50 protein-coding genes and 1 riboswitch are annotated in these 57671 nt (G+C 59.2%); of the genes, 12 read left to right on the plus strand and 38 right to left on the minus strand.

The window, feature by feature from the left end:
- Positions 1-725 precede the first annotated feature (725 nt).
- From CUN63_RS09735 to motA, 5 genes are all read right to left on the minus strand, one after another.
- A complete protein-coding gene (locus tag CUN63_RS09735) occupies positions 726-1367 on the minus strand; it encodes a hypothetical protein (RefSeq protein WP_129438993.1) in 642 nt (213 codons plus the stop codon).
- Complete coding sequence (locus tag CUN63_RS09740) at positions 1368-2348, minus strand: ImmA/IrrE family metallo-endopeptidase (RefSeq protein ID WP_129438995.1); 981 nt, start codon at positions 2346-2348, stop codon at positions 1368-1370. It abuts the gene before it with no gap.
- A 274-nt stretch (positions 2349-2622) separates the two neighbouring features.
- The gene (locus CUN63_RS09745; RefSeq protein ID WP_129438997.1) at positions 2623-2892 is read right to left on the minus strand and encodes a hypothetical protein; all 270 of its coding nucleotides are present in this window, start codon (positions 2890-2892) and stop codon (positions 2623-2625) included.
- Between the two features lie 210 nt (positions 2893-3102).
- Entirely contained in the window at positions 3103-4131 is a 1029-nt protein-coding gene (motB, locus tag CUN63_RS09750) for a flagellar motor protein MotB (protein ID WP_129438999.1), read from the minus strand.
- A gap of 3 nt (positions 4132-4134) precedes the next feature.
- Positions 4135-4986 carry a flagellar motor stator protein MotA gene (gene motA / locus CUN63_RS09755; protein WP_129439002.1) on the minus strand — a complete coding sequence of 284 codons (852 nt, stop codon included), beginning with the start codon at positions 4984-4986 and terminating at the stop codon, positions 4135-4137.
- Positions 4987-5152: 166 nt separating this feature from the next.
- On the opposite strand from motA, the gene CUN63_RS09760 reads away from it, so the two are divergent.
- Genes CUN63_RS09760 through asd form a run of 3 tightly spaced genes read left to right on the plus strand, consistent with a single transcriptional unit; the run spans position 5153 to position 8428 of the window.
- Positions 5153-6691: an HDOD domain-containing protein gene (locus CUN63_RS09760; protein WP_129439004.1), complete on the plus strand. Its 1539-nt coding sequence runs from the start codon at positions 5153-5155 to the stop codon at positions 6689-6691.
- A 42-nt stretch (positions 6692-6733) separates the two neighbouring features.
- Complete coding sequence (locus tag CUN63_RS09765; protein WP_129439006.1) at positions 6734-7549, plus strand: rhodanese-like domain-containing protein; 816 nt, start codon at positions 6734-6736, stop codon at positions 7547-7549.
- An 18-nt stretch (positions 7550-7567) separates the two neighbouring features.
- Positions 7568-8428, plus strand: coding sequence for an archaetidylserine decarboxylase (gene asd / locus CUN63_RS09770; protein ID WP_129439008.1), 861 nt, complete (start codon positions 7568-7570; stop codon positions 8426-8428).
- 56 nt (positions 8429-8484) lie between these two features.
- On the opposite strand, the gene CUN63_RS09775 is transcribed toward asd, so the two are convergent.
- Positions 8485-8886, minus strand: a complete 402-nt coding sequence (locus tag CUN63_RS09775; RefSeq protein WP_042932429.1) for a hypothetical protein — start codon at positions 8884-8886, stop codon at positions 8485-8487.
- 199 nt (positions 8887-9085) lie between these two features.
- Between CUN63_RS09775 and CUN63_RS09780 the strand changes: the two genes are divergently transcribed.
- Complete coding sequence (locus CUN63_RS09780) at positions 9086-10864, plus strand: molecular chaperone (RefSeq protein WP_129439010.1); 1779 nt, start codon at positions 9086-9088, stop codon at positions 10862-10864.
- 103 nt (positions 10865-10967) lie between these two features.
- Here the strand turns inward: CUN63_RS09780 and serB are convergent, their stop codons facing one another.
- A complete protein-coding gene (gene serB / locus CUN63_RS09785) occupies positions 10968-12182 on the minus strand; it encodes a phosphoserine phosphatase SerB (RefSeq protein WP_129439012.1) in 1215 nt (404 codons plus the stop codon).
- Between the two features lie 135 nt (positions 12183-12317).
- On the opposite strand from serB, the gene CUN63_RS09790 reads away from it, so the two are divergent.
- Complete coding sequence (locus CUN63_RS09790) at positions 12318-13850, plus strand: AhpA/YtjB family protein (RefSeq protein ID WP_129439014.1); 1533 nt, start codon at positions 12318-12320, stop codon at positions 13848-13850.
- 996 nt (positions 13851-14846) lie between these two features.
- On the opposite strand, the gene CUN63_RS09805 is transcribed toward CUN63_RS09790, so the two are convergent.
- From CUN63_RS09805 to CUN63_RS09845, 9 genes are all read right to left on the minus strand, one after another.
- A complete protein-coding gene (locus CUN63_RS09805; RefSeq protein ID WP_129439020.1) occupies positions 14847-15560 on the minus strand; it encodes a membrane integrity-associated transporter subunit PqiC in 714 nt (237 codons plus the stop codon).
- 176 nt (positions 15561-15736) lie between these two features.
- Positions 15737-18004: a DNA topoisomerase IV subunit A gene (gene parC / locus CUN63_RS09810; RefSeq protein WP_129439022.1), complete on the minus strand. Its 2268-nt coding sequence runs from the start codon at positions 18002-18004 to the stop codon at positions 15737-15739.
- 7 nt (positions 18005-18011) lie between these two features.
- Positions 18012-18536: a TIGR02281 family clan AA aspartic protease gene (locus CUN63_RS09815; RefSeq protein ID WP_129439024.1), complete on the minus strand. Its 525-nt coding sequence runs from the start codon at positions 18534-18536 to the stop codon at positions 18012-18014.
- On the minus strand, positions 18533-19522 hold the full coding sequence (locus CUN63_RS09820) for an esterase-like activity of phytase family protein (protein WP_129439026.1): 990 nt from the start codon (positions 19520-19522) through the stop codon (positions 18533-18535). Before CUN63_RS09820 ends, CUN63_RS09815 begins: the two co-directional genes overlap by 4 nt.
- Positions 19522-21426 (minus strand): DNA topoisomerase IV subunit B, encoded by a 1905-nt coding sequence (gene parE / locus CUN63_RS09825; RefSeq protein ID WP_046045699.1) that lies wholly within the window; start codon positions 21424-21426, stop codon positions 19522-19524. The genes CUN63_RS09820 and parE overlap by 1 nt, the downstream gene beginning before the upstream one ends.
- 54 nt (positions 21427-21480) lie before the next feature.
- Positions 21481-22089 carry a YqiA/YcfP family alpha/beta fold hydrolase gene (locus CUN63_RS09830; RefSeq protein WP_129439028.1) on the minus strand — a complete coding sequence of 203 codons (609 nt, stop codon included), beginning with the start codon at positions 22087-22089 and terminating at the stop codon, positions 21481-21483.
- 214 nt (positions 22090-22303) lie between these two features.
- Positions 22304-23119: a 3',5'-cyclic-AMP phosphodiesterase gene (gene cpdA / locus CUN63_RS09835; protein ID WP_129439030.1), complete on the minus strand. Its 816-nt coding sequence runs from the start codon at positions 23117-23119 to the stop codon at positions 22304-22306.
- Positions 23120-23377: 258 nt separating this feature from the next.
- Positions 23378-23830, minus strand: a complete 453-nt coding sequence (locus CUN63_RS09840; RefSeq protein ID WP_008153350.1) for a DUF1249 domain-containing protein — start codon at positions 23828-23830, stop codon at positions 23378-23380.
- On the minus strand, positions 23821-24438 hold the full coding sequence (locus CUN63_RS09845) for an NUDIX domain-containing protein (protein ID WP_129439032.1): 618 nt from the start codon (positions 24436-24438) through the stop codon (positions 23821-23823). The genes CUN63_RS09840 and CUN63_RS09845 overlap by 10 nt, the downstream gene beginning before the upstream one ends.
- Before the next feature lie 228 nt (positions 24439-24666).
- Here CUN63_RS09845 and CUN63_RS09850 point away from each other — a divergent pair, with 228 nt between their 5' ends.
- Positions 24667-25413, plus strand: a complete 747-nt coding sequence (locus tag CUN63_RS09850; RefSeq protein ID WP_129439034.1) for an RsiV family protein — start codon at positions 24667-24669, stop codon at positions 25411-25413.
- Here CUN63_RS09850 and cytX read toward each other — a convergent pair.
- Both cytX and thiC read right to left on the minus strand, forming a co-directional pair.
- Positions 25382-26674, minus strand: a complete 1293-nt coding sequence (cytX, locus tag CUN63_RS09855; protein ID WP_129439036.1) for a putative hydroxymethylpyrimidine transporter CytX — start codon at positions 26672-26674, stop codon at positions 25382-25384. The genes CUN63_RS09850 and cytX overlap by 32 nt on opposite strands.
- Positions 26675-26834: 160 nt before the next feature.
- The gene (thiC, locus tag CUN63_RS09860; protein ID WP_046056450.1) at positions 26835-28724 is read right to left on the minus strand and encodes a phosphomethylpyrimidine synthase ThiC; all 1890 of its coding nucleotides are present in this window, start codon (positions 28722-28724) and stop codon (positions 26835-26837) included.
- A 163-nt stretch (positions 28725-28887) separates the two neighbouring features.
- A riboswitch (TPP riboswitch) is annotated at positions 28888-28993 on the minus strand.
- A 191-nt stretch (positions 28994-29184) separates the two neighbouring features.
- On the opposite strand from thiC, the gene CUN63_RS09865 reads away from it, so the two are divergent.
- Complete coding sequence (locus CUN63_RS09865; protein WP_129439038.1) at positions 29185-30618, plus strand: TolC family outer membrane protein; 1434 nt, start codon at positions 29185-29187, stop codon at positions 30616-30618.
- Between the two features lie 142 nt (positions 30619-30760).
- On the opposite strand, the gene waaA is transcribed toward CUN63_RS09865, so the two are convergent.
- Positions 30761-32038: a lipid IV(A) 3-deoxy-D-manno-octulosonic acid transferase gene (gene waaA, locus CUN63_RS09870; protein WP_129439040.1), complete on the minus strand. Its 1278-nt coding sequence runs from the start codon at positions 32036-32038 to the stop codon at positions 30761-30763.
- An 11-nt stretch (positions 32039-32049) separates the two neighbouring features.
- On the minus strand, positions 32050-32952 hold the full coding sequence (locus tag CUN63_RS09875) for a LysR family transcriptional regulator (protein WP_129439042.1): 903 nt from the start codon (positions 32950-32952) through the stop codon (positions 32050-32052).
- 103 nt (positions 32953-33055) lie between these two features.
- Between CUN63_RS09875 and CUN63_RS09880 the strand changes: the two genes are divergently transcribed.
- The 4 genes from CUN63_RS09880 (at position 33056) to CUN63_RS09895 (ending at position 36564) form a co-directional block, all read left to right on the plus strand.
- Positions 33056-33388: a multidrug efflux SMR transporter gene (locus CUN63_RS09880; RefSeq protein ID WP_008027887.1), complete on the plus strand. Its 333-nt coding sequence runs from the start codon at positions 33056-33058 to the stop codon at positions 33386-33388.
- A 202-nt stretch (positions 33389-33590) separates the two neighbouring features.
- Positions 33591-34766 (plus strand): FAD-binding oxidoreductase, encoded by a 1176-nt coding sequence (locus tag CUN63_RS09885; RefSeq protein WP_129439044.1) that lies wholly within the window; start codon positions 33591-33593, stop codon positions 34764-34766.
- Positions 34763-35575 carry an aldo/keto reductase gene (locus CUN63_RS09890; protein ID WP_129439046.1) on the plus strand — a complete coding sequence of 271 codons (813 nt, stop codon included), beginning with the start codon at positions 34763-34765 and terminating at the stop codon, positions 35573-35575. The genes CUN63_RS09885 and CUN63_RS09890 overlap by 4 nt, the downstream gene beginning before the upstream one ends.
- Before the next feature lie 32 nt (positions 35576-35607).
- Positions 35608-36564 carry a metal ABC transporter ATPase gene (locus tag CUN63_RS09895; protein ID WP_129439048.1) on the plus strand — a complete coding sequence of 319 codons (957 nt, stop codon included), beginning with the start codon at positions 35608-35610 and terminating at the stop codon, positions 36562-36564.
- A gap of 34 nt (positions 36565-36598) precedes the next feature.
- Here the strand turns inward: CUN63_RS09895 and CUN63_RS09900 are convergent, their stop codons facing one another.
- From CUN63_RS09900 to msbA, 7 genes are all read right to left on the minus strand, one after another.
- Positions 36599-37405, minus strand: a complete 807-nt coding sequence (locus tag CUN63_RS09900) for a hypothetical protein (RefSeq protein ID WP_129439050.1) — start codon at positions 37403-37405, stop codon at positions 36599-36601.
- Positions 37406-37475: 70 nt separating this feature from the next.
- Positions 37476-38183 carry a hypothetical protein gene (locus CUN63_RS09905; RefSeq protein ID WP_129439052.1) on the minus strand — a complete coding sequence of 236 codons (708 nt, stop codon included), beginning with the start codon at positions 38181-38183 and terminating at the stop codon, positions 37476-37478.
- Positions 38184-39158, minus strand: a complete 975-nt coding sequence (locus tag CUN63_RS09910; RefSeq protein ID WP_129439054.1) for a glycosyltransferase — start codon at positions 39156-39158, stop codon at positions 38184-38186. It lies immediately after the preceding gene.
- A 124-nt stretch (positions 39159-39282) separates the two neighbouring features.
- Positions 39283-40704, minus strand: coding sequence for a bifunctional D-glycero-beta-D-manno-heptose-7-phosphate kinase/D-glycero-beta-D-manno-heptose 1-phosphate adenylyltransferase HldE (gene hldE, locus CUN63_RS09915; RefSeq protein WP_129439056.1), 1422 nt, complete (start codon positions 40702-40704; stop codon positions 39283-39285).
- 70 nt (positions 40705-40774) lie between these two features.
- The gene (locus CUN63_RS09920) at positions 40775-42169 is read right to left on the minus strand and encodes a PIG-L deacetylase family protein (protein WP_129439058.1); all 1395 of its coding nucleotides are present in this window, start codon (positions 42167-42169) and stop codon (positions 40775-40777) included.
- 3 nt (positions 42170-42172) lie between these two features.
- Positions 42173-43069 (minus strand): GNAT family N-acetyltransferase, encoded by an 897-nt coding sequence (locus tag CUN63_RS09925; protein WP_129439060.1) that lies wholly within the window; start codon positions 43067-43069, stop codon positions 42173-42175.
- Positions 43063-44883 carry a lipid A export permease/ATP-binding protein MsbA gene (msbA, locus tag CUN63_RS09930; protein WP_129439062.1) on the minus strand — a complete coding sequence of 607 codons (1821 nt, stop codon included), beginning with the start codon at positions 44881-44883 and terminating at the stop codon, positions 43063-43065. Before msbA ends, CUN63_RS09925 begins: the two co-directional genes overlap by 7 nt.
- 126 nt (positions 44884-45009) lie before the next feature.
- Between msbA and CUN63_RS09935 the strand changes: the two genes are divergently transcribed.
- Positions 45010-45663: a lipopolysaccharide kinase InaA family protein gene (locus CUN63_RS09935; protein ID WP_129439064.1), complete on the plus strand. Its 654-nt coding sequence runs from the start codon at positions 45010-45012 to the stop codon at positions 45661-45663.
- Positions 45664-45666: 3 nt separating this feature from the next.
- Here CUN63_RS09935 and CUN63_RS09940 read toward each other — a convergent pair whose 3' ends face one another.
- From CUN63_RS09940 to waaF, 11 genes are all read right to left on the minus strand, one after another.
- Positions 45667-47127: a hypothetical protein gene (locus CUN63_RS09940; protein WP_129439067.1), complete on the minus strand. Its 1461-nt coding sequence runs from the start codon at positions 47125-47127 to the stop codon at positions 45667-45669.
- A 171-nt stretch (positions 47128-47298) separates the two neighbouring features.
- Positions 47299-48204, minus strand: a complete 906-nt coding sequence (locus CUN63_RS09945; protein ID WP_129439070.1) for a glycosyltransferase family A protein — start codon at positions 48202-48204, stop codon at positions 47299-47301.
- Complete coding sequence (locus tag CUN63_RS09950; protein WP_129439072.1) at positions 48197-49951, minus strand: carbamoyltransferase; 1755 nt, start codon at positions 49949-49951, stop codon at positions 48197-48199. The genes CUN63_RS09945 and CUN63_RS09950 overlap by 8 nt, the downstream gene beginning before the upstream one ends.
- A gap of 173 nt (positions 49952-50124) precedes the next feature.
- Complete coding sequence (locus CUN63_RS09955) at positions 50125-50460, minus strand: YceK/YidQ family lipoprotein (protein ID WP_129445080.1); 336 nt, start codon at positions 50458-50460, stop codon at positions 50125-50127.
- Positions 50461-50696: 236 nt separating this feature from the next.
- Positions 50697-52148 (minus strand): lipopolysaccharide kinase InaA family protein, encoded by a 1452-nt coding sequence (locus CUN63_RS09960; protein WP_129439075.1) that lies wholly within the window; start codon positions 52146-52148, stop codon positions 50697-50699.
- Complete coding sequence (locus CUN63_RS09965; protein WP_129439077.1) at positions 52148-52900, minus strand: lipopolysaccharide kinase InaA family protein; 753 nt, start codon at positions 52898-52900, stop codon at positions 52148-52150. Before CUN63_RS09965 ends, CUN63_RS09960 begins: the two co-directional genes overlap by 1 nt.
- On the minus strand, positions 52897-53631 hold the full coding sequence (locus CUN63_RS09970; protein ID WP_129439079.1) for a lipopolysaccharide kinase InaA family protein: 735 nt from the start codon (positions 53629-53631) through the stop codon (positions 52897-52899). Before CUN63_RS09970 ends, CUN63_RS09965 begins: the two co-directional genes overlap by 4 nt.
- Entirely contained in the window at positions 53631-54437 is an 807-nt protein-coding gene (gene rfaP / locus CUN63_RS09975; RefSeq protein WP_129439081.1) for a lipopolysaccharide core heptose(I) kinase RfaP, read from the minus strand. The genes CUN63_RS09970 and rfaP overlap by 1 nt, the downstream gene beginning before the upstream one ends.
- The gene (locus tag CUN63_RS09980; protein ID WP_129439083.1) at positions 54437-55558 is read right to left on the minus strand and encodes a glycosyltransferase family 4 protein; all 1122 of its coding nucleotides are present in this window, start codon (positions 55556-55558) and stop codon (positions 54437-54439) included. Before CUN63_RS09980 ends, rfaP begins: the two co-directional genes overlap by 1 nt.
- Positions 55558-56619: a lipopolysaccharide heptosyltransferase RfaC gene (rfaC, locus tag CUN63_RS09985; RefSeq protein ID WP_129439085.1), complete on the minus strand. Its 1062-nt coding sequence runs from the start codon at positions 56617-56619 to the stop codon at positions 55558-55560. The genes CUN63_RS09980 and rfaC overlap by 1 nt, the downstream gene beginning before the upstream one ends.
- 1 nt (position 56620) lies before the next feature.
- Positions 56621-57655, minus strand: a complete 1035-nt coding sequence (waaF, locus tag CUN63_RS09990) for a lipopolysaccharide heptosyltransferase II (protein WP_129439087.1) — start codon at positions 57653-57655, stop codon at positions 56621-56623.
- Between the last annotated feature and the right edge of the window lie 16 nt (positions 57656-57671).

The following is a 57671-nucleotide window of genomic DNA, read 5'->3' on the forward strand; positions in this document are numbered from 1 at the left end:
ACCTTCCTGCTTATGCCTGTCGGATCTAACCTTCCTGCTTATGCCTGTCGGATCTACGTCGCAGCGTCCCGTGCAAGTATTGGGCTTTAGGGAAACACGCCCCTTTACCCCGCTGCGCCGCCTCTATCCGCTTGCTGTTCGTCAAGCCAGCATTTTGCCTCGGGCTTCCTTCAGATTCGCGGTCACCCGCGACACCCTTGCCTCTGGCTAACACTTCCCCTTGCCGGGTGTGTAGAGGACTTTCACCTCCAAGTCACCAGCGAGGCCACCACAGCCAAGCTGGTTGCGCTTGCGCGCAACGCGCCATGCCTGGCGCACGTGCAAAAAAACCGCGATGATCGCGGCTTTTCTGGTCTTCAGCATTCAGGACTGCGACGTCTTGCATGCGCTGAGCTGCTGACGCACTGCATATGATGCTGTTGAGCAATAACCGCTCAGCCAACACATCTTACGTCCCAAAATTGGCGTTACAGAGCCTTCTCGGCCAAATAACAGGGTTTATGCACGCTATCAGTGCTAGTGATACCGTGCGAAAAAATTGAATTAATCGAGGCTGAAGGCTTCTTGAATGGTCTTGATCAAGCGGGCACCATCCACCCTTTTGTAACCTTGAGGGTTTGACGCAAGCCAGCGGGCACCATTTTCCGTCTGATTAATTGCGTGAAGCGAACAGCCCTTCTGAGCATTTAACAGGGATCTGGAGGACTTCCGAGCCACCATATAAATTAGGGCTTGATGAATTGACCGACGGGTGCAAGGTATTGAGAAAGACAGGTATTAGAGTGAAGTTCATCACGTCCGGCACCGAAAGCCATTCTCAGAACCTTGTCATATTTTTCTGCAGCAACAAGAGCCTGAGCTTGTATGAGCTTCGTGCTGATATGCGTGAAACCGTATATTCGAATTGCTTTCAGAATGATTGACTCGACACATTCCACCCGCTGGAAAAGTATCTGCTTTGCTCTATCTGATTGCGACATCAAGATACCGACGAGTGCGCGTTTGTCACCCGTAGTAAATGAGTAAGGCTGTTGATTTTGAAAGAGAGAGAAAGCATGCATCAACAGCAAAAGCTCGCCATCGTCGATACTGTCGATTTGAAGCAATTCGTCCATGAAATCAAAATCTTCATCGGCAGCCCCAAGCACGCGGCATGACTGGACGAGATTGCAAAGTCGATCATAGGATTGATAGCTGCCGACGCGCCTGGATACGCACTTTTCCACATCATTTAAGTAGAGAGAGTGCTTGGCACTGTCTAGAACGTAGCAATCAGCAAGTCCACACTGAAAAACTGATAAAGCTTCTTCGATCAAGTCACATTGAGCTAGCTTTACCAATATGTCGTTGTCAGTGAGGAGAATCATTTATGCGATCAGTTTCCGCAGTAAATGCTCGCTGTCGTGCTTTAGGTTTCCTTGCAGATGCCGAAAAACAAAGTCTGAAACCAACGACTGATCTGTGCTTTCTCCAGCGATGAGATTTGCAGCAGAAACACACAGAGGAAAAAGCCGCTTATTGTTATGAGCGCAATTCAAAACAATGTGTGTAGGATCGATTTTATGCTCTGCCCCATACTGCACTGCTTGCCGCGCCAGCACAGGCGCTTTGATCAAGTGCTGAAGCGTTAGATTGCCATGAGCATTCCCAGTCAATAACTGGATAGCGAACTGGTCCGCTGCAAGCTCATCGGCGTCTTTGCCTAGATCATCATCTTTTTTGATTTCATCATCGACAATCGTTCCATTTGCGCCGACATGCCCCAAGGCGATGTGCCCAAGCTCATGTGCCAAATGGAAAAGCAAGAATCCGCTTTTTCGATTGTTAGAAAGGACGATCGATGGCCGGCCATTAATCGCCATGGCGATGCCATCCATTTTTCGGCCGAGCAGAGGTGTAGCCAAGTGGATGACTGGGATGCCAATGCTCCAACAATAGTCGAGCAACGCAGACAAGCCCACCCAAGGAGCCCCCGACGAAAGCAAGTGCTCCCGAATCGCCAGCGCATCCGGTGGAGGCGGAGCGAATTGAGTATCGAGCGCAGAAAGCGCGAGGCGCGAGGCGCTGCGAGCCAAGGCAACCGCAAGATTCACATCTGCTTCAGAGGTTTTGGCAGACTTCTTGAACCGCTTATCCGCCGGTAAGTCGAACTCAATCCGGGGGGGCGTTTCACTGAAAGGACGCATACGCAGACTTAATGCCTTGGCTAAATAAACCTTGGCTTGCTGCACACCTGACGGCGACGCCTCTACCTCATCTGTCCACCAGTCAGGCAGCAGAAGAGCGAGCTTTTTTTTCGAAATGCCCTGTTTGTCTAAGGCGGAGTAAAGGTTCTGAACTGTGGTCATAGATCCCTCCTCCCTAGAATGGCATCACATGAAATGGGTAGATCAAGCAGTAGACATCATGTCTTGCCGCAAAACTCACGGGACAGTATAGATTCTTTGTAGCAGTTGCAAGTTACGCAAAGGTGCGGAGCATGCTGTTCGTCGTAGACAGCCAGTGCCCCCGCCAGAACACAGGTTCTTCGAGTTGTAATGGCGCATCCCCCTATTTAGCGGGTATCCACGCCGGCAACCACGATGTCACAAAAAAGCCGCGAACATCGCGGCTTTCTCATTTTCAGCGTGCAGCTTTTTCCAGCGTCCAGCCCAGCACATCCAAGGCATCGCAGCCGTCCTGGATCAACATGTGTGCTGCATTGGCGAAATGCTCCAGATCATGACCTTCGGCGTCTTTGACGCACAGGCAGGTGACGCTGTTGAGCAGATTACGCGCGGCTTTGAGTCGGTGGACGGCGGTTTCGAGGAGATCGGAAGCGCGGGCTTCGGTGTCGATGTACAGCGTCGGGTCGACGCTGAAGTTGCCTTGGAGCGGGTGATACTTAGCCATGGGTCAAAACTCCGGGTGCGTTCGAGAGGTTTCATCTTTGTTTCGACCGGCTAAGATCGGTTACGACGTTGGCAGCAACGGCGAAACTATAGGCAGATGCTTGCACGACTGAGACCCCCCAGCGCGAAATTTCAGATCGTTCCTACAGCCGCCACCAACGCACAAACGACAGGCACAAAAAAGCCGACATCACTGTCGGCTTTTTTGTGGTCACTGCTTGGGTGGCTCACCCGGTTTCGGTGCCGGGTTATCGAAGAGATTCAAACGCTCGCGAAGCTCATGCGCTGGCAACGGTTCCTTATCCGCCGGCAACGCGTTCGGGTCCACTGGCGTGGCGGGCACTTCGCCCGGGCCGCCCTGCCCTTGCGTCGGCTCGGGAGCCGGTTCCGGACCTTGCGAACCTTCAATGGCACGCTGGGCTTTCTTGGTCAGCACAATAATGTCGATACGGCGATTGACCGGATTGAACGGGTGCTCGCGATCGAACAACGCCGACGAGGCATAACCGACGACGCGCGCCACCTGTGCATCCGGATAGCTACCCGCGACCAGCGCACGACGGGCAGCGTTGGCACGGTTGGCCGAAAGCTCCCAGTTACCAAAGTCACCGGTGCCCGTGTACGGCTTGGCATCGGTGTGGCCGCTGATACTGATCTTGTTCGGCACCGCTTTAATGGTGTCGGCCATGGCCAGCAGGATGTCTTCGAAGTACGGCTTCAGACGGGCACTGCCGGAGTCGAACATCGGTCGGTTTTCGGCGTCCACGATCTGGATGCGCAAACCGTCAGGCGTGATCTCGAACAAGATCTGGTCTTTGAATTTCTTGAGTTGCGGGTTCTCTTCGACCTTGTTCTGCAGTTCTTGCAGCAACAGCTCGAGACGTTCCTTCTCGACCTGCTCGGCCATGCCTTCAACCTGCTCGGCGTCGATGGTCACCTTGTCCGGCTGCGGCTGAGATTTCACCTCGGGGTTGAGGGTGTTCTCCGGCGCCAGGGTCGGTGTGCCGCCCAGGTCGATGATGTACGGCGTGCCGCTTTCGGAAAAGCCGACCGGGTCCTTGAAGTAACCGGCGATGGCGATCTTCTGTTCAGGCGTTGCGGTGGACAGCAGCCACAGCACCAGGAAGAACGCCATCATCGCCGTCGCGAAGTCCGCGAAGGCGATTTTCCAGGCGCCCCCGTGATGCCCGCCGGCGATGCGCTTGACGCGCTTGATGATTATCGGCTGGTTATTTTCCATGACTTAGCGACCGCGAACCGCTTGTTCCAGCTCAGCGAAGCTAGGACGGTGCGCCGGGTACAGAACTTTACGACCGAACTCTACCGCCAGCGATGGCGGCATGCCGGAAGCCGAAGCGACCAGCGAGGCCTTGATGGCTTCGTAGACGTTGAGTTCTTCCTTGGCATCGTGGGCCAGGGAGTGGGCCAGCGGACCGAAGAAACCGTACGCCGCGAGAATACCGAAGAAGGTACCGACCAGGGCCGCACCCACGTGCAGGCCGATGGATTTCTGGTCGCCTTCACCCAGGGAAGCCATGGTCACCACGATACCGAGTACCGCCGCGACGATACCGAAACCGGGCATGGCGTCGGCAATACCGTTCACCGCGTGGGATGGATGCTCGAGGTCTTCCTTGAGGCTGTAGAGTTCCATGTCGAACAGGCCCTCAAGCTCATGGGGAGCCATGTTGCCGGAGGACATAATCCGCAGGTAATCGCAGATGAACGCGGTCATGCGTTCGTCTTTTAATACCGCAGGGTATTTGGCGAAGATCGGGCTCGCGGAGGCATCTTCGATGTCGCCTTCGATGGCCATCATGCCTTCGCGGCGGCTCTTGTTGAGGATCTCGTAGATCAGACCCAGCACTTCCAGATAGAACGTGTGGTTGAAACGCGAACTGAACATGCCCAAGGATTTCTTGAGCACGTGCATAGTCATGTAACCGGGGTTGGCCTGCAGGAATGCACCAAGGGCCGCACCACCAATAATCATCACCTCGAAGGGCTGAATCAGGGCGGCAATTTTGCCGTGGGAGAGCACGTATCCGCCGAGCACGCTCGCGAATACGACGATGATGCCGATTAATTTAGCCATAGGTAGGAGAGCACTTACTGAGTCGGGTTCAAGGTCATATTCGGAAGTTAAAAAATCTCTTCTTCTACTTATCGGCAAAACTGCGCCAGACTATAGCCAGTTCAGGCGAAAAGCCAATTTGGCCCGCTCCGGGCATAGGTAATGCAGACGATGATCGCGTCCAACCATGGCTAACGAAACGAACGTTCCAACTCCAAAACCAACCACTCTCGAAGGCTGGGTCAAGCTTCTCGATGGCGTGCGCCTACCGGTTCCGCAAGCCAGTCATGACCGTGTCTGCAAGGCCATCGCCAACAGTCGCAGCTCCCTGCGCGATATCGCCGAACTGATACAGGACAGCCCCGCGCTGGCGCTGAGCGTGATTCGCGAAGCCAATCGCCACACCCATGGCAGCATGACCGAGCCTGCGGAAAACCTTGAGGTGGCGATCAATCGCCTCGGTTTGAAGCGCACCGAAGAACTGCTCGCCCGGTTGCCTGCCCAGCCGCAATCGGAGATCCCGATCGCCCTGCGTCAGCTGCAGCTGATCAGCCAGCACGCGACCCAACAGGCCAACGGTTTTTTCGCCAGTCGCCTGGCGCGGCTGTGGCAAGACATCCACTGGGGCAGCCTGCTGTTTCTCTCGCCGCTCTGGCCGATGGCGTTGACTCATCCACAGTTGCTCGAAGAGTGGGAGCTGCGGGTCATGCACAAAGGCGAGTCGGCGCGCAAAGTCGAAAAGCAATTGTTCGGCGCTCGCCTGCTGGAAATCTGCCTGGCGCTCGTGGACATCTGGCGCCTGCCGATCTGGGTGCAGCAGGGTTATCGGCTGCTGCTCAACGAGCAACGTGAGCTGGTGAAAGTGCTGCGCATCGCGCGCGACAGCGATCATCCATTACGCCAGCAGAACCGCCTCGATGACGATCCGACCCTGCGCCGCTGGCTCAATCAACCGGCCAATACGGTGCTGCTGGCCAACGGTCTGGCGCTGTCGGCACAACAGGCCTGGGACAGTCCGCACAGTGAACGCTGGCAGTACCTGACCAGCCTTTACCTGCAAATGCCGATGGACGAAGTGCAGCAGCAGTTGCACCAACAGGCCGCCAACAGCGCCCGCCATCACGCCATGCCAGACCTTTGGCACCCAGCCGTTTCACTGATCTGGCCGTGGGGTATGAACCGCGTTCACGCCGGATTGCTGCCAGCCCCGGCACCGACTGCCGAAGACCTGGCGAAATGGCGCAGACAGTGTGCCGAGTTGCTGGTCGAGCCCAGCCGCTTCACCAATGCGATGCACTTGACCACGTCTGCCCGGGACGCGTTGGTCGCGTGCGGCATGCGTCGGGTGATGATCCTGATGGCCGACCGCACCCATGACAATCTGCGAGTGCACCAGACGGCCGGGCTGCCAAAAGAAGTGGCCGGTCTGAACTTCGCCGTCAGCCAGAGCACCGTGCTGCAACGCCTGCTCTCGCAGCAGGCCCAGGTACGCCTGACGCCGGCCAACAACGCACAATTTTCCGCCCTGTTACCGGCCAGCCTGCGCTCACAGTTCGGCGGCGAACACCTGCTGTTGCGCTCATTGGTCAATAATGGTCGGGTGATCATGCTTGTGGTGGCGGATCAGGGCGGCGGGCCGTTCTCTGAAATCACCGTGCAAGCCTTCGGCAAAACCGCGCAGTGCATCGAAAAGGCACTGCACAGCTTTAGTCACCGCGGCCAATGACGCTGCTATACAATCCTCCCCTTTGTGTTCTGGAGACCTCACATGTCTGACTTCTCTGGCTTGCCGCTGGTCATCGAGCCGAGCGACTTGCTCCCTCGTCTCGACGCCCGCGATCTGATCCTGGTGGACCTGACCAGCAGCGCCCGCTATGCCGAAGGGCATATCCCCGGTGCGCGTTTTGTCGATCCGAAACGCACGCAACTCGGTCACGCGCCTGCGCCGGGACTGATGCCGCCGCAAGCGGCGCTCGAAGCGTTGTTCGGTGAGCTGGGACACAACCCTGATGCGGTCTACGTGGTCTATGACGACGAAGGCGGCGGTTGGGCCGGGCGCTTTATCTGGCTGCTGGATGTCATCGGCCACAGCAAGTACCACTATGTCGACGGCGGCCTGAAGGCCTGGCTGGCAGAAGGCTTGCCCATGTCGATCCAGATCCCGGCAGCGGTCGGCAGCCCGGTTGCGTTGACCTTGCACGACGAACCCACCGCCACCCGCGAGTACCTGCAAAGCCGTCTCGGTGCCGCCGACCTGGCGATCTGGGACGCACGCGGGCCGCTGGAGTACTCCGGCGAGAAAGTCCTGGCGGCCAAGGCCGGGCACATTCCCGGCGCGGTCAATTTCGAATGGACCGCGGGCATGGATCAGGCGCGCAACCTGCGCATCCGCACCGACATGCCGCAGATCCTGGAAAAGCTCGGGATCAGCAAAGACAAAGAAGTGATTACCCACTGCCAGACTCACCATCGTTCTGGCTTCACCTATCTGGTGGCCAAATCCCTCGGTTATCCGCGGGTCAAAGGCTACGCCGGTTCCTGGGGCGAATGGGGCAACCATCCCGACACCCCCGTAGAGATTTAAGGTTTTTAAGGACAGTTAATGAATAAGCGTTTGTTTATCCTCAGCCAATACCTGCTGCCCCATCACCTGCTGTCGCGACTGGCCGGCTGCATTGCCGAATGCCGCGTGCGCTGGTTCAAGAACGCCTTCACCGCCTGGTTCGCCAAGCGTTATCAGGTGGACATGTCGCAGGCGCTGGTCGAAGACCTGACGGCCTATGAGCACTTCAATGCGTTCTTCACTCGCGCCTTGAAGGACGGCGCTCGCCCTCTGGACGAGACGCCAGGCGCGATTCTCAGCCCGGCCGACGGCGCGGTCAGCCAACTCGGCCCGATCGAACACGGTCGTGTGTTCCAGGCCAAGGGTCATAGCTTCAGCGTGCTGGAATTGCTGGGCGGCGACGCGGCCAACGCAGCGCCGTTCATGGGCGGTGATTTCGCGACGATTTATCTGTCGCCGAAGGACTACCACCGCGTGCACATGCCGTTGGCCGGCACCCTGCGCGAGATGGTCTATATCCCGGGCCGGATCTTCTCGGTCAACCAGACCACCGCTGAAAACGTTCCGGAATTGTTCGCCCGCAATGAGCGTGTGGCGTGCATTTTCGACACCGAGCGCGGGCCGATGGCCGTGGTGTTGGTGGGGGCAATGATCGTTGCGTCGATCGAAACCGTTTGGGCTGGATTGGTCACGCCGCCGAAACGCGAGCTGAAAACCTTCCGCTACGACGAAGCTGCCCGCGCGCCGATCCATTTGGAGAAAGGTGCAGAACTGGGTCGGTTCAAACTGGGCTCGACCGCTGTCGTGCTGTTCGGACCTGATCAAGTGAAGTGGGCTGAAGAGCTGGCGGCCGGTTCGCCGGTGCAGATGGGCCTGGGCATGGGCCTGGCAAAAGCCTGATCCCCTGATCCGCCCCCGCGAACGTCTTCGCGGGGGCGGACATTTCGGTGTTGCCGTTACTCTATCTGTCCACGGAAGCCGATCGGCCCTTCGTTGGCGTAGGTATTGGTGCCACTGAGGTTTTTCCCTCCATCACTGGAGGTCACGCTCAACGCCACAACGTTCTGATTATCCCGACCTCCGATGACCCATTTGCCACCCGGATGCCAAGGGGCATCGTTGCCGCCCCACTGATTTTCAACGTTGTACTGGTTCTGGCCCGTGCGCTGAGCCTTGAAGCCAATGGGACCTTCACCCGCATACGTCATGGTGCCGGTGAAACTCTTCCCGCCATCGCCCGATTTGATCTCGATCGCGACAACGTTCTGGTTGTCCCGCGCGCCTAGCGTCCAGTCTCCGCCCGGATGCCAGGGTGCCGAACTACCGCCCCATTGATTTGCCACTACATATCTAGACATAAACTTCATCTCCTTGAAGTTACAAAGAGACCTGCCCTGCGTAGGCAGCAGGCCGTACGACTGTGCGTATCCAGTCGCACGACTGTCAGATTAGTAGTACGCCCGGAGGGCACTCGACTGACAGACAAACGGTATAAATCCATAGCTGCTACAGTCAGATCATTCACTGCCCATTTACCGGTTGGAGTTTTTCCACGGCATGAATGAAACCAGCCCCCACCTCCTGCTACGCGCCCCGATCCCGACGCAGTTGCGCCTGTCGTTCTGTGAAGCCACCCCGCGTGATCTCAAGCGCTGGATCGCCAATCTGCCCAAAGCCAACATCGGCGAAACCGCTCGCCAGCTGTATCAAGGCTTGAGCGAACTCAACCAACTGCTCACGCCCAGCGACAATCGCCTGCAATTGCTCGAACTGCTGCGGCCCGAGGTGTATTACGTCTGCAAACACCTTGAGCAGCATTTCCTGCATCAGTCGATTGTCCTCGACGAGCGTTCCCGCAAGATCGCCAACCTCTGTCAGGCGCTGCAAAGTCATTTGGCCATTGGTTATAAACAGATCGTCGTGCGCATCACACCGAAGTTCAGCAAGGACCGTGCGCCGCTGCTGACCCAGGCGCTGCAACGGGCGATCCATTGCCTGAACGGGCCGCTTATTCGCGCGACCAAACTCTATTGCCCGGTGCCGGAAGGCCTGTGGCTGGAACTGCATCAGCTCTATCGGATCGCCTGCGCGCACCGTCTCCAGCACACGAGCCTGCGCGATGAGCTGGCCAGCCAGACGCAAAACCTGAGCATCGAACAGACTTACGTGGTCGCCCTGCTGTTGGGCGCCTCACGCTGCAACCAACTGCGCCAGCACCAGATTGCCCGGGTGGCCGAGGTGCTGGAGCCCTGGAGCCAATGGATCAAGCTGCAACCCGGCAAACCGGCCACCGGGCTGTTTGCCGTCGTGCCAGACCTCGACACCGGGCCGCGTTATCGCACCAAGTTCCGGGCCGAGCAGCAAGAGAGCTTATTGGGGATTGATCCGCAGCCGTTGGTCGCGGCGATTGAAGCTCATTTGCAAAAAAACGACAGTTCATCACCGCTGGCCGTGCCGGCAGGGTTAAGCCTGGATACGTTGCAACACCTTCATGCCGCCTGGGGCCAGACTGCCGAGCGCTGTTTCCAGCGCACCGTCGGCCAAGGCACGTTAACCCTGTGCATAGGCATGAGCGCGCTGCACTTCTATCTGGGCGGGCAACGCTCATTCAGCGACATCCTGAAGAACCACGGCGCCCGGCCTGCACAATTTTCGGTAACGTCAGTGACCGGCCGGGAAAAGGACCAATGGCACCAGGCCTTCGACGCCGCTCCCCAAGGCAATGCAGACACTCTATTGCCCTACGAAGAGATCGAATACCCGCAGCTTCAGAATGACGACAGCCACGAAGCATCCGACCGCAATCAGCACTTCCCGACCCATGTCCTGTCAGTGGTCAATCACAGCCCCGGCGGTTACTGCCTGGCCTGGCCCGGCGCAGTGCCCGCCGAGTTACAGGCAGGTGAGATGGTCGGTATCGAGGATTCTGCCAGTCAGGGTTGGAGCATCGCGGTGGTGCGCTGGATACGCCAGGTGCGCGGCGGTGGCACGCAGATGGGCATCGAGCAGGTTGCACCCTTCGCCGAGCCTTGCGGCCTGCAATTGGTGCGCACCCGTGATGACCACAGCCAATACCTTCGCGGTCTGTTGCTGCCGCAAATCAGCGCCATCGACGCGCCCGCCACTTTGCTCGCGCCGCGCCTGCCCTTTCAGGAGGGCAACAAGATCATGATCAATACCAACGGTGAAGAACGCCGGGTCGGGCTGGATCGGCGGGTGGCGAGCACCAACAGCTTCAATCAGTTCGCCTACCGTCCACTGGAGGTAGCCAAAAACGACAACGCCGCGGTGAGCGGCGCTGAGGAGGATTTTGATTCGTTGTGGAAAACGCTTTAATCGGGGGGCCACAAAGCAAAAGATCGCAGCCTGCGGCAGCTCCTACAGGGAAACGCATATTCCTTTGTAGGAGCTGCCGAAGGCTGCGATCTTTTGATCTTTCTTAGAGCTGCCCGTCACGATCCCGGAAGCCCAGCAAATACAGCACACCATCCAGCCCAAGGGTGGAAATCGCCTGTTTCGCCGACTGTTTCACCAGCGGCTTGGCACGGAAAGCCACGCCCAACCCGGCAATGGCCAGCATTGGCAAATCGTTGGCGCCGTCGCCGACCGCAATGGTCTGCTCCAGACGCAAACCTTCCTTGTGCGCCAGCTCTTTCAGCAGATCGGCCTTGCGCTGCGCATCGACAATCGGCTCGACCGCCACGCCGGTGACCTTGCCGTCGACCACTTCCAGTTCATTGGCGAACACATAGTCGATACCCAACTTGGTCTGCAATTGCTTGGCGAAGTAGGTAAAGCCGCCCGACAGAATTGCGGTCTTGTAGCCCAGACGCTTGAGTTCGGCGAACAGGGTTTCGGCACCTTCGGTCAGACGCAGGGAGGCGCCGATGGAATCCAGTACGCTGACATCCAGCCCTTTCAACAAGGCCAGGCGTTCCTTGAAACTGGCGCGGAAGTCCAATTCGCCGGCCATCGCCCGCTCGGTGATCGCAGACACCTGATCGCCCACGCCGGCAGCCTTGGCCAGTTCGTCGATGACTTCGGCTTCGATCAGCGTCGAGTCCATGTCGAACACCGCCAGACGGCGGTTACGACGGAACAGCGAATCTTCCTGGAAGGCGATGTCGACGTTCAGCTCTTGCGCGACGCTGAGGAATTCGGCCCGCAGCGCTTGCGGATCAGCCGCTTCGCCACGAACGGAAAACTCGATGCAGCCCTTGCCCTGATCGGCCGGGGTGTCCAGCGGCATGCGCCCGGACAGACGATCGATGTGGTCGATGTTCAGGCCATATTTAGCGGTGATCGAACTCACGGCCTGCAATTGCCCGGCGGTCACTTTGCGGGTCAGCAGGGTCACGATGTGGCGTTTCTTGCCCTGATTGCCGACCCACTGCTGGTAATCCTCTTCGGACACCGGCGTGAAACGCACCTGCTGATCGAGCTTGTAAGCCGTGAACAGGATGTCCTTGAGCACCGACTTGCCTTGCTCGGTGTCAGGAATTTCAACCAGGATGCCAAACGACAACGTGTCGTGGATCACCGCCTGACCAATGTCGAGAATGTTCACACCACCCTGGGCCAGAACGCCGGTAATGGCCGCAGTCAGACCCGGACGGTCGACTCCCGTGATGTTTATCAGGACGATTTCGCGCAAGGCGCACCCCCGCAGGTGGAAAAAAACCGCATTCTACCCACTTTCAGTGACCATCGGGCACCGTGAGCGCTTTGACGGTCTAGGGCCTGTCGCTATACTGCGCGTCAACTTCACGGACAAAAGAGCCGAGCTCAAGTGAACCGGCCCACGCCAGTAAAAACCGATAACTTCTTTCTGCTGATCTTCCGTGCACTGCGCCACCGCCGTGTACCGATTGCATTACGCATCGCCAGCCATAACGTGATCCTGGTCGCTCTGGCCCTGGTGATCTATGCCTGCGTGATGGGTTTGCAGTTCAAGCAGGCCATGCACGAGCAGGCGGATGCCCTGGGCGAAAGCCTGACCACCCAGACTGCCACGTCCGCCACGGAGCTGTTGGTGTCCAACGACATCCTCAGCCTCAACGTGCTGCTCAACAACCTGACCAAAAACAAGCTGGTGGCTCATGCTGCCATCTACAGCGTGGATAACCGCATCCTCGCCGAAGCCGGTCAGCGCCCCAAGCATAGCCTGCTGGGCGAAGCCGAAGGCATGTACCAGAGCAAGATCACTTTCCAGGATGTGACTGCCGGGCAACTGCGCATCAGCCTGGACATGGATCAGTTCCAGCAGCCGATGACCATCAGCCTGCAAAGCATGGGCATTTTGAGCGCGATTCTGCTGGCGCTGTCCCTGGCCTTGAGCCTGCGACTGGGTCGGCACATCTCCACGCCGCTGCTGCAATTGCGGGTGTGGCTGCGCCATATCGACGAATACACCCCGGCCACCGAGCGTCAGGATGAGATCGGCGATCTGGCTCGCCAGCTGCACGCCGACTTCGCGCCAGAGCCGGCTGAACCGGAACCCGCTCCCGAGCCTGAATACGACGAAAGCGACTACGAAGACGCCGACGACAACGAGCCGAGCTTCGAAGTGCGCAACCTGCGGGATCCGAGCTTCGATGAAAGCAAACCTGTGGCCGGCCTCAAGCCTGCGCCGCGGCGCAGTGTCAGCACCGTTGAAGACGACGATGACGATGATGCGTTTGCCGACTTGCGCGATGAATCGGCCGACGTTGCGCCTAAACCGGTAGCAAAACCGGTGATCTCGAATGTGCCACAGCACAGCGCCGTCCTGGCCGTGCAACTGGGCGCCCAGGATCAGCTGCGTCGTCTGCCTCGCACCCGCCTGGAAGAATTGCTGAAACGCTATCGCGATTGCCTTGATCAGGCGGCTTCGCTCTACCAGAGCGAACTGCATACCCTGAACGATGGCAGCACGCTGATGCTGTTCCACACCGAAGACAGCGGCGACGACTACCTGACCAACGCCATCTGCTGCGGTGAGTTGTTGCGGGCTCTGGGCCATCAGTTGCAGATCGAAGTTGCGGACAGCGGCATCACCCTGCAGTTGCAGTTGGGCCTGACGCTGGGTGATGAGCTGTTCGGTCTGAGCCAGATTGACCTGCTGCTGACCGAAACGGCTCAGGATGCGCTGGCGCTGTCGCAACACAGTCGTAACCTGTTGCTGGTGGAGCGCAAGATCGGTGACGACGCGCTGATCCGCCAGCGCGCACGAATCCGACCGATCGCAAGCCCTGAGGGCGCGTGCTGCGTGGAGCGGTTGATGGAGCCTTATCCGTCGATGCTGGAGCGGCAACTGGCGCGGATGCATGAGCGTCGGGCGTAAATAGCCCCGCTATGAAAAAGCCCGCAGACGAGTAATCGTCTGCGGGCTTTTTGTTGCCCGCCTTCGCGAGCAAGCCCGCTCCCACATTTAATCGCATTCCCTCTGAAGGAACTCAATCGAATGTGGGAGCGGGCTTGCTCGCGAAGGGGTCAGGACAGGCAACGGAGATTTCCAACCTGCAGAAACAACAAAGCCCGCACATGGCGCAATGCTGTTCACTTTAAGAAAAGTTTGGGATGGGATGGGGTGGGGTACATATCCATTTCTGCGGTAGCGGCTGCTGGCGGTTTCGCTTTTACAGCGAGTCACTTGGAAATACGGAATGCCGCCCAACCCCAAGTAACCAAGGGCTCTTGCCCCGCCATTCGGTGCCTCGCTTAGGCTCGGCATGCCCTCACTCCGGCATTGCTCCGGGGGCCCGCCGCCATCGGCCATCCATGGCCGGGGGCGGCTACCTCGGCATCCATGCCGAGGTGCCCCCTGCGCAACGCCTGCGTTCGGCCTCTGGAAAAGGGGCGGCAGATCTGAAGCCAAAGCAAAGCAACAGCAACGGCAACAGCAAGATCAAAAGATCGCAGCCTCGCTTCGCTCGACAGCTCCTACAGGGAAATGCGTTCACTTGGAGTCAGGCCGGCCGGTAGGCCGCCTCGCTTTGGCGTTTGCGGTGCACGCCCCCTCGAGAGGCCGAGTGGAGGTTCTGCGCAGTGGGCAACCCGGCATGGATGCCGGGTTAGCCGCCCCCGGCCATGGATGGCCGATGGCGGCGGGCCCACGGAGCAGGACCGGAGCGCGGGCATGCCGAGCCTAAGCGAGGCACCGAACGAAAGGGGCAAGAGCCCTTGGTTACTTGGGGTTGGGCGGCATTCCGTATTTCCAAGTGACCCGCCGTAAGGGCGGAACCCTAGGCCGCCGTGACCGCAGAAACGGATATGTACCCCAACCTTAAGTGAACAGCATTACGCACATGGCGGGCTTTGTTCTTGGATCAATCCAGGCTTAGAACCTGAACACTTCCATATCGGTCCGGATCGGCGACGCCATAGGGATCTTCGGCTGTTTCTCTTGCTCGGCTGCCGGTGCCACAGGCTTGGTAGCCGGTTTTTTTGGCGCTTCGGCAATCGGCGGCTGATTAGCCAGCGGCTTGAGGGCCACCGAAAGCTGCTCGGCCAGACGCTGCAGCAATACACCCTGAGCCTGAACCTGAGCCGCCGTGCCACCGGCATGCTGTTCCTGCAGGTGAATGATGCGGTTATCACGAACCTGGCCACGACGGTCGATCAGACGCCATTGCGCATCAAGGATCGCCGGTTGCGCCTCACCCGAGTCCAGGCGAGTAATCGTCAGAAGAACCTGCACATCCGGCCTGAAGCCCACTGTCGCTGGCGCCAGCACTACGCGCTGGCTGTCCAGATGACCGGCGACCTGACGCAGCAGCAACTGATCGATATCCGACGACAGGCTACCCGCCCAACGACCATCAACCGACGCTTGCAGGCTGCCATCCGGCTGTCGCTGCAACAACGTTTCGCGTTGCAGGTAATCAGCGACTGTTACCGGGCCCAGTAATACAGCCATGCCCGCGCTTTGCGCAGGCTGAGCCGGACTTCCGCTGTCCAGCTGATACAGCGACACCGGTTGGTGAACGCTGCAACCCGCCAGGCCAAGAACGCCAGCGAGCATCAAAATAAAAGGAAGGCGCAGAGCAGTCATCGTCCCATCCAGGTGGTTGCCACAAGGCTAACCACAGTGAAAATACTCAATAAATATGAAGAACGCTCGGCCACGCCGGCGCTTGAAAGGCCATATCATCCGTGAATATGCGTTCCGACTCCAGCGCCAAAGCGTCGATCTACGCGTTAAATCGTAGATCGAGCGCTCTAGGACGCTTAATTGAGGTTTTCGACGAGCAGCGCATCTACCCTCTGAAAGCCACGTGGCAATTTGTTACCACGACGTCCACGCTCACCTTTGTAGTGTTCGAGGTCGTCTGCTTTCAGTGACAAGGTACGTTTTCCGGCCTGCAGCACCAATGTGGCGCCATCCGGCAATACGGCGATGTCCGTGACATATTCTTCGCGACTGGCGACACGCTCACCGGAGATCCCGATGATCTTGTTGCCTTTGCCCTTACCTAATTGTGGCAGATCGCTGATCTTGAAGATCAGCAGGCGACCTTCGGTGGTCACCGAGGCCAGCCAGTTCTGCTCACGATCGGCCACCGGACGCGGCAGAATCACCTTGGCGTTGTTCGGCAGGCTCAACAGCGCCTTACCCGCCTTGTTCTTGGCCTGCAGGTCTTCACCCTTGACCACAAAACCGTAACCGGCGTCAGAAGCGATCACGTACAGCGAATCGTCTTCCGGCATCAGCACACATTCAAAGCTCGCCCCTGGTGGCGGCGTCAGACGGCCGGTCAACGGTTCGCCCTGGCCACGGGCCGATGGCAGCGTGTGCGCGGCCACCGAATAGCTGCGACCGGTGGAATCGATGAACACCGCAAACTGGTTGGAGCGGCCAGGCGCCAAGGCCTTGAAACCATCCCCGGCCTTGTAGGAAAGCCCGGTGGCGTCGATTTCGTGCCCCTTGGCAGAACGAACCCAACCTTTTTCCGACAGGACGACGGTCACTTTCTCGTTCGGCAGCAGATCGTGCTCGGTCAAGGCCTTGGCTTCGGAACGCTCGACGATTGGCGAGCGGCGGTCGTCGCCGTAGGTTTCGGCATCCTTGATCAGCTCGGTGCGGACCAGTTTTTTCAGCTTGGTTTCGCTGCCCAGCAGGGCTTGCAGCTTGGCCTGTTCCTTGAGCAGTTCATCCTGCTCGGCACGCAGCTTCATTTCTTCCAGTCGCGCCAACTGACGCAAACGGGTGTCGAGGATGTAGTCGGCCTGGATTTCGCTCAGGGCGAAACGCTCGATCAGCGCGGCTTTCGGGTGTTCCTCGGTGCGGATGATGTGAATCACTTCATCCAGGTTGAGGTAGGCAATCAACAAACCGTCCAACAGGTGCAGGCGACGCTCGACCTTGTCGAGGCGGAATTGCAGGCGACGACGCACGGTGTTGACGCGGAACTCAAGCCATTCCACCAGCAGCGCACGCAGATTTTTCAGCTGCGGCTTGCCGTCGAGGCCGATGATGTTGATGTTGACCCGGTAGCTCGACTCCAGCTCGGTGCTGGCGAACAGGTGTGTCATTAACGCATCGTGGTCAAAGTTTTTGCGTGCGCCCGGAATGATCACGATCCGGCACGGGTTTTCGTGGTCGGATTCGTCTCGCAGGTCAGCGATCTGCGGGGCTTTGGACGGTTTGGCCTGCATCATGGCCGCGATCTGCTCCAGCACCTTGGCGCCGGAGACCTGATGCGGCAGCGCGGTGACAATGATGTCGCCGTCTTCGATGTGGTAGACCGCGCGCATGCGCACCGAGCCCTTGCCGGTTTCGTAGATTTTCAGCAGATCGGCACGCGGCGTGATGATTTCTGCTTCGGTCGGGTAATCCGGGCCCTGGATGTGTTCGCAGAGCTGTTCGACCGTTGCTTTGGGCTCATCGAGTAAACGCACGCACGCTGTTGCGACTTCGCGCAGGTTGTGCGGCGGCACGTCGGTGGCCATGCCCACGGCGATGCCGGTGGTGCCGTTGAGCAGGATGTTCGGCAAACGCGCCGGCAACACCAGCGGCTCGTCGAGCGTACCGTCGAAGTTCGGCCCCCAGTCCGCGGTGCCCTGGCCCAGTTCGCTGAGCAGCACTTCGGAATAACGCGACAGCCGCGCTTCGGTGTAACGCATCGCGGCGAAAGACTTGGGATCATCCGGCGCACCCCAGTTACCCTGGCCGTCGACCAGCGTGTAGCGGTAGCTGAACGGCTGGGCCATCAGGACCATGGCTTCGTAGCAGGCCGAGTCGCCGTGCGGGTGGAATTTACCGAGCACGTCACCGACGGTACGCGCCGATTTCTTGTGCTTGGAATCGGCGTCCAGCCCCAACTCGCTCATCGCATAGATAATGCGCCGCTGTACCGGTTTCAGGCCGTCGCCGATATGCGGCAAGGCACGGTCCATGATCACGTACATGGAGTAGTTGAGGTAGGCATTTTCGGTGAAGTCAGCCAGTGACCGGCGTTCTACACCGTCCAGGCTGAGATCAAGGGAGTCGCTCATGCGGGCCTCATCGGTTCGTTGTCTGGCGCAGCAGCATGGTGCCACCGCGCTGGGTAAATTCAAGTTTGTTCAGCGCGCTCATTCCGAGCAGCACTTGATGGCCATCCAGGCCTGGCACGACGAGGGCGCGCACATCACGCAGCACAATGTCACCCAGTTGCAGCCGGTCGATGCGGGTTCGGTAACCCTGGGTGCGACCGTTGGCTGTGCTCAGGGTCACCCCGAAGCCTTTTTCCAGCTTTAGCCGTTCGGCCATTTCCGCCGGGATCGACACGTCGGTCGCCCCGGTATCGAGCATGAAATCCACTGGCTGGCCGTTGATCTGGCCGCTGGCGACGAAGTGACCCTGTGTGTTGCTGGCCAGTTTCACTTCGATAAAACCTTCGCCCTGCTCAGAGCTGACGACAGTGTTGGGGTTCTGCTGACGCGCCTCCCACTGACCGAAAAACCGCGTCGCCAGAAACAGCGCCGCGCACCAGGCCAGCACCATAAATACCCGACCGGCGCGTTTTCCCGGCGTTTGCTGGCTCACGGCTTGGCGCTCCAGCCGCCTTCAGGCGCGGCAAAGCGCCAGACGATCGGACGTTCCTCGCCATCGGCGCGGGCATCGTTGTTGTTGTCGGTGCCAATCCACGCGCCTTCGGCGTCAACAATCAATGCTTCGGTCAGGCCGTAAGGATTTGAATAGCGGCGATGCGCCTGCAAGGCTTCATTGGCAAACGACCAGCAGCGCTCGACCTTGGCCGTCACCGAATCACGGCGGCAGATCTGGTAAGCGTTGCGCTCAAGGGTAAACAGCTTGCCGTTGAACAGCGACAGGTCGGCAAAGTCTCGGGACACTGCTTTGGCTCGGGGAAACTGCGCCGGCTGCATTTCTTTCCCGGCTTCGCTCAGCAACACACAGCCACCATCGCAATCCCATACCGTTTGTTTGCGTTTGATCAGCAACAATCCACGACTTTGACGCTCGGCGGCGAGCCACAATTGATCACCCGCCGGATTGATCGCCAAGCCCTCGAACAACGCATTGAAGTGCAGCAGCATGCCGCTGGCCCGGGCTTCGCGAATCAGAATCGGCGAGATCTTCAGCCATGACGATGGCCCAACGGGTGGCACTTGCAGAATCGCAGCATGGGATTCGCTGACGATGTAGCGATTACCGGCGCTGTCGCAGGTGATGCCTTCAAAATCCAGATCCCCGCCACGAACAAACGACGCCACCCAGGTTCGCGAACGCAAGCCCCAGGGCAAACCGCTGTCTGGCACCGGTGGTACGCCGATGCCCACGGTTTCGGCTTGCCATACCTTGTCGCGGGTATCGAGCCGGTAAATCTGATCGTCGTCGCGATCCGACACCGTCCACATATCCTTGCCACACTGGGCCAGCCCGGACAGGTTGCCGCCGCGCATACCGTCAACGGGATGCTCGGACAACAGGCGCAACTGCGGCACCGGTTCGGCAAACACCGAAACCGAGGTCAGAAATAACGCACACGCCAGGGCAAAGCCAACCCGCATCAGCCAAGAACCTCGGCCAGGTTGCCTTTGGATTCCAACCAGGATTTGCGGTCACCGGCGCGTTTCTTCGCCAGCAGCATGTCCATCATTTCCGAGGTCGCTTCGAAATCGTCCAGCGTCAGCTGCACCAGACGCCGAGTGTTCGGGTCCATGGTGGTTTCGCGCAGCTGCGGCGGGTTCATTTCACCCAGACCTTTGAATCGTGTGACCTGCGGCTTGCCGCGTTTCTTCTCGGCCACCAGACGATCGAGGATGCCATCGCGTTCGGCTTCGTCCAGGGCGTAGTAAATCTCTTTACCCAGGTCGATACGGTACAACGGCGGCATCGCGACGTAGACGTGACCGGCATCCACCAACGGGCGGAAATGCTGGACGAACAACGCGCACAGCAACGTGGCGATGTGCAGACCGTCGGAGTCGGCGTCGGCGAGGATGCAGATCTTGCCGTAACGCAACTGAGCGATGTCCGCCGAGCCCGGATCGACACCGATGGCCACGGCGATGTTGTGCACTTCCTGGCTGGCCAGCACTTCGCTGCCGTCGACTTCCCAGGTGTTCAGAATCTTGCCGCGCAACGGCAGGATCGCTTGAAATTCTTTATCCCGTGCCTGCTTGGCCGAACCGCCGGCGGAATCACCTTCCACCAGGAACAGCTCGGAACGCATCGGGTCTTGCCCGGCGCAGTCGGCGAGTTTGCCCGGCAATGCCGGCCCGGCGGTGATGCGCTTGCGCTCGACCTTTTTGCTGGCCTTGAGGCGACGGCCGGCGTTGTTGATCGCCAGTTCCGCCAGCAGCATGCCGGTTTCCGGGTTGGCGTTGAGCCACAGGCTGAAGGCATCTTTGACCACACCGGAAACGAATGCAGCCGCTTCACGGGACGACAGGCGCTCTTTGGTCTGGCCGGAGAATTGCGGCTCCTGCATCTTCATCGACAGCACGAAAGCGATACGTTCCCAGACGTCTTCCGGCGCCAGTTTCACGCCACGAGGCAGCAGGCTGCGGAATTCGCAGAATTCGCGCATGGCATCGAGCAAGCCCTGACGCAGACCGTTGACGTGGGTACCGCCCTGCGCCGTCGGGATCAGGTTGACGTAGCTTTCCTGCACGCTGTCGCCACCTTCCGGCAACCACAGCAGGGCCCAATCGACCGCTTCTTTGTTACCGGCCAGGCTGCCGCAGAACGGCTCGTCCGGCAGGCGTTCGAATCCGTTGACCGCGTCCACCAGGTAGGAGCGCAGGCCGTCTTCGTAATGCCATTCGACTTTCTCGCCGGTGGCCTTGTCTTCAAAACTGACCAGCAGCCCCGGGCACAGAACGGCCTTGGCCTTGAGCACGTGCTTGAGTCGGCTGATGGAGAATTTCGGCGAGTCGAAGTATTTCGGGTCCGGCGCGAAGAATACGCTGGTACCCGTGTTGCGCTTGCCGACGGTACCAATGATTTCCAGCTCGGTTTTCTTGTAACCGTCGGCGAAGGTCATCTGGTATTCGTTGCCGTCACGCTTGACGCGTACCCGGACTTCGTTCGACAAGGCGTTGACCACGGAAATACCCACCCCGTGCAGACCGCCGGAGAACTGGTAGTTCTTGTTGGAAAACTTGCCGCCCGCGTGGAGCTTGGTGAGGATCAGCTCGACGCCCGACACGCCTTCTTCGGCGTGGATATCCACCGGCATGCCGCGGCCGTCATCGCTGACTTCCAGGGAGTGATCGGCGTGCAGGATGACCTGCACCGAGGTCGCGTGCCCGGCCAAGGCTTCGTCGACGCTGTTGTCGATGACTTCCTGGGCGAGGTGGTTCGGCCGACTGGTGTCGGTGTACATGCCGGGGCGTTTGCGCACCGGGTCGAGGCCCGAGAGGACTTCGATGGCGTCTGCGTTATAAGAGCTAGCGCTGGGAGTGGCCATGGGGTCTCGTCGTCCGCCTGAAAAAAGAGTGTTCTGTGAAAAAGAGGCGATGGTTCACAGTGCTGTGAAATCAATCGCCTGATACAAATCTGCGCCGATGCTGGCAAAGCTCAACATTGCCGGAAGTTGCGCGGCAAAACCCTGGAAACTATGGTCGCCGCCGGCCTGGATGCGCAAGGCACAGGCCCGGTAGTACTGCTGGGCGAGGCGATAGTCCAGCGTTTCGTCGCCGGTCTGCAACCACACCTGATACCGCTGCGGGTCCTGGGGCGCCGGCACTTCCAGCTCGGCCAGGGCCGTCACGTGGTCGTGGGTCAACTCCCAGGCCTCATCGGTATACAGGTTTTTCTGCGTCCCCAGATACCCGTCGAACATCCGGTGCGGACTGACGGCAGGGTTGATCAACAGGGCCTTGAGGCCATGGCGCTCGGCCAAGTGAGTCGCATAGTAGCCGCCGAGTGAGCTGCCGACCAGCAGTGGCCGCCCAAGCTCCTCAATCGCCTTGTTTAGCTGACCGATGGCCTCACGCGGATGGTGATGCAAGGCCGGGACGCGCAACTGATCGCTCAAGCCCAGACGTTCCATCACATTGATCAACTGACAGGCCTTTTTGGAGGCAGGCGCGCTGTTGAAACCGTGGATATATAGGATCGAACCGGACATTTGAGCTCCCTGTGCGTCGGGTAAAGAGGCGCAGTTTACAGGGAGTCGAGTGGATCGGGGATATCCTCGGAATTCAAGGCGCCTGCACTGACGCCTTCGCGAGCAAGCCCGCTCCCACATTGGATCTCGGGTGCTCACAAATCTTATGTACGCTGCAGATCTCCTGTGGGAGCGGGCTTGCTCGCGAAGGCCGCACTTCGGTCTTTCTGAGTGATCAGTAGCCGTTCGAGCCGTAATCAACCTGAAAATCGAACCCGGTAACGCGTTCTACGCCGGTTTCGAGCTGGCCATCCGGCAACAGCCGCAACCAGCGGTACCCCGGCGCCTGGTCACTCACCTTGAAATCATCACTGCCCGGCTCGAACTGAATACACGTCGAAGGCGAAGCAATCAATCGCACGCCATTGCGATCCTGATCAATTTCCTGATGCACATGCCCCCACAAAACAGCTCGCACCTGCGGAAACCGATCCAGCACGGCAAACAAAGCGTCTGGATTGCGCAATCCAATGGGCTCCATCCACGCACAGCCAATCGACACCGGATGATGGTGAAAGCACACCAGATGATGGCGCTCCGGCGCCTCACTCAACGAACGGGCCAGCAACTGTAGCTGCTCATCTTGCAAATACCCCGGCACCGACCCCGGTACGGCCGAATCAAGCAACGTGACGCGCCAGTTACCGACATCCACCACCGGCTCCAGCAACGCGCTCTGCACGGCAGCCTCCGCCATGATCCGCGGCTCATCATGATTACCGGGAATCCAGCGCGCCGGCGCATCGAGCTGTCGCGTCAGGTCGCGAAACTGCTGATAGGACTCCAGCGTCCCGTCCTGAGAAAGATCGCCACTGGCAATAATCAGGTCGATCTGCGGCTGCTGAAGCCGCACCAGCTCGATGACTTTTTGCAGGCTGTCCCGGGTATTCATGCCCAACAACGTCCCGTCCGTCTCGGCAAACAGATGACTGTCGGAAAGTTGCACCAGCAACGCCGAATCGGCGGTGGTCAAAATGGATACGCTCGGCAAGGCGTTCTCCCAGGGCTGAATCACGGGATGGATGAGTGCCGCAATTATGCTGGGGGACGATCAAAAGGGGAAACCTGTGAACCTGACGCAGTTCACACCTAGCGCCCTATCTCCCAAATATGCTCTTTTTTTGGCGAGTGGTCATTGTCGTCAGGCAAGGCGCCGCGACGACTCATAGCTAGCTATGGGGAGGAGCGGCAACGCAGCATGGCGACAATGAACACCGCCAAAAATGAGCATATTTGGGAGATAGGGCGCTCAACGCACAACGGCGTACTCGTGCCCGCAGGCCAGGCAATGGCTCAGCCATTCGCCCAGAAACATATTCAGCTGGGCCTTTTCGTCCGGCTGATGCATTGAGGCGTTCGGGTAAGGATAGATGCCGCGAAAACGTCGCGCATGTTCGGCGCTGACGACTTCGGCCATGCACGCGTCGTGATAGACCTGGACTTCCAGTTGCGGCACCGGCAGCCACGGCAGGCTGTGTTCCTGGCGCACTTGCAGGGTTGTGGTGTATGGGCAGACCTGCAGCACTTCGAGGGCCAGCACGCCGAGCATCTGGTCGCCGTGGGTCACGGCAATGCGCCGCGCCTCAGGCTCGTTGCGCATGTCCGGTAGCAGTCGCATCAGGCGCGCGTAGTTGGCCTCGCAGGAGGCTTGCAGCCCCACAAGGTCGACCCGATAGCGATCGCGCAGTTTGTTTACGACCATAACCCCCTCACTTCAGCGCGGTTCAAAGCTAGCCATTGCAAGGCAATGATGCTGGCCGCGTTGGCAATTCGTCCGTCGCGTACGGCCTGCAGGGCATCTTCGAACGCCCAGACCGTGACGCGGATATCTTCTGCTTCTTCCTCCAGCCCATGCAGGCCGCCGACGCCGGTGCTGTCGCAACGCCCCAGGTACAAATGCACGAATTCATTGCTACCGCCCGGCGATGGAAAGTATTTGGTCATCGGCCAGAGCGCCCCGAACACAAGCCCAGCTTCCTCCTGCCCTTCGCGGTGAGCAACTTCTTCCGGCACTTCTTCCTTGTCGATCAGACCGGCGACCAGTTCGATCAGCCATGGATTGTCAGTCTTGCCCATGGCGCCGACACGGAACTGCTCGATCAACACCACTTCATCGCGCAGCGGATCGTAAGGCAGTACGCACACCGCATCGTGGCGAACGAACACTTCACGATTGATCTCGCGACTCATGCCACCGGCAAACAATTCGTGACGCAAGTGCACACGATCGAGCTTGTAGAAACCCTCGTAGCACTTTTCGCGCCGGACGATATCAACGGCTGTCGGAATGGCGTTGGCAAAATCAGTCATGACAATCCTCTTTACTGCAAATCCGTTACGAGGCTCCTTTTTGTTACTTGCAACCTCGACTTCGCGCCATCCTAACGCGCCCGTGACCTTTGATGCAGCCCCTTTCCAGTCAGCGGGATAGACGGTGAGGGTGAAACCAACTCTAATTAGCTTAGTGGCGAACTGACTGCTTCGTTGAGAGTCGAAGCGGATAACTTTTTGCCTTTCCCTGTTTTATGAAGGACGCCCATGTCGCTTTTTAAAATCGCCTCCGCGGCCGCAATCGCCCTGACCCTGGGCGCCTGCCAGAGTTTGTTCCAACCCAACTACCGGACGCCGCTGGAAACCACCCGCGATGCTTCCGAACAGCTGAAACCGGGTTGCACAACACCTGACTGCCCGCTGGTGAACATCGATACGCTGCGCTTCCCGGCCGAACCGCAGTTGGACGGCATCGTCGAAAAACGCCTGCTGCAAATGACCCGCACTTCGCCCGACGCCCCGGTGGCGCCGACGCTGGCAGCGTATCGCGAGCAATTTTTGAGCAGTGCTGGCCCGCGTAACAGCAGTTACCTGCAAGCCAAGGTACGTGAGCAGCATGACGGCTTGGTGATCGTTGAATTTTCCAGCTACCTGGACACCGGCGGCGCCCATGGCACACCGGGCCGCAGCTTCATCAACTATTCGCGCCAGCAACACAAAGTGCTGACGCTGTCGGACATGTTGGTGCCGGGGCAGGAAGAGGCGTTCTGGAAAGCCGCGCAGGTGGCGCACAACAGTTGGCTGATCAGCACCAAGCTCGACCAGGAGCCAGAGTTCGTGAAGAGCTGGCCCTTCGTCAAAACCCAGAACGTGGCGCTGACGTACGGCGGGGTGATCCTCAAGTACGAAGTGAGCACCATCGCGCCTTACGCGCTGGGTCACGTCGAACTGAAGATCCCTTACCCTCGCCTGAACGGCATTATCAAACCCGAGCTGTTTCCTGGCCGTAACTGAAGGCCCGACCCAGCACGAGTTGCAGCAGCCCTGCCAGAATCAGTGACGGCAGGGTTGCGCCGATGTCCGGATACAGATTAGCCAGCAAATGATAGGTGCTCACCCCGCCCAACCAGGCGAGCAGCGCCGGCCAGCGCAACGCGGCTGACGCCACGCGAGCACCGCGTTTGCGCAGGATGAAGTGATCCACCAGCACCACGCCGAACAGCGGCGCAAACACCGAACCGATCAACAGCAGGAAGTTTTGGTACTGGGCCAATGGCGCCAGACACGCGATCAGTGTGCAGATCACGCCGATGGCCAAGGCCAGATGCTCGACTTTCAAGCGCAGCAAAATCCCGCTGGAAACGGCTGCCGAGTGAATGTCGGCGAAGGCATTTTCCGACTCGTCCAACAGGATCAGCAGCAGCGGAATCCCGAGGCCAGCACCAGCCAATGCCAACAGCAAGGCATTCACTTCACCGCTCGGCGCGAACGCCAGGGTGTAGGCCACGCCGAGGCTCATCAGCCAGAAGTTACCGATAAAGAAGCCCAGCGCCGTACCGCCAAACACGTTTTTCGCACGCTTGCCGAAACGCGAGTAGTCGGCAATCAGTGGCAGCCAGGACAGCGGCATGGCGATGGCAATGTCGAAGCCCACGGCGAACGACATCGAACCGTCACCGGCCTGCGCCCATAATGCGGCCAGATCGGCTTTGGCGAACAGGTTCCAGGTCAGCCAAATGCACGCGGCCAGCAACAGCCAGATGCCCCATTTGCGCAGGATCTGCCGCACAAATGTCAGCGGACCACTGACGGCCAGCAAAGTCGCCAAACCACCAAAGAACACGGTCCACAGCAGCGGATTCGACAGCAGACTGCCTTCGCTGAAGGCACGCGCGCCGAGCAGGCTGGCAGCGTCGCGCATGACGATGATTTCAAACGAGCCCCAACCGATCAGTTGCAGCAGGTTCAGCACCGCCGGCAGGCTCGCACCTTTTGCACCGAGGCTGAGTTTGAGCGCGGTCATCGATGACAGGCCGGTGTCGCTGCCGATCACGCCGACCGCGGCCAGCAGCAGAACGCCGACCAGCGTGCCGAGAAAGATCGCCAGCAACGAACCGGACAGGCCCAGACCTGGTGCGAGCAAAGCGCCGGTCTGCAGGACCATCAGGCCGATGCCGAGGGAGAACCACAGGGAAAACAGATCGCGGCCGCCGAAGACACGTTTGTCTTTGGGCACCGCGATATCAGGGGAATAAGTGCTGGGTTGAATGCTCAAGGGTGTTATCTCAGAGGGATAAGTGTGTCATTGAGATACTCGGTGCCTGGTCTGCCGTCTTCGCGAGCAAGCCCGCTCCCACAGGAGGAATGCATTCCAAATGTGGGAGCGGGCTTGCTCGCGAAGACGGCAGCACAGGCGCCGTCAATCACAGGTCAGATCAAACCTTCTTGTACAGCTGACTGCCTTCCTGTTTGAACCGCTCGGCCTGGTCCGCCAATCCCTGGGCGACTTCGGCGTCGACGGTTTCGATGCGCTGGTTGGCCGCGTATTCGCGAACTTCCTGAGTGATCTTCATCGAACAGAATTTCGGCCCGCACATGGAGCAGAAGTGCGCGACCTTGGCCGAATCCTTCGGCAGGGTCTCATCGTGATACGAACGAGCGGTGTCCGGATCAAGGCCCAGGTTGAACTGGTCTTCCCAACGAAATTCGAAACGCGCCTTGCTCAAGGCATTGTCGCGGATCTGTGCGCCCGGGTGCCCTTTTGCCAGATCGGCGGCATGCGCGGCGATCTTGTAGGTGATGATCCCGGTCTTCACGTCATCCTTGTTCGGCAGGCCCAAGTGTTCCTTCGGCGTCACGTAGCAGAGCATGGCGCAACCGAACCAGCCGATCATCGCCGCACCGATACCCGAGGTGATGTGGTCGTAGCCTGGCGCGATGTCAGTGGTCAGCGGGCCGAGGGTGTAGAACGGCGCCTCGTCGCAGCATTCCAGCTGCTTGTCCATGTTCTCTTTGATCAACTGCATCGGCACGTGGCCCGGGCCTTCGATCATGCATTGCACGTCGTGCTTCCAGGCGATTTTGGTCAGTTCGCCGAGGGTTTCCAGCTCACCGAATTGTGCAGCGTCGTTGGCGTCGGCAATCGAGCCCGGACGCAGGCCATCGCCCAGCGAGAAGCTGACGTCGTAGGCCTTCATGATTTCGCAGATGTCTTCGAAATGGGTGTAGAGGAAGTTCTCTTTGTGGTGCGCCAGACACCACTTGGCCATGATCGAACCGCCACGAGAAACGATGCCCGTCACGCGTTTGGCGGTCAGCGGCACGTAGCGCAACAGCACGCCGGCGTGGATGGTGAAGTAATCGACACCCTGCTCGGCCTGTTCGATCAGCGTGTCGCGGAACAGCTCCCAGGTCAGGTCTTCGGCAGCGCCGCCGACTTTTTCCAGGGCCTGATAAATCGGCACAGTACCGATCGGCACCGGCGAGTTACGGATGATCCACTCGCGGGTTTCGTGAATGTGTTTGCCGGTGGACAGGTCCATGACCGTGTCCGAACCCCAGCGAATGCCCCAGGTCAGTTTCGCCACTTCTTCTTCGATGGACGAACCCAAAGCGCTGTTGCCGATGTTGCCGTTGATCTTCACCAGGAAGTTACGGCCGATGATCATCGGTTCCAGTTCGGTGTGGTTGATGTTGGCCGGAATGATCGCGCGACCTCGGGCGATCTCTTCACGGACGAATTCGGGGGTGATGATTTTCGGCACGCTGGCACCGAAACTGTGGCCGGCGTGTTGCTGGTCCAGCAGGCCAGCGGCGCGCGCCACTTCAAGCTTCATGTTTTCGCGGATGGCGACGTATTCCATCTCGGCGGTGATGATGCCTTTGCGGGCGTAGTGCATCTGGCTGACGTTGGCACCGGCCTTGGCCCGGCGCGGGTTGTTCACGTGAGCGAAACGCAGCTTGGTCAGCTCCGCATCGGCGAGGCGTTCCTGGCCGAAGTTGGAACTCAGACCCGGCAGGCGCTCGGTATCGCCACGGGATTCGATCCACGGCGATCGCACATCGGCCAGGCCTTTGCGCACGTCGATGATGACGTTGGGGTCGGTGTACGGGCCCGAGGTGTCATACACAACGACAGGCGCGTTGATCTCACCGCCGAAATCGGTCGGGGTCACATCAAGACTGATTTCGCGCATCGGCACGAGGATGTCCGGGCGAGAGCCCTGAACATAGATTTTTTGCGAGCGGGTAAACGGCTGAACCGATTGCTGATCGACTTGGGCCGAATCACTCAGGTTCGTAGTGTTTTTTAGTTTTATGGTCATCACGGGCTCTCCAAACACATCCAGGCAGTGGATTTTTGTCGGAGCGAACCTGTAATCGAATGGACGCACGGGCGCTGGGAAAACCAGCAGTGCTGTGCTCAGTGCTCGAGGGGTGTTCGATTGTCGAACAACATCCCGGACGAAGCACAAGAGGACTCGCCGGGTGACGAGAAATCTTGTTCCCTACGCAGGCGCTAACCTGATCAGGTTCAACGGGATCCGAAATTATTCGATCTCAGCCTCACAGCAAGGCACCCCGACAAGAACCCGGCCAGTCTAGACACAACTGGCAAAGAACGCCAACACCGCGGTAAACACCATGATGAATGGCGTAATTACAGGATTGTTGCCATGCGGATGCCCAACTACACTCGCAACCCATACCCCGCCTTGACGCTGTGCGGGCTGCGCCGTACCTTTGGCGCTCAAATTATCAGCGTAATTTTTTAGGGATCGCCTCATGCTGCGCAAACTCTCACTGGCCCTTGCCGTGTCTTGTGCGTCTAACGGAATGGCCTGGGCAGCAGAAGCGCCCTTATCGACCAAGAACGATCTGGTCAGCGTCTACCAGGAAGCGGTGGACAATAACGCCGACCTTGCTGCCGCCATCGCTCAATATGGCGCCCAGAAAGAAGTCGTGCCCCAGGCCCGCGCCGGGCTGCTGCCCAATCTCTCGGGCGGCGCTGAACTAGCCGCCGTGCGCACCGCGATCGATCAGCCATCGGCGACTGCCAACCGTAACGCTCATTCCTATCAAGCGACCCTGGCTCAACCGCTGTTCCGTGCTGATCGCTGGTTCCAGTTCCAGGCCGCCAAAGACGTTAACGAACAGGCTGCGTTGCAGCTCTCGGCAACCCAGCAAAACCTGATCCTGCAAACTGCCGTCAGCTACTTCGATGTCTTGCGAACCCAGGACAACCTGGCGTCAACCAAGGCCGAAGAAGCCGCGTTCAAACGCCAGCTCGATCAGTCCAACGAACGCTTCGACGTCGGACTCTCGGACAAAACTGATGTGCTGCAATCGCAAGCCAGCTACGACACTGCACGAGCCAACCGAATCGTCGCGCAGCGCCAGGTAGATGATGCGTTCGAAGCCCTGATCACCCTGACCAACCGTCAGTACAACTCGATCTGGGGCATTTCCCATACCTTGCCGATCCTGCCGCCAGCACCGAATGACGCCAAGGCCTGGGTCGATACGGCAGCCAAACAGAACCTCAATCTGCTCGCGAGCAACTACGCCGTCAGCGCCGCCGAAGAAACCCTCAAGCAGCGCAAGGCCGGCCACGCGCCCACCGTGGATGCCGTGGCGAAATACGAGAAGGGTGACAACGATGCCTTGGGCTTCAGCAACCCGAACGCCTTCGGCCAGCCATACAGTGGCAACGTCGAGCAAACGACCGTGGGCCTGCAGCTGAACATCCCGATCTATAGCGGCGGGCTGATCAACTCCCAGGTGCGCCAATCGTACGCACAACTGGATCAGTCCGAGCAGCAACGCGAATCCCTGCGCCGGCAAGTGGTGGAAAGCACCCGCAACCTGCATCGCGCGGTGAACACCGACGTCGAGCAGGTGCAGGCGCGCAAGCAGTCGATCATCTCCAACCAAAGCGCCGTGGAAGCGACCGAAATCGGTTATCAGGTGGGCACACGAAACATCGTCGACGTACTGGATGCGCAGCGTCAGCTGTACACCTCGGTGCGCAACTACAACAACACTCGCTACGACTACATCCTCGACAACCTGCGTTTGAAACAGGCCGCGGGTACCTTGAACCCGGGGGATTTGCAGGACCTGGCGCGTTACCTCAAGGCTGATTACAACCCGGATAAAGACTTCCTGCCGCCGGATCTGGCCAAGGCTGCGGCGGAACAGCTCAAAGCCAGACCGTAAAAAGCGAAAGATCGCAGCCTCGTTTCACTCGACAGCTCCTACAGGATGAATACGAATCCCGTGTAGGAGCTGTCGAGTGAAACGAGGCTGCGATCTTTTTACTCTCAAGCGATGCGGTCTAGCGGTCTAGCGGTCTAGCGGTCTAGCGGTCGATCAACCGCCCCAACCCATCCAGCAACCGCTGCAACGCGCCCTGATTGGTGCGCATCACCTTCAACCCCGCCTCCGCCATCCGCTGCGCATCCCGTGGCAACTCGAACAGCCGCTGCACCGCCAGCGCCAGACCTTCGGCATCCTCCACTTCCTGCAACGCCTCGGCACTGCGCAGTTGCGCGGCGATTTCGAGGAAGTTAAACAGGTGCGGTCCGCTCAACACCGGTTTGGCCAGAGCCGCCGGTTCCAGCAGGTTATGCCCGCCGTTCGGCACCAGACTGCCCCCAACAAAAGCGCTATCAGCCAAGGCATACAGAAACAGCAACTCACCCATGGTGTCGCCCAGCAGTACCGACGTACCGGCGGTGACGGGTTCGCCAGTGGAACGACGGACCGTGGCGAAACCCTGCTGCCGACACAACTCGAACACCGGGTTGAAACGCTCTGGATGGCGCGGCACCAGAATCAGCAACGCATCGGGATGATTGGCCAGCAATTGACGATGAGCCGCCAGCACCACCTCGTCTTCGCCTTCATGCGTACTGGCCGCGATCCACACCGGGCGCTCCTGGGTTTGCCATTGCGCACGCAACTCGGCGGCACGCTGAAGCAGTGCCGGGTCGATAGTCAGATCAAACTTGATAGAGCCAGTCACTTCCACGGTTTGCGAACGCGCACCCAAATCGCGGAAGCGCTGGGCCTCGGCCTCGGTCTGCACCGCGAACAGGCTCATCTCGGCGAGCATCGGCTGGGTCAGTTTGCCGAAGCGGCCATAGCCCTTGGCAGAACGTTCGGACAGTCGAGCGTTCGCCAGGGCCACGGGAATCCCGCGCTTGGCGCACTGATGGATATGGTTCGGCCAGAGTTCGGTCTCCATGATCACCGCCAGTTTCGGCTGGACCCGATCAAGGAATCGCTTCGCTGCGCAAGGCAAGTCGTAAGGCAAATAGCAGTGCTGGATGCGCGGCTCATTGGCGAACAGCGCGTGGATGCGCTCCGAACCGGTCGGGGTCATGCAGGTCACGGTAATGGGCAACTGTGGATAACGTTGCAGCAAGGCGCGAATCATCGGCGCCGCGGCAATGCTTTCGCCCACCGACACCGCGTGCACCCAGATGCCGCCCGTTTTCATCGCCGGTAACCCGACGGAGAAACGTTCGCCAACGCGTTTGGCGTACGCTGGCGCCTTGCGCGCCCGCAGCCAAAGCCGAATCGCTACCAATGGCAGCCCCAGGTAAAACAGCGCGGTGTAGAGAGTTCTATTCATGGCGGCGGAGTTTATCGGCTTTTTTCACCGATCGTCTGCAAGTGCACGGCAAAACGTTCGGCCAACCAACGAGCTGCCGGACCCAGAGGTTCATCGCGGCGCCAGACCAGCTCCACCACCAGCGCTGGCGGGGTCCATTCGCTGACCAGTTCGACCATCAGATCCTGATACGCCGGGTACTGCACCACGTGGCGCGGTAGCCAGGCCCAGCCGAGTCCGCGCACCAGCCATTCAGCCATCACGTAAAAACTGTCGGCCCGCCAGACTTGCGGGCTGGCGGGCTCGCTTCCGGGATAAACGCTGGACTGTGTAGACATCAGCAGCTGTCGATGCTGCGCCAGTTGCTGACAGTCGACCTGAGCCTGTTTCGCCAGTGGGTGGCCGACGCCGCACACCGTGACCATTTCGACGCTGCCCAACACCCGCCGCTCGAGCGCTTCAGGAATCTGGTCGTGATAAAACAGCAGCCCCAGATCGGCCCGACGCTCCACCAGTTTGCGCGCAACATCGCCCTGGGCGGCGCTGGTCAGCTGCACTTCAAGGCTGGGAAATTGCTGAGCCAGGGCTTCGAAGCTTTCGATAATCGGTTGATAGGGCATCGCCTCATCCTGAGCCACACGCAAACGCGCCTCCTGGCCGCGCATCATGGCCAGCGCCCGACCGTTAAGGCGTTCGCATTGGCGCAGCACTTCCCGCGCCTCGTCCAGCAATGCGCTGCCGGCCTCGGTGAGTTTCGGCTGGCGGCCGCTGCTACGGTCGAACAGGCTGACGCCCAGGTCCTCTTCCAGCAGCGCAATCGAACTGCTGACCGCCGACTGCGCCTTGCGCTGATCCCGCGCCACCGCGGAAAACGAACGCTGCTCCGCGACGCTGACAAACAAGCGCAGCTGCTCCAGATTCCATTGCGTATTCATGGCTCAACCCATCTTCAGAACAGATAGGTAATGACTTTACCGCATCTGGAGAATCTCTAAAATGCCGACCTCAGAAAGCAACACTTCACACGAGGATGCACCTATGACCGCTTACTACTACCTGGCCATTGCCATCTGCGCCGAAGTGATCGCCACCGTTTCGATGAAAGCGGTCAAAGGTTTCAGCACGCCACTGCCGCTGATTCTGGTTATTGTCGGCTACGGCATTGCCTTCTGGATGCTCACGCTGGTGGTGCGCAGCGTTCCGGTGGGCGTGGCTTACGCGGTGTGGGCCGGTATGGGAATCGTGATGGTCAGCGTCGCGGCGCTGTTTATCTACGGGCAGAAACTGGATGTGCCGGCAATGCTGGGGATGGCGTTGATTGTGCTCGGCGTTGTCGTCATTCAGCTGTTCTCCAAAACCGCCGGCCACTAACACCCGAAACACAATCCCACTGTGGGAGCGGGCTTGCTCGCGAAAGCGGTGTGTCAGGCAACGCTGATGCCGACTGATACGGCCTCTTCGCGAGCAAGCCCGCTCCCACAGTTTTTTTGCATCCAGCCGATTGTTCACCAACAAATCCCCTCTTCGTCGAGTCTGTATACTGCGCCCTCGTCTTGAACACTGAGGTCGCTGCATGCCATCCGTTATTTCCACCGACGTTCTGATTGTCGGCGCTGGTGTCGCCGGCCTCTGGCTGAATGCGCGCCTGCGCCGCCAGGGTTTTTCGACCGTGCTGGTGGAAAGTGCCAGCCTCGGTGGCGGGCAAAGCGTGAAATCCCAAGGCATCATCCATGGCGGCGCCAAGTACGCATTGCATGGCGCCCTGACCGGTGCCTCGGAAGCCATCGCCGACATGCCGCGTCGCTGGCGTGAAGCCTTGGCCGGTGACGGCGAACTGGATCTGACCGGCGTGCGCCTGCTGTCCGAAGCCCATTACCTCTGGTCCCCCGGCACGATCGCTGGCAACCTCACCAGTTTCTTCGCTAGCAAAGCGGTGCGCGGCCGTGTCGATCAGGTCAAGGGCGATCAACTGCCGCCAGCCCTGCAAGACAAGCGCTTCAAGGGCAAGGTCTATCGCCTGGCGGAACTGGTGATCGACGTGCCGAGCCTGATCCAGCGCCTGGCCGATCTGGCGGGTGATGGTTTGCTCGCCGGCCAAAAAATCGAACCGTTGCTGGAAGGTGGCGCTTTGGTCGGCCTCAAAGTCGACGAGCGCGAAATCCGCGCCCAACGCATCGTATTGAGCGCCGGCGCCGGTACGACAGCGCTGCTCGAAGCGCTGGGGCTGAGTCAGCCCGCCATGCAACGCCGGCCACTGCACATGATCATCGCCAAAGGTCCGGGCCTCAAACCACTGTATGCGCACTGCCTGGGCGGCGGCACCAAGCCGCGCATTACCGTGACGACCCATCCGGCCGCCGATGGTCAATGGGTCTGGTATCTGGGCGGTGATATCGCCGAAGCCGAGGGTGTTGCCCGTACCCCAGCCGAGCAAATCGCCACGGCGCAGAAAGAACTCGGCCAGCTGCTGCCATGGATCGACCTGAGCACAGCACAATGGGCCACTCTTCGAGTGGATCGCGCCGAGCCACTGCAATCGGGACTGACCCGTCCTGACAATGCATTCCTTGCCGAAGAAGGCCGGCTGCTGGTCGGTTGGCCAACCAAACTGGCGCTGGCTCCGGACTTTGCTGATCGCGTCATCGCGTCCTTGCAGCGCGACGGCATCCAGCCAAGCAATTCTGCCCCGCTGCCCGACCTGCCAAAACCGCCGATGGGCATCCCTGCCTGGGAGCAACTGCTGCCATGAGCCAACCCACTTTGCACGATCTGCATCGCCCGCTGGGCAGCACCGGCCTGCTGGTTTCGCCACTGGGCCTGGGCACGGTAAAACTCGGCCGCGACCAAGGCGTGAAATATCCCAACGGTTTTCAGATTCCCGATGACGACGAAGCGCGCATGCTGCTCAAACTCGCGCGCGACATGGGCATCAACCTGATCGACACTGCCCCGGCCTACGGCCGCAGCGAAGAACGCCTCGGTCCATTGCTGCGGGGTCAGCGTCAGGATTGGGTGATCGTCAGCAAGGTCGGCGAAGAGTTTGCCGACGGCCAGTCCCGTCACGACTTCAGCGCCGCTCATACCCGGCTGTCGGTGGAACGTAGTCTGCAACGGCTGGAAACGGACTTCATCGATCTGGTGCTGGTGCACTCCGACGGCAACGACCTGGCGATCCTCAACGACAGCGAAGTCTATGCGACCCTCGCGGCGTTGAAGACTGAAGGCAAGATTCGCGGCTTCGGTTTTTCCGGCAAAACCGTCGAAGGTGGTTTGAAGGCTCTGGAACAAGGTGATTGCGCGATGGTCACCTACAATCTGAACGAGCAGAACGAGAAGCCGGTCATTGACTATGCTGCTGCCCACGGCAAAGCCATTCTGGTCAAAAAAGCCCTCGCCAGCGGCCACGTATGCCTGAGTCCGGGTGTGGACCCTGTTCGCGCCAGCTTCGAGTTGTTGTTTGAACATCCGGGTGTTGCCAGTGCTATTGTCGGGACCATTAATCCGCTGCACCTCGCCCACAACGTCGCGACCGTTGCCCAGGTCCTACGTAGAAACTGATGCCGCCCACGCGGCCTTAAGCAGGAGCCGACATGCCGCGTACGCTCATAAGAAAGAACCCGAGCAACTTCAAGACCCTGCCGTTATTCGTCGAAGCGACTCCCGAAGGCCTGAGTTATCAAAGCGTCGGGATGCCGCTCAATTTCTCCCAGACGCTGCAACGTCGCCGCCCGGTGACGGTAGCCGACACACAGCGGTTTTCGCTTGAGTTGGCCAACCTCGGGGTTTCGGTGCGCCTGACCCTGCATTGGCAGAATCGCGATTACTGGGTGTTGGTGCGTCAACGTCGGCAAGACCGCGGCGACGTGGTGCTCAAACTGATCTCCGGTTACGTGCCCGCCCATGAGCTGAACCTGCCGCTGCACACCGCGATTCAGGAAATTGCCGAAGAGTGCCTGCTGGAAACCCCGGAAGGCTGGCTCGGCGGGCGTTTCAACGACACTTGGCTGCCGGCGCCCTACTCGTCCGCGCTGCATTATCGCGAAGCCCTGCCGTTTCGCCTGACGCCGCTGTCCGGCTCGGCGCGGCCGGTGCGTTGCGCCAAGATGCAGCTGATCGAACGCCCGCGGGCTTACGTGCATTTACCGACGGCCTCGCTGCAATTGATCTATGACCTGCGCCTGGACGTGCCCAAGGAGGCCAAATCCCTGAGCCTGTTCCATGTCGACGAACGACTGGAAGGCGATCAACTGGTGGCCCGGCTCGATCGAAAACGTCCTGATCTGTATCTGATGCCGCTTGAAGATGGTGTGCCTTTTCCCGAGCTCTATACCCTCAAGCGTGACCAGTTGTTGCCGGCCAGCACCCGAGGACTGTACCTGGCGGAAAGCTTTGCCACCCAGGAAGGTTGGGTGGTCCGTGAAGAACGTATTCGCTGGAAAGACTGGGTCGCACAACAGGGGCTAGGGGTGCCAAAAACTCAACGACAAGGACTGATTAAACTCGGCGCCAAGGCACTGCAACTAGTGCGATTGGTACGAAGACGCTAGCGCACGATGAGCTGACGTCCTATCCCCCTTCGGCCTAATCTGATCGCCGCTTGTCCATGAGAGTACGTAACCGCGCAAACAGGTGGAAGTAGCGATTCTCTCGCTTGCCCATGCCTCGCTTGGGAGAGAACGACTCATCAGCGAATGCACTGGTGATACGAACACGCGAAGCCGTGGTGTCCATGGTGCAAACTTTGGTTCCGGCCTGTTGCAGTACGTATTTGAGCAGCCGCTCGGAATGCAGCTTTCTTCCCGTCGCCTTACAAAAATCGAAGATGTGCTCGATCCTTTTGCCATAGGCCTGGTAAGCATCACGCCCACAGATGGCAAACCGATCGTTCAGCCCTCCCCACCACTGCCAATCGGGAATGTAGACATTCAGCCGCCTGGTTTCAGGGTGCTTGAACACATAAGCGGGAAGCGGTGTGTGATAGAAGTTATCGGGGCGCACGAAGACGACGAAATCAGGATTGAAGGACCCCATCATGGCCGTGACAGTGTGCAGCGAATTGAGCTGATAGATCAGGTTCCTGAGGGACACGTGCTCATCAGCCCAAGTATCGCCTTGTGCTTTCACTCGCTCGAAGTCCCAGCGGTCCAGAACGCCTTCCGTCGAGGCAAGCACGCCGGTCATGGACTGGAAGACCTCGTAGTTGTCCGCGCTCAACTCACCTGTTTCACCTGAACGCGAGTTCTGGATTTCGTCGATTTTATAGAGATGGTAGAAGTACTTTACGTTGCTGTCCGCAGGGAGCTGCGCAAGCACGTTTTCTTGAATGGACGGAAAGCAGATTTCCGAATTTCTTGGAATACCAAAAAACGCCACCGCAACATTTAACACTTAACTGCTCCCTGGAAAATAATCGACCTCTTCACGGCGCCATATTGGTATCCGTGCCGCACCTGATCATTCATTTGCGACGAAACACCACTTGCCACCAACGCCGACGCCGCAAAGGTACGAGGATGACATCTGACTTGAGCAGCCAGTCTCGCTCATAGTCCCAGGCGTGACCGCCCCAGAACTTTCCTGCTTCGTTGGAAAACCCCAGCGTCATTAGCTGGTAGGTGTAACCGGCATGGCTGCGCAGCCAGTCAAACAACACCAGCGCATTGAAACCCGTGGAAGGTCCGACGTAACGTTTGCCCCCCGGCCGGTCGACCGGGTAATTCCACAGCGGCGGCAGCGGAATGCGCTCCCAATAAAGCGCCACGCGCGGTAAAGCACACATCGCTGCAGTGCTGCCCACCAGCATCGTGAAACAACGGGCGTCGGGGCATTCGAACAGTTGCTGCACTTGCGGCCCATAGGGAAGGCCGAAAAAGTAAGCGTCCGGCGCATTAAAACCATGCACGAACACATTGACGCTCTGCGGGCACAGTAGTGCAGATTTCACACAGCTATTGAAGCTGACAACCACGTCATCGGTGCCGATATTCAGCGCCTGGAAATCGGCCGTCGTGATCGCCGGATTATTGGCCACCAACACCACGCGGACCGCGTTGCGCAAGCACTCTTTCAGCTCCGGCGGCAGTCCATCGATGACAGACTGATGACCGCCAGGCATCGTATCCAGCGCCATCTTCTCGCTGGCTTGCGGCTGTTGAGAATCGGCCATTTACCCTGGAACCTTCATCCCGTGGCGTAACTTGACCCACAGGCGAATGAACGCTGAAGGCGGTTGCCAAGGACGCATTTCACGCTGTATTTCAGCGGCGAGGGCACATCCCACACGAGCGAAGGAATACTGGTTCTCCGCGAACGCCTGCCCATTGCTGGCGATGCGAGACGCCAACTCGGGATCACTTTCCAACAGCTTGAGTTTTTCCACGGCTTCATCTTCGGAGCGGTAGAACACAGTGTTGTGCATATCCTGGAAACCCAGCAGCCCGTCTTCTTCACCCTGACTCCAGGCCAGCAGGACACAGCCACACGCCATGGCTTCGAAGTTCTTGATCATGAATTCGCCCATGCCGATATCGGCACTGACAAAAATCTTGATGCGATTAAGTGTTTCCAGATATTCGGCGCCGGACTTGGTCCGGGTCACCAGCATGCCGGTCCGCCGAGCCAAGGATTCAAGGACCGCCTTGCGCTGCGCATATTCGGTACTTTTCAGACTGCCCAGAAAGCCGATAGGAATGTCGCGAGTACCGCCGACATTGCGCAGCATTTGTTCGTCATATCCCTTGGACACGAACACCGCGTCAATATTTTCAGCTTGCATCCGACGCGCGACAACAGCGCCCGACACCAGCACACGAGCGCTGGGAAGACGGCTGTACAGGCGCGAATAGACACGCCGGTACTTACTGCCGGGCATGTAGTTCTGATAGGCGTCATGCTCAAGAAAGATCAGCCTGGGAATACACTTCAGCACACTGAGTTGAGTGACGAGGCGCTTTACCCTCGAGAAAATCACGACTCGGTCAAAATCCTGATAATTGACCGAGGCGAGAAACGGACCGAGATTCATCTGTTGCAGTTTGCTTAGGCGATAGACAACGCAATCAGTGCAATTCTGCTGCACGATTTCATACAGGCGATCCAATATGACGCGCTGCTCGTCCATCACCAAGAGCATGACTTTCATAAATTAGTGTACCAAGAGACAAAAACAGGTGATCGGATCGGGTATGTACTGGGCAATAGGTACGGGCGCTGGCGTATAGCCAAGCCCGTTCCCACGCCATACATGAAGGGAGTCGTTCATCCCGTCAACGGCTGCGGATCTTCTCGACAATCGCCGTTGTCGAGCTGTTTTCCACCAACCCCAGTACTTTCACCGTCCCGCCGTAAGCGGTCACGATGTCAGCGCCGACTACCTGGTTGATCCCGTAGTCCCCCCCCTTCACCAGCACGTCCGGCTTAACCTCACGCAACAGATTTTCCGGTGTTCCTTCAGGGAAACTGATCACCCAATCCACCGCCCCCAGACCCGCCAGCACCGCCATGCGACGGTCGACACTGTTGATCGGACGACCCGGCCCTTTCAGACGGCTCACCGACGCATCATCGTTGACTGCAACGATCAAACGATCGCCATGGGCACGTGCCTGCTCGAGGTAGGTCACGTGGCCGGCATGCAGAATGTCGAAGCAACCGTTGGTGAAGACGATCTTCTCTTTATGCGCACGCGCGTCGTCGACCGCCAGTAACAACTGCTCAAGGCCCAGCACGCCGCGCTCGGACCCTTCTTCACGCTGGATGGCGCGACGCAGCTCGGGGGCACTGATGGCCGCCGTACCGAGCTTGCCGACCACGATGCCAGCCGCCAGATTGGCCAGTGCTACCGCGTGCGGCAGCTCTTCGCCGGCGGCGATCGCTGCCGCCAGGGTCGAAATCACCGTGTCGCCGGCACCGGTTACGTCAAACACTTCACGGGCCCGAGCGGGCAGGTGCAGCGCCGGATGATCAGGGCGCAGCAACGTCATGCCGTGCTCGCCACGGGTCACCAGCAACGCGCCAAGGTCCAGATCGTGCATCAGCTGTGCGCCCTTGCTCACCAACTCGTGCTCATCGGCGCAACCGCCGACGATGGTCTCGAATTCACTGAGGTTCGGGGTAATCAGGCTCGCACCACGGTAGATGGAGAAATCCTTGCCCTTGGGATCGGCCAGCACTGGAATGCCACGAGCACGGGCGGCCTGAATCAGCACCTGATGGTTTTTCAACGCGCCTTTGCCGTAATCGGAAAGGACCAGCACCTTGATGCCTTCAAGCAGTTCTTCGACCTGCCCCGTCAACGCCAGAGCGTCGGTGGCGAACGGCTCTTCGAAGTCGATACGCAGCAATTGCTGGTGACGGCTCATGACCCGCAGCTTGACGATGGTTGGCTGATGCGCGATGCGCTGGAACAACGCCCGCACGCCAGCACCCTTGAGGCTATTGACCAGGCTGTTGGCGGCTTCATCGTCGCCGGTCACACCGACCAGCGAGGCAGGCGCGCCGAGGGCGGCAATGTTCAACGCAACGTTCGCGGCACCGCCCGGGCGGTCCTCGATTTGCTCGACCTTGACTACCGGAACAGGTGCCTCAGGAGAAATCCGAGAGGTACCACCATGCCAATAACGGTCGAGCATGACATCGCCGACTACCAAGACAGGGGCTTGATCGAATCGCGGCATGGACAACTTCATGGAGCAACCCGCATACAAAATTAACAGGGGCGCGATACTAACACATGGAAAAGCGCCGTCCGCCTCAATCTCAAAGGTCGCGCACCCAGAACAATTCGTGACGCCGCACCGCCTTGCGGAAAAACTCGTTGCTGCCTGTGGCGGGCCAGCGCCGACCGGCCAATGCCTGCTGAATCAGACGTCGCAACTGACGTTTGAAAACCGGAGCCTCCTGCAGGTCATGCTCCATTGCCAGCGCCATGGCCTTATCCAGTTGCTCGTCAGAGGACAGCTGCGGGCTCCACAGCTTGTCGACAGGCAATGGTTCGATGGCCGGCGGCAAGGCGATACCGGCACCAGCCGCCCCCATGGGCCAGCGGTCGTTGTCATGTAGATGATTGGCGTACATCAGCAGGGTCCCAGGCTTCCAGGCGCTGGCGGCGATGGCTTCAAGAACCGCGCCGGTTGACGCGACGTGATCGCTGTGAGGGTCCAGTTCGGGATGGGGAGTCACCACCACCTCGGGACGGAAATGTTCCAGTAGCGCTACCAGGTCGGCGATCAAGTTTTGCCAGGTCGGTGCCCCGTCGATATCAGCGGGCAAAATCATCGGGTTTTGCCGGCGTACAGGGCGAACATCGCTGTCCCCGGACTCGCGCGAGCCAAACGACTTGGCAGGCTCCTCGGCCATCAACGGCAATTGAAGGCAGTAATAGCCCAATTGCACGCAGCGGTTGACGGGCACGCCACCCCACAGCGGAATGGCCAGGCTGTCCCAGCTGCGCAGACGCCCTTTCAGACGCGCCGCCTGAGACTCGCTCAGCCCCAGGCGCTGAAAATTCTCGGCCTCGATTTCGCCCTGAGTCAAGGTGACGATGCTGACCTCTTCACTGCGACTGTAAAGGCCGAACGCGGCCAGCTCAGCATCATCGGCGTGGGGCGCCATAATCATCACGCGCTGCTGCGCATAATCGGGATTGGCCATGACCCACAGCGCCCCCGTGGCAGCCAGGGTGCAATAGCGTCCACGCACCGCCAGCGAACCCTGGGCAAGCATCGCGCCCTGCCCTGAGAGATTAAGGAAACGCCGCCCTTTTACGCCGCGCTCGAACTCCTGACGATCATCACCAACCTCGACAAACGGATCCAGCCAGCGACCCAGCCAAGTGGTTTTCACTTCCAGTTCGAGTATGAGTGTTTCGCCATCAGCCAGCGGCTCGCTCAGACGTACCAAGTCAGCTTCAAGATTCACCGTTTGATGCGCGGTACCGCCGGGAAAGCCGTACTGGTAATCGTCAGAGGCCCGGTAAAATAGGTGATCGGCAAACCACGCCTCGTGAGCCACCCAAGCCAGCACCAGCAGCAATGGCACCATCCACCACCCCAGCCAGAAACCGAGTACCGCCAGTGTCAGCAGGAAAGCAACGAGAAACACTCGCTTATTGCGCCGATGAGCCTTGAGAAGCCGTTGTTTGCGAGCACTCATGAATTAGACCTGATAGACCGGCACCTTATGGCACCAGCGATCCTTATATTCGCGGTCGGCACGACCGAATGAATAACGCAGAACTTTACCCAACGCCCGCGCGTCTTCCCAGGCCTGCTGAGTGTTGACGAAACTGAGCACGCTACCCGGGCTGAACTCGCGATTCTGAGGGTCGACACCGCCGTTTATGTATTCCAGGGAAACCCATTGGGGCGCTTCGACGCGATACAGAATCTGGGTCGCGATGGGCACCGAGTCCAACATCACCACAGAGCCGGTCATGAACTCACGCAGCAAAGTGAACACCTCTGCCAGTCCTGCCTTGCCGGGGACTGCAAACCCCCAGCGGCGCTGAAACAGCTCGCCATACGCAGCCGCTTGCTCCTGCGCTGACAGCCGGGACATCGGAATCAACTCGCCGCCCGCTTCTTCCAGCAGGCGCTGTTCACGCCGCTGGTTGTAGCGGAATTTTTTCGAATAGTCTTCAGGCGCTCGCGCCAGCGCCAGCCCTTGGGGGAGTTCGCGCAAGGTGCTGATCTGTCGGACATTGAGCTCCGAAACATACGCCATGCGCTGACGCACCGGTACCTCGACGTCCGGGGCGATAGGCAGAATAATCTCCGCATTGCCCATGTCCAGCAACCCGCGCTTGCCCTCGCGCTTCAGCACTTCCTTGGACAAGGCGATGTGGCGCCCCCAGCAAGGAACGGCTGCCACGACAGCACCGTCCACGATCCAGCCCAGATAACGCAGCTTGATGCCGACAAATGTCGACAAGCGCTCTACCACCTGCGGGTGAGTGGCGAAGCTGCCGCCAAAACGCTGCCAGGCCTGCTCGTAAGCGTTACGGTCGATCTCGGTCCAGCCACGTTCGCGCCAGCTTCGAAGCAGCCTCAGCATGCGCCAATCACGTGTGTCGATTGCACCTCGTCACCCTCTTGAAACTCTTTGGCGTGCAGACGGGAGTAGTAGCCGTTGAGCGCCAGAAGTTCTACATGAGTGCCGCGCTCGACGATCCGGCCTTCATCCATGACCAAAATCAGGTCGGCCTTCTCGATGGTGGTCAAACGGTGGGCAATCACCAGGGTCGTACGGTTCTTCACCACTTGATCCAAGGCTGCCTGGATATGACGCTCGGACTCGGTGTCGAGGGCAGAAGTCGCCTCATCGAGAATCAGGAGCGGTGCATCCTTGAGTAAGGCCCGGGCAATGGCGATACGCTGGCGCTGGCCGCCGGACAGCAGCACGCCATTTTCACCCACCATGGTTTCGTAGCCCTGGGGCATCTTGGCGATGAACTCGTCGGCATAGGCTTCCAAAGCCGCCCTGCGCACTTCTTCAACGGGCGCACCAGCGAGGTCACCGTAGGCTATGTTGTTGGACACGGTGTCGTTAAACAGGGTGACCTGCTGGGTCACCAGGGCAATCTGCCGACGAAGGCTGCGCAAGGTGAAATCCTGGACCTTCACACCGTCGAGCAGAATCTGCCCCTGTTCGTGCTGATAGAAGCGTGGAATCAGGCTAGCCAGTGTGGACTTGCCACTGCCCGAGCGTCCGACCAATGCGACCATCTGACCGGGCTCCACGATAAAGCTGATGTCGTTGAGCACCTGCTTGTCGCTTTCCGGGTACTGGAAGCTGAGGTTGCGCACTTCCAGACGCCCCTCAAGGCGGTCATATTCAACCGTGCCCTGATCGACTTCCGCGGGCTCATCCAACTGTTCGAAAATACTCTCGGCACCCGCCACTCCCTTCTGGATGGTGGAGCTGACTTCAGAGAGCTGACGAATCGGCTTGGGCAGCAGACCCGCCATGGTGATGTAGGCCACCAGATCGCCAGGCGATGCGTCGCCGCGCAGATACAGCACCAGAAACATGACCACGGCCATGGCGCTATAGGTCACCAGTTGCAGCATCGGTGTGTACACCGCGCCGGTCTTGGTCATCGCTAGTTGCTTGTCAGTATTGCTCTGGCTGGCATCCTTGAAGCGGACCTTTTCATCGGTTTCGCCGCCGAAGCTGCGCACCACGCGATAGCCATGGATGGTCTCGGATGCAACGTGAGTGACGTTGCCCATCGAAACCTGAATCTTTTTGCTTTGCTTGCGAAATTTACGGCTGGTGCTGTTCACCATCATGCCAATCAACGGCAGGATGGCCAGCATCACCAGCGTAAGTTTCCAGTTCATCCACAGCAGCGTGCAGAAGAGGAAAATCACGGTCATGCCTTCACGAATCACCACTTTGATGGCATCGGTAGCAGCACCGGTGACCATGGTGACGTTAAAGGTGATACGAGAAATCAGGTGGCCGGAATTGTTCTTGTCGAAGAAGCGGTTCGGCAGCTCCAGCAACTTATTGAACAGAACTACCCGCAAATCGTGAACCAGGCCCAGGGAAACCCGCGCCAGGAAGAAGTTACCCAAATAAGACCCCACACCCTGCCAGACCGCGATCACGACAATCATCAACGGTACGGTTTCCAGCAATTGCAACTTGCCCAGGTAAGGGTTTCCAGGAAACAGACTGGCTTCCGGGTTGGCGAGCCCGTCGACGAAGTACTTGAGGATATAAGCGAGCATCGGCTGGGTCGATGCGAAGATCAGAAACCCTACGATGCTCAGTATGAACAGGCCCACGTAAGGCTTTACGTAAGCCAAAAGGCGGAAATAGATCGCCAGCGTAGACTGGGCTTTCGGTTCAGGACTGCTCATAAGAATCCGCGCAAATCAGTGAGGAGCGGATGATATCACACGCCCCTTTTTCCCCAATGAACATGACGCAGGCCAGCCTCTGGCCAAGTCGGTTAAGATAGCCGGCTTATGATGGGGGAGTCAGGCATGCAAGCGATTGATCACAGCACCTACGAGGCATTGCGCGAAGGCGCGCACGTACTGGAAGCTGACGGCTCCGGCGACAAGGTGCTCAGATTGGCCGACGGACGCATGCTCAAGCTGTTTCGCCGCAAGCGCCTGCTCAGTTCCGCGCTGTTTTACCCCTACGCTCAACGCTTTGCCAACAACACTCGGGCCCTGGAGCTGCGCGACATTCCCTGCCCGAAAATTATCGCGGTGTATCGCATCCCCAGCATCCAGCGCGATGGCGTCTATTACAGCCCCCTTGAAGGTACAACGGTACGTCAGCTGCAAACCACGACCGAAGAGGCCAACGCCTTGAGATCCCAACTTGGGGGTTTCATTGCCCGCCTGCACGAGAAAGGGGTGTACTTTCGGTCGCTGCATTTTGGCAACGTGGTGCTGACACCTGAAAACACCCTGGGGTTGATCGACATCGCGGACTTGCGCTGCCAAAAAAGCGCCCTGGGCGACAGCAAACGGCTGCGCAATTTTGCCCATCTGTTGCGTTACAACGAAGATCGGCAGTGGTTGCTGGGCCAGGATGCCGGCGACACCTTCCTTGAAGGTTATCGCCAAGGTCTGCCTACTCATCGGCAGACCCCAATGATCGAGCGTCTGCGCCAGCTGCTGGACTAAACGCTACTGGCCGATCACCAATACGGTGGCGCCTTTGCGATTGGCGAAACGGGCAATAACGCGCTGCTTGTGCTCCGCCAGCCATCCACTTAGCCAAGGCTCGTCGCCACGCGCATCGATCAGGAAATAGCGAAAATCGCCCGCGTGCTCCGAGGACATCGCTTCCTCCCGGGTCAGGCTATTGAGCACATAGCCACGACCGGCGTAATAACCAATGCGACCATCTTCGAAGTAAGCCGGTGCGTCCGGCTCAATATGGGCGGCCACCCAGTGGCCTGCCTCGACATAATGAGTCTTCCCCGGACTGGTGGAAACCACGTTAGACAGCATCACCAACAAACCCAGCACCACCAGCGCCTTGCCCCAGCGCGGAAACTGACGGACAAAGACCGCCAACGCCGCCGCTAGCACAGGAACGAACAACAAGTTCAGGAAACTCAAGTAGCGAGTGTTCATGAACTGCTGCTTCAAATAGAACAGAACCAGCACTACTCCATACAGCAAAGCGGCCCAGGCAAACGGGCGATAGTCGCGCCAGTAAGCCCGCAAAACACTCCAGTTGCTTCGCAAAACAAACGGAACAGCGAAAGGCCCCATCAGTTTCACGATGCTAATCAACATGGATGCCAGGATGCCAAAGAAAATGATTCGCCCGGCCTCGTCCTGCGAGTACTTATTGATCAGCGATCTGGAAAACTGCCCGGACAACTGATCGAACGACGCAAACACATTGTGCGGATTGAGCATATCCAGATAGATCGATACACGTGCAGCCGAAAAAGCGCCCGAAACCGCGACCACAACCAACCCCAGCGCGGGCAACAGCATAAACTGCAGGAACTGCTTGCGCCGCGTGGGCGACCAAAGATTCGATACTTGCCAAAGCCCCAACGCAGGTATCAACAGTAAGGCTTCAAGGCGAAACAACGCGGCCGCCACGATTGCCAAGTGGATGAACGCCGCACGAAGCCAGCCGCCACGCGCCTGCCATCGCAAAGCAAGCCAGAGCGTCAGGGTGCAGAAAAACCAGAAACCATATTCGCGAATGATGTCGTTTCGAAAAGCATTGACTGCGGGCATTGCCAGAACCACCAGGCAGGCCCACCGAGCGTTGTCCGCAGAGCGCTGGCGGACACAATCAACCATCAACGCGCAGGTGCCGGCGAGAAAGATGCCACACCATAAATAGGCGCTCAGCTCCAACGGCAAATGCAGGGCGATATGAGTACCGGCCAGGAGATAGGAGAACCAGGGCCAGTCGAAGGTCTGCCAGGCCACTTTTGGCCCGTTATCCGTGATCTGCTGAGCAATATCGATGTAAAACGCAGCATCACGTCCGACAGTCGCCGTTCCCAGCACCGCAATCAGGGAAAGCAGCAAGCTACCCCAGAACGCCAACCTGACCGGATATTCACCAATAATCCTCGAGATCAGAGCCCCCGCCTTACTGCCAGTATCTAACATCCGCCCCCCTCAACTACGCGCACAACGCTTGGCGCAAATCAGTCCAATAAATAGCTTGCGACAGTCTCAAGTAGCGTCTGCCCGATCAACTTCAAGCCTTGTCATCAGCCATTAACACTGAACAATATGCTCGAAGACAGCACAATGAGTTGTCATCACGGTCTCGACTACTTACCTGAACAGCAGACGCGCCGCCTTGCGTGTGTAGGACCAGCGTGTGAGCGTTCGCCAGTCTGCGCGTAAAGCCTGAAGATAGAACTTCTTGGCCAGTGCATATTCGCCCCCGACGTAACAATCGCGAAACAACGACAGACAACGCTGCACCAAAAACGCCTGACGCAAATCATGCAACTCTTCAGGCATGCGCTCGAAAGAAAAAACCTCTCCGACCATTCCCGTGCCCGCCGCAAGGCTTTGGGTCAAATCATGTCGCATGCTGTCGGCGTGCTTATAGATGAGCGCCAGAGGCTGATCGAGAACGCTGCAGGGAAACCGCGCCAACACCTGAGCGAATACTGGAATGTCTTCAACATTGCGCAAATGTTCGGGGTAGTTGCCTGGTGCGAAGACATCACGATGCATCGCGCAAGCACCGTTGGAAATCGACACAGTCTTGTCCAGCAAGTAGCCGCGCACGAGCTGCCGCGCACTGGCCGGCAACGGCTTTACGGTCTGCAAACTGCGCTTGCCGTCAGCAAACACCGACCAATGTCCGCCAATGATCAAACGGCTCTCAGGGTTGTTCGCAATGTGATGAATCAACGCCGCCAGCGCGCCCGGGGCCATCTCGTCATCCGCGTCGAGAAAGATCAGAAAACGCCCGCTCGTCTCTTCGATCCCTAGATTGCGAACAGAAGAAAGCCCTCCGTTGGTTTTACGCAAAGCACGGAAGCGCCCGACGTGAACCGCCAAAAGCTTTTCGACCACCTCAGGCGTTGCGTCGGTGGAGCCGTCATCAATGACCAACAGCTCCGTCCGCCCCTCAACCAACTGCGCCAGTACTGACTCCACTGCCCGCGGCAGGGTCTGGGAATAGTTGTAGGCTGGAATAACGACGCTGATCAGTGTTTCAGTCAAAACCGTACCCTTCCGCGCCCTCTTTGACCACCAGGATGTCTTCCATGATCAGATACTGTAGATCGGAACCGAAGAACATGTTCAGGGCATCCGTCGGCGAGCAGATCATGGGTTCGCCACGACGGTTGAGCGAGGTGTTCAGCGACACGCCGTTACCGGTCAGCACTTCCAGCGCCTTCATCATGTCGTAGTAGCGCGGGTTGTATTCGCGCTTGAGCACCTGGGCCCGCGATGTACCGTCTTCATGGACGACTTCCGGCACGCGGGTCTTCCACTCTTCCGCCACTTCAAAGGTGAAGGTCATGAACGGCGCCGGGTGATCGATCTTGATCATCTGCGGTGCAACGGTGTCGAGCATCGACGGGCAGAAAGGCCTCCAGCGCTCGCGGAACTTGATCTGGTGGTTGATGCGATCAGCCACGCCAGTCGCACTCGGGCAACCAATGATCGAACGACCGCCCAAGGCCCGCGGACCGAACTCCATGCGGCCCTGGAACCAGGCCACCGGGTTGCCATCGACCATGATTTTGGCGATGTTTTCCGGCATGTTCTCAAGCTTGCGCCATACCGGCTTGCTCGGGTGACGGGCGCATGCAGCGAGGACGTCTTCGTTGGTGTACGACGGGCCGAGGTAAACGTGTTCCATCTTCTCGACCGGCACACCACGGGCGTGGGACACATAGGCCGCCGCGCCGACCGCGGTGCCGGCATCGCCGGACGCAGGTTGCACGAACAGTTCTTTAACGTCATCGCGGGCGATGATTTTCTGGTTCAGCTTGACGTTCAACGCACAGCCACCGGCGAAGGCCAGCTTGCCGGTTTCCTTGAGCACGTCACCCAGGTAATGGTCGATCATCTGCAGCGAGATCTTTTCGAACAGCGCTTGCATGCTCGCGGCGTAGTGGATGTACGGCTCGTCGGCGATGTCGCCTTCGCGCTTGGGACCCAGCCACTCGATCAGCTTCGGCGAGAAGTAGAAACCCTTGCCCTTCTCTTTATAACGACGCAGGCCGATGACGTTGGCGTAGTCGGTGTTGATCACCAGCTCGCCGTTCTCGAACGAAGCCAGGCGCGAGAAATCGTATTTGCTGGCATCGCCGTACGGCGCCATGCCCATGACCTTGAACTCACCGTCGAGCATCTCGAAACCGAGGAACTCGGTGATCGCGCCGTACAGGCCGCCGAGGGAGTCCGGATCGAAGAATTCCTTGATCTTGTGGATCTTGCCGTTTTCGCCGTAACCGAAAAAGGTCGTGGCGTACTCACCCTTGCCGTCGATCCCGAGGATCGCGGTTTTCTCTTTGAAACCGGAACAGTGGTAAGCGCTGGAGGCGTGGGCCAGGTGATGCTCGACCGGTTCGATCTTGATTTTCTTCGGATCGAAACCCAATTGCTCGAGGCACCAGACAATCTTGTTGCGATAGCGTTTGTAGCGACGGTTACCCATCAGGATCGCGTCGAGCGCGCGGTCCGGGGCGTACCAGTAACGCTTGGCGTAATGCCAGCGAGCCTTGCCGAACAGGCTGATCGGCGCGAACGGAATCGCTACCACATCAACGTCGGATGGCTTGATGCCGGCCTGCTCGAGACAGAACTTCGCCGACTCGTAAGGCATGCGGTTCTTTGCATGTTTATCGCGCACAAAGCGCTCTTCCTCAGCCGCCGCGACCAGCTTGCCGTCGATGTACAAAGCTGCGGAAGGATCATGGCTAAGGGCGCCGGACAGGCCAAGAATCGTCAATGCCACAGGGGTCTAGCCTCTTTAGTCTGCATGCAGGCGCAAGGCGCCTCAAAGATTAATGTGCCCTCGCAAAGGGCGAGTGGCAGCTAAAGGGCGGGATTATAGCGTAAACATGGCGGGAATGACCCAGCGCATATTGCCCCCGTAAAGATCATCCGGGCGAAAGCATGCGGCATTGCTCATCCGCGGCCTGACCTCCAGTAAATACTGATATTGCCGTCGGCAGCTTGGCGGTAAACCGTATAGGGCAGGAGGACGGTGTCGAAAACACCCGAGAGGGTGAAATCCACCAATACGAACGGCAAAAGAATACCCGTGGGATCAGGCGCTGCGTTTAATACGCAAAAGTCGTACGCCAAGCCGCTGTAGATACGAGGGATGGACTGACAGTAGGTCTTTTGCTTTCTAAGGCTACGCGCCGCGTCTTCGTCATCCTGCAGCACCGTGACAGCGGTCCCGCAGCCTGATAAAACCAGTGCAAAAGTGCTCAGTAACACCGTCATTTTTATCGTCAACGTCTGCCCTCCGTGAACGTCAGGCAAACTAGCATCGCGGCCATTCAGGGCACAGTTCATGGGGTCTGTGGATCGTGTAGGACGATTCACAAGAATGTGTCCCCTTAATCTCGGGTGACTCGTCTGGCCCCTTCGCGAGCAAGCCCCACATTGTTTTGGTGTCGCACACTTAATTTGTGTGCGACTGAGAACTATTGTGGGAGCGGGCTTGCTCGCGATAGGACCGAAGGTCCGATTCAGGCAGCGCTAGAGATATCTTTGGGAAGACGCTGATCAATGACCCGATATAGCGCACTGCTCTCAGGCCAGTTACGCATGAACCTTGCCCGATCCCGCGCGTAGGCCGGGGCGAAGCTGCTGAGCGAGGCGTGCTGACACATCGAGTCCAGATCAATCAGCGCCCAGCGATCGTGCTGCCAGAACAGGTTATGCCCCTTGAAATCCCCGTGACTGATCCGCTCGCCAATCAGCTCGGCAAACAAATGATCCAGCGCCAGCAATTCGGCTTCCGGTGCCTCACCGCTTTCAACATAAGGCGCAAACCGCTCGATGATGTCCGGTCCCGGCAAATACTCGGTCACCAGATAAGCCCGACTGCGCAACCAGAGAAAACGCTTCTCCAGCAATGCCAACGGTTTGGGTGTGGCGATGCCGAGAAACGCCAGGCGATTGCCTTCACGCCAGGAGTGCCAGGCACGGCTCGGGCGCCAGAAGCGTTTGAGCCAGTGGGCAAAACCTTTGATGTTGTAGCGCTTGATCACCAGCGTACGACCAGCCACCTCGACCTTGCCGACGCTCGCCGCGCCGCCGGTCTTGTACAGATGGCCCTGATCGAGCAACGCATCGGCCTGCGCCAGCACCGGCAGCATCGCCGCCTCTTCCTCGCGGCGAATCGCCCGCAAGCCGGACGCTCCGCGCTGGACACTGAACAGCGTGCACTCGCGGCCGACCTTGATCAGGAAGTCCTTCAGGCGCCAGCTGCGCACCTTGCTCATCTGCTTCTGCAACGCTTCCATCGGTAAGGCATGCTCGCCGTTGCTCAGCAGGTAATACACCAGCAACTCTTCGGTGTAGGGCTCCAGTGTCTTGGGCAACTGGGCAAAAAATACCCCGAGGTTTTCCAGGACTTTCTGCCGCGAGAGCGGCTGGCCCGGCGTCTCCGTGCGGATTCCGGCGCCGTCGATCAAATACAGCCGACCGCCCTGGCGCAGCAGGTTGTCCAGATGCAGGTCTTCCTGCCACAGGCCCTTGCGGTGCAATTGACCGATCGCACCCAGCGCATCGGCCAATACCGCCGATTGCTCATCCGCCAGCATCGGCAAGTGCTCGACCCGTTTCCAGGCATCCCCAAGGCTTTCAGCGCCTTCAAGGAAATCGAATAGCAGCCAACCGCCCTCGCCGTCCTTCAGGCCATCAGCCAGCAACAACGGCGTGGTCAACCCCTGAGCCGCCAGCAACCGCACGCCGTCCAGCTCACGCTGGAAATGCCGCGCCGCTTTGCTGCCGACCAACAACTTGGCCAGCACCGGCCGCCCGCGCCAGACACCGGCACCGACATAACGCTGCCCCGGCAACACCCGCAACAGACTCAGCAACTGCAACTCGGCAGGGCCGGCGGCATCGGCCAGTGGAATGTTCAGCGGCAGGCTCGGGCTGCGGCCAGCGTTTTTCAGTTCGGACAAACGCATCAGCGCGCCTCCTTATGACTACGCCGCGCGGTCAGACGCGCAAGCCAGCTGTCGATCAGCGAACTGTCTTGCGATTGATCCAGATAGGCGGCCAGCAGCTCGCGCAACTGCGCTTCGCTCCACTCAGGCGCCCGACGCAGCAACGGCTCCAGATCTTTGGCCCGATCACGCAGACCAAACAGCAACGGCCGGGTCTTTTCCAGGTCGATCAGCTGGGCCAGGTAACCGTCGCCGGTGGCCTGGAGAAAAATGTGCTTGGGGTAGAAGCAACCGTGAATCTGACGCGCGCCGTGCAGGCACCGAGCCAGTTGCCCACAGGCCTGCAGAATGGCCGAATGCTGCGCCGAACTCAGGTCCGACCAGCGCTGCAACAGCGAATCCAGGTCATCCCAACCGTCCAGGGCACGGGTCAGCAGAATCGCTCGGACTTCGCCGTCGACTTTGCGCTCACCGAAAAACGCCGCTTTCAACGCCGGAATACCGAACTTTTCATAGCGACTGATATTACGAAATTCACGGGCAAAGCTCGGCTCGCCAAAGGGCGCATGCAAGGTGCGCGTCTGGTAGTTGCTCTGGCGTTTCAGGTAGTAGCCATGGCCTTCCAGATCCAGCCGAAACACGCTGCTCCAGCCACCGCGAGCGGTATTGGGCTCGTCCACAGCGTCGAGCTGCTTGACCCAGAGTGCGTCAAAGGTGCCGAGGCCGTGACGCTCAAGCAGCGCACGGTCTTCAGCCGCCAGAAAATCAGTCATTCGCGCCCCTCGAAAAATCTCACCACGTGCCGGATCCGTTTTTTGTCGGCGGCATTCAGCCGATCACGCTGGCGGTATTGCAGGTAAAAGCGCAGGCGCTGGGTAGCCGACAAGTGATACTTGGCGACCTTGTCCAGACAGGCCAGGTCCTTGGTGATCCGGTATTTGAGCCAGAAGCCGCGCCAGAAATCACCATTGGGGCAGTCGATCAAAAACAGCCGGGCCTCATCGTCGATCAGCAGGTTGCGCCACTTCAAATCGTTATGGGTAAAACGATGGTCGTGCATGGTCCGGGTATAACCCGCCAGCTGGCGGCTGACGTTGTCGACCCAGGCGCGGTCCGCCAGTTTAGGATCATGCCGCTCGGCCAAAGCCGACAAGTCTTCGGTATGCGGCAGCTCACGGGTGATCATTGCCCCGCGATCGTACGCCGCACCGCGACGTTCCAGGCCCCAAGCCACCACTTCGGCGGTAGGAATGCCCCACTTGGCAAAGCGCTTGAGATTTTGCCACTCGGCTTTCACCCGAGGCTTGCCCAGGTAACGGCGCAGACCTTTGCCAGCACCCACGTAGCGTTTGACGTAATAGTTGACGCCATTGCGCTGGACGCGAATGACCTCGGACAACAGGTCGCGCGTCAGGCGTTCGCCCTCAAGCGCAAACACAGCCTCAAGACTGCCGAAATCTTCTGCAAGATCACTGTACGCAGGCTCCAGTTTCCAACCCGCCATCAGAGCGCATCTCCGTATCGCTGTTTACGGTCGTAGAGTTTGTTGGCCTTGCCTTCGAGCCAGGCGAGCAACCCGGCTTCCTCGCCCAGAATCTGGCGCAGGGGCTGCTGGAAATAACCCTTGAGGAAACGCAACTTGTCACGACGGGTCAAGCCGATGTCCAGTGCCGAAAAGTACAGCGCCGCCAGGTCCTTGTTACGCCAGCGTTGGGTAATCGTCGAACGGGTCTGGGCGCGGTGTAGGTCGATCACCGAGAGCCTGAAATCGTCGGCCGTCACCGGTTTGTCGGTGTGCAGCAGAAAGTGACAGATGTAGCAGTCGCGATGGTTGACCCCGGCACGGTGCATCATGCCGGTCATGCGCGCGACCTCGGCGATCAGTGCACGCTTGAGTTTGGGCTCGGGCGGATGCTTGATCCAGTCGATGCTGAAATCTTCAAGGCTGACAGTGGGCGCCAGCTCTTCGGTGACGATGAACGAATGCTGGTCCGCCGGGTTGCTGCCCTTCTCGCCGTAAGCCACGGCGGTCATGGTCGGCACGCCGACCTCTTGCAGGCGCTGGATGGCCTTCCATTCCTGGCCGGCACCGAGCACCGGCAGTTTGGCAGTGAGCAGGTTCTTGAAGATCTCGCCCCAGCCAATGCCACGGTGGATCTTCACGAAAAAGCCATTGCCATCGACTTCGGTACGCAGGGTTCGGCGCGCTTCAAGTTCGCGGTATACCTCGCCCTGGAGGCCCTCGACTTCAGCGAACGGGTCACGTCCGGCCCAGAGGCTCTTGAACGGTTCAGCCAGCATCAACTTCATTAAGCGTGCTCCGCCAGAATCACATCGGCCGCGTGCTGCGGCATGCTGTAGAGGTCGGCCGTCTCGGCAAAGGCCAGACCATTGCGGCTCCAGGCCGCCCGTGCTTGAGCGTCGTTCAACATACCGGTCAGGTACTGAGTCAGTTGCGCCTGATCGAAAGGCTCTTCCAGCACCAGACCGGCGTCGGCCTCGGCGATGTAATGGGCGTAACCACACACCGCACTCACCAGCACCGGCAACCCGGCCACCAGGGCTTCGAGCAACACGGTTCCGGTGTTTTCGTTGTACGCCGGGTGAATCAACAGATCGGCGCCGAGCAGAAAACGCGGGATGTCGCTGCGGCCCTTGAGGAACGTCACGTTATCGCCGAGCCCCAATGTGGCGCTCTGCATCTGGAATAATTTGGGGTCGTCCTGGCCAATTACAAACAGCCGGGTGCGTTTCTTCAGATCGGCGGGCAATGCGGCCAGCGCCTTGAGGCTGCGATCCACACCTTTGGTCTTAAACCCGGAGCCGATTTGCACCAGCAGCAGATCATCGTCTTTCAGGTTGAATTCGCGACGGAATTCGGCACGGATCTCGGCGGCATTCGCCGGCGCGCGACGGTCCTGAGAGATACCCGGCGGCAGCAAATGGAAGCGCTCAAGCGGCGTGTCGTAATGCTTGATGAACAGTGGCTGCTGAACTTCGGAAATCATCAGCACTTCGGTCTTGGCATCCTTGGCGAACACCGCGCGTTCGTACTCGGCGAAGTGCCGGTAGCGGCCCCAACGGCGGTACAGCGAGTTGCGCAGGTTTTGCGCCTTGTCTTCGAAGCAGCCGTCGGCGGCGTAGTAGACGTCCAGACCCGGCATTTTGTTGAAGCCGATCAAACGGTCCACCGGACGCTTGGCCAGATCCGCTTCCATCCATTCGCTGAGTTTCTCGTTGCGTCGATGATTGAAGAACGCCTTGACCGGCGCCACCAACACTTCGAAGCCCGGTGGAATGTCGCCTTCCCAGATCAGCGTGTAGACCCGAATCTGATGGCCGCGTTGCTGACATTCCAGGGCGATGCGCATGAAATCGCGCTGCAAGCCCCCGAATGGAAAGTACTTGTACAAGACGAATGCCAATTGCATCAGCGCAGCTCCTCAGCCAGTAACAACGTGCTCAGTCGGGTCGCGACACGCTCGGGATTCAGACGCGTGAAGCACAGGGGCCACTCGCGTTTAAGGTCAAACTGACGGGCATCTTGGGCCGTCGGTTGATACGTACATTTCTTTTGCAGACACGGCGCGCAAGGGAAATCGCTGGCGATGTGAATCTGCGCTTTACCGTAGGCACCGGTCAGGCCCGGGTTGGTCGGGCCGAACAACGATATCGTCGGCACGTCTAGCGCAGCGGCGAGGTGACCGAGGCCGGTGTCCACCGCCACGCAGGCTTGCGCGCCGGCCAGCACTTTGCCGACACCCGCAAGATTCAGCTTGGGCAGCACTTCGACGTGCCTCATGTCTTTGGCGATGCGTTCAGCCCGGGCTTTCTCGATCGGATTACCCCACGGCAGCTTCACCGCGACACCGAGATAGCCGACGCGCTCGGCCAACTCGCGCCAGTAGGCTTCAGGCCAGTGTTTGGTGTCCCACGTGGTGCCGTGCAGGAACACCACATAAGGATTCTTGCGCGGCAATTCCACCAGTCGCTCGACGTTCAGGCCGTAATCGCCCAAGCCTTTGGGCAAGTCGTAACCCAGGGCCACGGCAAACAGCTGACGCACCCGCTCCACCGCGTGTTGCCCACGGGCCACGGCCAGACGCCGGGAATAAAAGCGTGCGGCAATCGGCTCACGGGCCGAGTTTTTATCCAGCCCGGCCACCGGGGCTTTGGCGTATCGGGTCAGCAACGCACTTTTCAGCAAGCCCTGGGCATCGATCACCAAATCATATTTGTTAGCGCGAACGCTTTGCTTGAAGCGCTTCCACTCGCCACTCTTGATGGTCTGCCAGATGTTTTTGCGCCAGCGACGGATCGCGACGGGAATCACCTTGTCCACGGCCGGGTGCCAGGTCGGGATTTCGGCGAAGCCTTCTTCCACCACCCAGTCGAACTGGATGCCGGGGATCGCCCGTGCCGCGTCGGTCAGCGCCGGCAACGCGTGAATCACGTCGCCCAGCGAAGAAGTCTTGATCAGCAGTACCCGCAAACTATTTGACCTCGACCACAGTGCCTTGCAAACGCTGCAAGGCTTCGTTCACCGCTTGCGGCATGAGCTGGCGCAGGCAGTTGTAATGACCGAAACGGCACGTGCGATCGAAGCAGGGGCTGCATTCGATGCCCAGGCGCACGATCTCGACGTGCTCGGCCAGTGGCGGCGTGAAACCCGGCGACGTCGAGCCGTAGACTGCCACCAACGGGCGATTCAGCGCAGCGGCGACGTGCATCAGGCCGGAGTCGTTGGACACCACCGCATCGGCGCAGGACATCAGATCGATGGCTTCGGCCAGGGAGGTGCCGCCGCTGAGGTTCACCGACTCTTCACGCAAACCGGGAATCAGCCGCGAACGGATGTCTTCGCCGACGGCGTGATCGTTTTTCGAACCGAACAGCCAGACTTGCCAGCCTTCGCGGATCTTCGCTTCGGCAACCTTGGCATAGTGCTCGGACGGCCAGCGCTTGGACTCGCCGAACTCGGCACCGGGGCACAGCGCCAACACCGGGCGGTCGAGGGCCAGGCCGAACTTGGCCATTGCCGCCTCGCGCGTGACCGGGTCAATCTGCAGGCTCGGCCGTGGATAAGGTGTCGGCAGCTCGGCACCGGGCTCGTAAGCCAGGGCCATGAAGCGTTCGATCATCAGCGGGTAACGTTCTTTATCCAGTGTGCGCACGTCATTGAGCAGGCCGTAGCGGAACTCGCCACGCCAGCCGGTGCGTTTCGGGATGCCGGCGAAGAACGGCACCAATGCCGACTTCAGGGAATTGGGCAGCAGGATCGCCTGGTCGTACTGGCCAGCCAGGGATTTGCCGATGCGCCGACGCGTCGCCAGCTCCAAAGCCCCGTGACCGAGCGGAAAGCTCAAGGCCTGGCGTACTTCGGGCATGCGCTCAAGAATCGGCCGGCTCCACTCGGGGGCCAGCACGTCGATTTCGCATTGCGGGTGGCGCTGCTTGAGACACTGAAACAGTGTCTGCGCCATCACCATGTCACCGACCCAACTGGGCCCAACGATCAGAATTTTCATGTGGTTTCCATAAACG

This window comes from Pseudomonas sp. ACM7 (assembly GCF_004136015.1).
In the GTDB taxonomy this organism is placed as follows: Bacteria; Pseudomonadota; Gammaproteobacteria; order Pseudomonadales; family Pseudomonadaceae; genus Aquipseudomonas; species Aquipseudomonas frigoris.

Coding starts and splice junctions, on each gene's coding strand:
- CUN63_RS09735 (WP_129438993.1), bottom strand. CDS start 1,367: ATGATTCTCCTCACTGACAACGACATATTGGTAAAGCTAGCTCAATGT.
- CUN63_RS09740 (WP_129438995.1), bottom strand. CDS start 2,348: ATGACCACAGTTCAGAACCTTTACTCCGCCTTAGACAAACAGGGCATT.
- CUN63_RS09745 (WP_129438997.1), bottom strand. CDS start 2,892: ATGGCTAAGTATCACCCGCTCCAAGGCAACTTCAGCGTCGACCCGACG.
- motB (WP_129438999.1), bottom strand. CDS start 4,131: ATGGAAAATAACCAGCCGATAATCATCAAGCGCGTCAAGCGCATCGCC.
- motA (WP_129439002.1), bottom strand. CDS start 4,986: ATGGCTAAATTAATCGGCATCATCGTCGTATTCGCGAGCGTGCTCGGC.
- CUN63_RS09760 (WP_129439004.1), top strand. CDS start 5,153: ATGGCTAACGAAACGAACGTTCCAACTCCAAAACCAACCACTCTCGAA.
- CUN63_RS09765 (WP_129439006.1), top strand. CDS start 6,734: ATGTCTGACTTCTCTGGCTTGCCGCTGGTCATCGAGCCGAGCGACTTG.
- asd (WP_129439008.1), top strand. CDS start 7,568: ATGAATAAGCGTTTGTTTATCCTCAGCCAATACCTGCTGCCCCATCAC.
- CUN63_RS09775 (WP_042932429.1), bottom strand. CDS start 8,886: ATGTCTAGATATGTAGTGGCAAATCAATGGGGCGGTAGTTCGGCACCC.
- CUN63_RS09780 (WP_129439010.1), top strand. CDS start 9,086: ATGAATGAAACCAGCCCCCACCTCCTGCTACGCGCCCCGATCCCGACG.
- CUN63_RS09805 (WP_129439020.1), bottom strand. CDS start 15,560: ATGACTGCTCTGCGCCTTCCTTTTATTTTGATGCTCGCTGGCGTTCTT.
- parC (WP_129439022.1), bottom strand. CDS start 18,004: ATGAGCGACTCCCTTGATCTCAGCCTGGACGGTGTAGAACGCCGGTCA.
- CUN63_RS09820 (WP_129439026.1), bottom strand. CDS start 19,522: ATGCGGGTTGGCTTTGCCCTGGCGTGTGCGTTATTTCTGACCTCGGTT.
- parE (WP_046045699.1), bottom strand. CDS start 21,426: ATGGCCACTCCCAGCGCTAGCTCTTATAACGCAGACGCCATCGAAGTC.
- CUN63_RS09830 (WP_129439028.1), bottom strand. CDS start 22,089: ATGTCCGGTTCGATCCTATATATCCACGGTTTCAACAGCGCGCCTGCC.
- CUN63_RS09840 (WP_008153350.1), bottom strand. CDS start 23,830: ATGGTCGTAAACAAACTGCGCGATCGCTATCGGGTCGACCTTGTGGGG.
- CUN63_RS09845 (WP_129439032.1), bottom strand. CDS start 24,438: ATGACTGATTTTGCCAACGCCATTCCGACAGCCGTTGATATCGTCCGG.
- CUN63_RS09850 (WP_129439034.1), top strand. CDS start 24,667: ATGTCGCTTTTTAAAATCGCCTCCGCGGCCGCAATCGCCCTGACCCTG.
- thiC (WP_046056450.1), bottom strand. CDS start 28,724: ATGACCATAAAACTAAAAAACACTACGAACCTGAGTGATTCGGCCCAA.
- CUN63_RS09865 (WP_129439038.1), top strand. CDS start 29,185: ATGCTGCGCAAACTCTCACTGGCCCTTGCCGTGTCTTGTGCGTCTAAC.
- waaA (WP_129439040.1), bottom strand. CDS start 32,038: ATGAATAGAACTCTCTACACCGCGCTGTTTTACCTGGGGCTGCCATTG.
- CUN63_RS09875 (WP_129439042.1), bottom strand. CDS start 32,952: ATGAATACGCAATGGAATCTGGAGCAGCTGCGCTTGTTTGTCAGCGTC.
- CUN63_RS09880 (WP_008027887.1), top strand. CDS start 33,056: ATGACCGCTTACTACTACCTGGCCATTGCCATCTGCGCCGAAGTGATC.
- CUN63_RS09885 (WP_129439044.1), top strand. CDS start 33,591: ATGCCATCCGTTATTTCCACCGACGTTCTGATTGTCGGCGCTGGTGTC.
- CUN63_RS09890 (WP_129439046.1), top strand. CDS start 34,763: ATGAGCCAACCCACTTTGCACGATCTGCATCGCCCGCTGGGCAGCACC.
- CUN63_RS09895 (WP_129439048.1), top strand. CDS start 35,608: ATGCCGCGTACGCTCATAAGAAAGAACCCGAGCAACTTCAAGACCCTG.
- CUN63_RS09905 (WP_129439052.1), bottom strand. CDS start 38,183: ATGGCCGATTCTCAACAGCCGCAAGCCAGCGAGAAGATGGCGCTGGAT.
- CUN63_RS09910 (WP_129439054.1), bottom strand. CDS start 39,158: ATGAAAGTCATGCTCTTGGTGATGGACGAGCAGCGCGTCATATTGGAT.
- hldE (WP_129439056.1), bottom strand. CDS start 40,704: ATGAAGTTGTCCATGCCGCGATTCGATCAAGCCCCTGTCTTGGTAGTC.
- CUN63_RS09920 (WP_129439058.1), bottom strand. CDS start 42,169: ATGAGTGCTCGCAAACAACGGCTTCTCAAGGCTCATCGGCGCAATAAG.
- CUN63_RS09925 (WP_129439060.1), bottom strand. CDS start 43,069: ATGCTGAGGCTGCTTCGAAGCTGGCGCGAACGTGGCTGGACCGAGATC.
- msbA (WP_129439062.1), bottom strand. CDS start 44,883: ATGAGCAGTCCTGAACCGAAAGCCCAGTCTACGCTGGCGATCTATTTC.
- CUN63_RS09935 (WP_129439064.1), top strand. CDS start 45,010: ATGCAAGCGATTGATCACAGCACCTACGAGGCATTGCGCGAAGGCGCG.
- CUN63_RS09940 (WP_129439067.1), bottom strand. CDS start 47,127: ATGTTAGATACTGGCAGTAAGGCGGGGGCTCTGATCTCGAGGATTATT.
- CUN63_RS09960 (WP_129439075.1), bottom strand. CDS start 52,148: ATGCGTTTGTCCGAACTGAAAAACGCTGGCCGCAGCCCGAGCCTGCCG.
- CUN63_RS09965 (WP_129439077.1), bottom strand. CDS start 52,900: ATGACTGATTTTCTGGCGGCTGAAGACCGTGCGCTGCTTGAGCGTCAC.
- CUN63_RS09970 (WP_129439079.1), bottom strand. CDS start 53,631: ATGGCGGGTTGGAAACTGGAGCCTGCGTACAGTGATCTTGCAGAAGAT.
- rfaP (WP_129439081.1), bottom strand. CDS start 54,437: ATGAAGTTGATGCTGGCTGAACCGTTCAAGAGCCTCTGGGCCGGACGT.
- CUN63_RS09980 (WP_129439083.1), bottom strand. CDS start 55,558: ATGCAATTGGCATTCGTCTTGTACAAGTACTTTCCATTCGGGGGCTTG.
- waaF (WP_129439087.1), bottom strand. CDS start 57,655: ATGAAAATTCTGATCGTTGGGCCCAGTTGGGTCGGTGACATGGTGATG.